Here is a 57,206-nt window from a genome sequence, read left to right as displayed (position 1 = left end):
CCGGACTTTCACGCGTCATATCCGCAGATCAACTTGTCACTGACCACCGGAAACGTGACCTCGGACTTTTCCAACCGGTTTACCGACCTTCAGATCGTTTTTGGAAACCCGTCCCTGTTTGGAACCGAGGGCGATGAATTGCTTCGCGAACACCTTTACCCGGTTGCGCCACCGGACGTGGCAACCCAGATAAGTCAGCCACAAGACCTGTTCAAGTTTACTCTGATCGAAGTGTCTACGCACCGCGCAAGCTGGCCACACCTTTTCGAAGCCCTTCGATTGCCCGCAGGACAAGCCCAGTACTTCTTCGCTGATAATTCAATCATGGCCGCAGAACTGTCCGCCAGCGGAGGCGGCATCGCGCTGGCCCGCGCCCCGGCGTCAGGTCGGATCATGTCGTTGTCTGGTCTGGTGCCATGTCTGGACGGGGTCACAGTCCCAGGCCAAGAGGCGTATCACCTGATATACCAGTCACGCGCAGCCTTGCGGCCTTCGGCTCGCGCCTTTCGCGAGTGGATCATGGACTACAGCGCCGCAGTCCAGACCCTATAACGTCCCTGCCCCGTCACTTCGCGAATCAAACCCCGATCCGTAAAGCGATCTATGTTGCGCTGAACCGCCGCACGAGAAGCTCGTGTCAGCTCTTGTGCCAATGGCGCTGAAACCATGGGCCATGACCTGAGAACATCAATCAACAAGGGCGGCGTGCGCCCGCTCAGGTCGTGTATGGCGTCACGGGCACGGTCCTCCCACGCGTTCACGCGATCAAGGTGCAATAGACCCGCCAGAACCGCCTGCCCCGCCCCGTTGATCCACGCCGAGAGCTTTTCATCCGTCGCCCCCACCCCACGCAAGGCTCCGGGCCCAGACAGCGCCAGTGGCATGAACATCGCTCCGCCCCGGCCCATAGTCGCGCCATGCCGGGCGGCGATGATTGCGGCTTCGGTGTCCTGCCCAACCCTTTGAGACAGCACTCGCCAAGCATGAAACCCGATTGCAGCCTGCGTGACCGGATGCAGGCCCTCGGCGTTCTCCATCACTTCGGCCAGATCGGCAACCGCTTCGGGAACCTCTTCGATCCCCTGAGCCAGTCGATCCAGAAACGCAGTCAGACCCGAGGCCCATCCCCCTTCCGACGGACCCGCCCCCGAGGTTAGTCGTCGGACAGCCCAGCCTGCGCGAAACAGCGCCTGCACATCGTCTCCGGTCGCCCCAATGCGCAAACCCGTCCATAAAGCCAGCCGATCGACACTGATGCGATCACCGGTCCACCACCCCAGATCCGACACATCCATAAGAGCCAACCGATGTGTCCAACCTGTTGGGCCGGCCCTCAGACGCTCGTCCAACGCGCCAAACGTGGCGGCCAGGTCTGCCAGCTCGAAAGAAAGTTCGGCCTGCGCCGCACGCCAATCGCGTGGATCAAACAGCAGGCGACGATCGGCCTTAGGTCCCGGTAGCAGGAAGTCTTCTTCTACCTCTCCATCACCATCGTCGGGCAGAAACCAAAGATCATCCTCTTCCGACGGGTCGGCATCATAGATGCTTGGAGGCCCGAGCGTAGTGTCGTCCTCATCCTGGTCCGGCCTGACAGGGTCTGATGTCATGGCCGCTATATTTCTGTTAATTGCGATCCTTCACAAGGCGTTTTCGAACACCGAAAGAAATCAGCTTCTGAAAGTCCGGGTGTAAAGTTCCAGCAGACATTACAGATCGGCCTGTTCGTCAGTGATGATAGGCATAAACCCACGCCGTTTCCGCGATCCGGTGGCGTTGGTCATCTGTAATGTTTTCGCAAAACTGCAATCAAAAACGCAGGGGTGGTCGCTAAATCCGGTTCCCTTTGACCGACTTGCCGCGCTATCTCTTTCGCATCGCAAGTCGAGGAGATGCAGCGCATGAGCGAGACGGTCAAACTAAATCTGGAAGACATCCAAACCCTGTGTCAGACCGTTTTGGCCAAGTCAGGTTTCGGGCCTGATCATGCACAGGCCATCACCGAGACATTGGCCACTTGCCAGTTTGACGATTGCCAGTCTCATGGGCTTTTCCGGCTTTTCATGTGCGCCGAAACGATGAAGGCCGGAAAGATCGACGGGCACGCCGCGCCTGTTGTGACCCCCTCCGACAACGCAATTGTCCGCGTAGATGCCCAAGGCGGAATATCCCTGCTGGCATTCCAGAGCGCCCTGCCGGTTCTGATCGAAAAAACCCATACCCACGGAATCGCAGCAATGGTCATAAACCGATGCTATCATTTCTCTGCATTGTGGCCAGAAGTCGAGCGCTTATCCTCGGCTGGTCTTGCGGCTATGGCCATGGTGCCCAGCCATTCATGGGTGGCCCCGGCAGGCGGCACCCGGGGCAGCTTGGGGACAAACCCGCTGGCATTCAGTTGGCCTCGTTCGGGCAAAGATCCCTTTACCTTCGATTTCGCCACAAGCGCCTTTGCGCGTGGAGAGATTGAGTTGTACCGCCGGGCCGGAAAACCATTGCCGGAAGGCGTGGCCATAGACAAGGACGGAAACCCGACAACAGACCCGCAGGCTGCAATGGAAGGGGCGATGTTGACGTTCGGCAGCTACAAGGGATCAGCCCTTTCGATCATGATCGAGTTGCTGGCCGGGCCTTTGATCGACGATCTTACCAGTCTTGAAAGTATGGAATTCGCCGAAGGTGAAGGCGGGGCCCCCTATCACGGCGAGATCATCTTGGCCTTTGACCCTGCCCAGTTCAGCGGCGGTCGCGTGTCGGAAAATGACGCGCGGGCCGAGCGGCTGTTTTCGGACATTTCCGATCAGGGGGCACGCCTGCCATCCCAGCGCCGCTATGCTGCCCGCAGTCGGAATATGGCCCGAGGCTTTGTAGAGGTTTCGAAATCGCTTTACGACGATCTACAAGTCCTTGCCCAACAAGTCTGACGCCACTTCCCCTTGGCGAAGTGGCTGGCTAAGAAGGTTCTCCAATCAATTTCAGGAGACCCAATTGGACCGCATCGCTCGCACCATAGCCACCGAAATCAGCGCACGGCCCGAACAAGTCGAAGCAGCCGTCAAATTATTGGACGAAGGCGCCACTGTCCCGTTTGTAGCGCGCTATCGCAAAGAGGCGACAGGCGGGCTGGACGACACGCAATTGCGCGCGCTTTCCGACCGCCTGACATATTTGCGAGAACTGCAGGCGCGTCGCGATACGATCCTGAATACGATCAAGGATCAGGGCAAACTGACTGACGATCTTGCCAAGTCGATTATACAGGCCGAAACCAAGGCACAGTTGGAAGACATCTACCTGCCCTATAAGCCCAAACGCCGCACTAAGGCGATGATTGCCCGAGAAAACGGGCTTGAGCCGCTTGCAGACGCCATTCTTGCAGACAGGACCGCAGACCCGGACGTGTTGGCATTGGGATACCTGACTGAAACGATTGTAACGACAAAGGACGCATTGAACGGTGCTCGTGACATCATCACCGAGCGGTTGACCGAAAATGCCGTATTGCTGGGTGAGCTTCGAGCATTCATGCACCAAGAGGCATTACTGTCAGCCAAGGTGATCGAAGGCAAACAGCAAGAAGGCGCAAAGTTCAGAGATTATTTTGATCATTCCGAACTATGGGCGAACACCCCCTCGCACAGGGCACTAGCCATGTTGCGCGCGTCCAAGGAAGAAATTGTGACACTGGATATCGCGCCGAACTCCGAAGATGGGGCTGCACGGGCGGAAGCCATCGTAGCTGCGCATCTCCATACGCGTACTGATGCGCCTGGCGACGTCTGGCTGCGCAAGGTCGCTGGCTGGACCTGGCGCGTCAAACTATCCTTGTCGATGATGGTAGAGATGATGGCGGAGCTGCGCAGCCGCGCGCAAGATGAGGCAATTCTTGTTTTTTCATTCAATCTCAAAGACTTACTGTTTTCCGCACCTGCCGGAACCAAGGCGACGTTGGGTTTGGACCCCGGAATTCGCACCGGAGTAAAGGCGGCAGTCGTCGATGCAACTGGAAAAGTGCTTGAGACAGAAACACTTTACCCGTTTCAGCCCAAGAATGACCTTGACGGCGCGAAACACACGATCCTGAGTCTTGTGCGCGCGCACAATATCGAGCTGATCGCCATTGGTAACGGAACCGCAAGCCGGGAAACCGAAAGGCTTGTTTCTGATGCATTAAAGCATATTCCAAAGACTGAAAATACGCCGACAAAGGTTGTCGTGTCCGAAGCTGGTGCTTCTGTCTATTCGGCCTCTGAACTTGCCGCGCGTGAGTTCCCGGATCTGGACGTGTCATTGCGAGGCGCTGTTTCGATAGCACGCAGGTTGCAGGATCCCCTGGCTGAACTGGTGAAGATCGAACCAAAGTCGATTGGGGTCGGACAATATCAGCACGACGTCGATCAGCATCGGTTGTCACAGTCTCTGGACACGGTCATCGAAGACGTCGTGAACGCAGTCGGCGTTGATCTGAATACGGCCTCAGCTCCCCTGCTCTCACGTGTCTCTGGTTTGGGACCTGTTTTGGCGGACTCAATCGTTGCCCATCGTGATGTGCATGGCGCATTTAAATCTAGAAACGACTTGTTGAACGTCGCGCGCCTAGGCCCCCGAGCCTTTGAACAATGCGCTGGCTTCCTTCGCATTCTAAATGGGTCCGAGCCGCTGGATGCGTCTTCGGTACATCCAGAAGCCTATAAGGTTGCCCGACGGGTCGTCTCTGCCTGTGGACGGGATATTCGTCAGATCATGGGGCAAGAAGGTGCCTTGAAAAACCTGCAAGCCGAGCGCTTTACCGATGACAAGTTCGGCCTTCCCACTGTTCAGGACATTTTCACGGAACTTGAAAAGCCTGGGCGCGACCCTCGACCAAGCTTTGTCACGGCTTCGTTCAAGGACGGGGTCGAGGATATTTCAGACCTTAGACCCGGAATGAAGTTGGAGGGGACGGTTACAAATGTCGCGGCCTTTGGGGCGTTCGTTGACATCGGCGTTCATCAGGATGGATTGGTTCATGTGAGCCAACTGGCGGATCGGTTCGTCAAAGACCCTCACGAAATAGTTCAGACGGGCCAAGTCGTGAAAGTCACCGTCGTCGACATTGATGTCAATCGAAAGCGAATTGGCCTGAGCATGCGCAAAACCAGAACGGCGTCGGACAATCAAAAACACGACGGCAAGAGTACATCGAGACAAACCCGTAAATCTGAGCGAAACGAAAAGCAACGCGCAAAAAATGACAATAATGCGCATCACGGCGCACTTGGCGATGCGCTTCGATCAGCGATGAAGAAGCAGTGAGGTCTGTGGCCTCCAATAATTCGCCTCTTCTATTCGAAAGCCTCTGGCTCCAGCTCCTCCCAAAAAGAAATAATCCTAGTGGCGTTCAGGCCTGAGCGCCACCCATGCGAACGGAAATGTTCGCGATCTAGATCATTGTCCAAGCCTGCCATAAACAGTCTCTTGTCAGCGTCGCGTTGCGTTGGGTTTCGCCGCGAAACCAGCTCTTCTACCACGGAGAGTTTTCTGGACCTTTCGGTGCGTTCCGCAGCACGGGCGGCATAGGCCTTTTCTTCCTGAACTTTTTCTTCCTGCCTCAGTCGCGCGGATTCAATCGCTTCGGGACTTGGGGCAACCTGCGCTTCTTCGATTGGCGGCTTGTAGTCATCACGCAAGGCAGCGGACAGGTACCCGAGAGTAGACTTCACACCCCCCTGCCCTGTTACATAATCCAACTTTTGCTGAACATATTTTTCACCATGTTCAGCGATCCACTGCCGCGCCAGCCGGTCTGAGACCCCTTGCTTACGAAGTGTCTTGTAAACCGCCAGATTTCGCACACCATCGCTATCGTCGATTTCGAACATAGCTTTCTGCGGGTTCCCTTTAATCCGGAACCTTATGTCCGTAACAGAACGCCCCTTTTTTAGAAATTCTGGCTCAATAAGTATATCCGAGCTTTTATTTACTTCATTGACGGCTGGCTTGATTATCTTTGCGTTTAAATGTTTGAAGCTGCTGTAGTAGTCGCTGCCATCAACGCCCATGAGTTTTCTGAACACATCCAAGGACCACCATCCTGTGGATCCGGTCCTTACAAAACGATAACAGTTTTCATAAAGCGCCAACCCATGACCGGAACTGAAATTGCGTTGGATTTGCACATTGATCAAAGCATAGATCTTTGGGTCGTAGAGTTTCTGCGCCAGCGCGGGCGAGTAGGCATATTCACAAACACCATTTTTTAGCTTTGCAAAGCTAAGCAGCGAAGAAACGCCCCACTCTTGCCGGCCTTGCTCATCCAACATGTCCCATTCTGCGACGGTTTCCGCCAAAGCACGCAAACTTGCGCGCAATGTATCAAAATCATTGGAGTTATAACCAACCATCATGGCAAGTGTGCGTGCATCTATCGTGTGCGTAGATGCAGAAGTCAGCGCATCGTATGCATTGAGTAGCAGCACGTTAGAAAGCTTGCGTTGTAGCAGCGTGAGTTTACCGCTGATATGTATCGCGGCCACATTCTTTTTTACCGTCTCCCGACGCAAAGCGCCTGAAAGGTGGTCCATGTCCAATTGTGTTTCCGGCATGATTCTGCCTGACTGCTCGTTTCAGTATTTGTGGCACGAAGGGTACCCAAAGATCAATCACCTTTAGGTACCCAAATACAGTATGAGGCAGTTCCTGCAAACGGGTACCTTATTGTCGCGCGCAGAAAGTTATCCCCAGAAAAAGACCTCAGGCGACTCTCAACGCAATCGTACACTCTAACCAGCGGTAAGAAATGCGCATGAATAGGGTCTGAAACTCAAGAAAATCAGCCAACCCGAGAATCGGTGCATGTCGTACCGAGTCCTGCCACCCTTGGTCCCGTAACTTGGTACCTTTTAGCCTGAGTATTGGTGCCCATTAACCTGTAAACAGGTACCAAGTAGCGATTAAGTCTCTGGTTTTATTTGTTTTCTTTTTCGCAAAGTAATTGAACTATCTAAAAAATAGAAACTATTTGTTGTGCTCATTTTCAATATTCCGAAAGTTTCGCGGCGAAACTCGATCAATTCTTGATTTTCTGTGGACAACTTCAGGGCCAAGGATAGCTTTTGTGGAAAATGTGCGCTACCTTGCGCTATATACGCCGCTAAGGCGAACATTTCCTGAGGCCCAGACAGTGAACAAATCCAACCCTCCTCAACTACCACCCTATTTGAATCTCGATCCGAAAGAAGCAGCAAGCAAGTTACCGGACCCTATAGGGACTTCTCGATTCGCAAAAGCCGCAGCATTCTGCACGAAGGGCAGAGAGGATTTAGCGCGTAGAGGTTACGCACCTGACGGCGAAAAACGGCTCCGCCGCTTTTCAATCTGGGAGATAACAAAATATCTCATTCCAGTCGCACCAGCGCACCTAAGGCGAGTACTCAAGGCGAACCCAGACCTTCCACAGGGTGAAGGCGAAACGGGGTCCAAGTGGTTTTCCTTGGAAGAGGTTCTGACGTTGCGAAAGCACTTTGCGGCGGGAGGTGTCAGCACCAAGGAATATTTGCCATATCGACCTGAGGGGTTGCCAGCAAAGGTTGTTGCAGTCGCAAATTTCAAGGGGGGTGTCGGGAAAACATCCACTGCAGCTCATCTTGCCATGTCCGCCGCCTTGGATGGATACCGTGTTCTGGTGATTGACCTCGACAGCCAAGGGTCGATGACGTCCATCTTGGGGGGTAACGTCGCAGACGAGTGGCAGACTGTGTTTCCACTGATTGCAAAAGATTACGCACAGGCCGTCCAGCAGGAAAACCGAGTTCGGAATGCGGCTGGACAATCAGAAATTCCGCTGGATGAGACCTTGAATGAAGCTCTTAAGACTGGTCCGAGCGACGTAATACAAAAAACCCATTGGCCCAACATCGATCTTATTGGCGCTCAGCTTAACTTGTATTGGGCAGAATTTCAGATACCGGTCTGGCGAATGGGTTTGCGGAGTTGGCCGTTGTGGGATGGCTTGACCAATTTCCTGCATCAGGACGGAGTTTTGGACGACTATGACATAGTGTTCTTGGATACCCCTCCTGCACTTGGGTACCTTACGATCAACGCTCTGGCTGCGGCGGATATTTTGTTGGTGCCCCTTGGGGCTTCATTCTTGGAGTTCGATTCGACCGGTCGATTTTTCGACATGCTGTACACGACCTTCGCGAGTATAGAGGATGGAGAGAACGCCGCTCAGCGAGCAGCGGGGCTTCCAGAACTTAAGTTCGAATGGGACGTTGTCAGAGCAATCATTACTCGATTTGATGCCAGTCAACAGACCGATATGGCAAATGTGATCCAGGCCTATTTCGGGGATTTCATGAACGCCTATAGACAGGACTACACCGCTTTGGTCGGGCAAGCCGGTGAGCAGGTCAATGGCATTTACGAAGCGGACTACCGGGACTTCAATCGCGATACTTATGTGAGGGGTCGCGAAACCTTCGACAGAACTTATGCGGAATTCAAAGAGGTTCTGATCGGGTGTTGGTGGCGGGATACCCATATGGGAGACAAGGCAGATGGCTAAACGCAGAAGATTGTCCGCTCCGGACACAACAGAGTTGGAGCAGATGGAGGCAGGTTTCGCGGCGAAACCCTCACTGAATCCATTTGAGGCAAAAGGGGCTACGCCTCCAATTGCCAAGGTTGCTGCCGAAGCCGCCACATTAAACAGCATGGCTTCCGTCACGGATAGGGTGGCACTGGCTCAGGACCAAGGAGATGCAGCGCGTTGGCGTGATGCCCAGGAAACCGGGCTCGTTGCGGAAATGATTCCGCTAGATCAGATAGATGCTGACTTTATCCGCAGGGACCGTATGGTCGAAGACGATGAGGCCATGAATGAATTGTTGGATTCACTGCGTTCGCATGGCCTGAGAACGCCGGTCGAGGTAACAAAGAACGAAGACGGTTTTGGGCTCATCTCAGGATACCGAAGGCTCAAAGCGTTCCGACTGCTTGCCGATACGGACAGTTCTTTTTCGTCGATCCCGGCCTTTGTGCGAGAGGCGGGTTCGGGGCAGGGCGCCTATATTTCAATGGTGGAAGAGAATGAGATTCGGTCAAATCTGACCCCATATGAACGTGGGCGAGTAGCTGTTCTGGCAGCAGGGCAGGGGGTCTTCGACTCCACCGAGGCCGCGGTTGATGCACTATTTGCAGCTGCTTCTAAGGCAAAGCGATCCAAAGTAAGAAGTTTTGCGATCGTTCATGAGGCGCTGGGTGATCTCCTGCAGCATCCAGTTAGTCTTACGGAAAAAGCCGGTTTGAAATTGGCCGCTGCGCTTCGATCCGGCGCGCAGCCAAAGTTGCGCCAAGTGCTGGCGGACGCCGGCACGCTTGAAATGCGCGAAGAGTGGGCGCTGCTGGAAGAAGCCTTGAAATCAGAGCCGAAGCCGACAAAGGAGAAAGCGCGTGGTGGACGTCCGCGACAAGTCTTGCATCTGAAACCTGTGCAGCTTCCTGGAGGCGGAAAAGTCTCAGCAGAGCTTTCCTCGACGGAAGTGCGGATCAAAATCAGTTTGCAGGATGTCTCAGTTGACGAGGCCGAAGAACTAGTGAAGCAAATAGCGGAACACCTTAGTTAGTTTGGTGGGGAGCCTCATCTACAGTAACCACCCGTTCTGCAATTTCACTCAGGAGCGTCGATTTGGGTCATTGCCAGGTGGTGCGCAAAAGTGGATAATAAAGATTATTATGTATTGAGCGGGTAATGTGGCTTAAGATTGAAAAACGGATATGTCCTAGACGACAGCTTGTTGATGCTGCTTCCACATACCGGTGAATTACATCCGGAATTTATTAACCACAAATATGTTCATGATTTCGTTCAAAGACGCCCAATATCCTGAAGATGTAATGCCTTAGGCTGTGTTCTTTTGCGCCAGAAACAACGTGCCCTAACCGTGATCAGCAAGAGGTTACGGCAGAACACCGCTCCATTTTCCAGCGGCTTATTTTGTGGACATCATGCAAACCAGTGAATTCGGCGTGAGAAGTCGACAATGTGGGATTCGGGCCAAACCCAGAACGAATACCAGACTACCCGGGGTGCAAGGACTGGAGGCGCGTGTCGATACATAATGATCGGGCGTGCTCGCGCATTGACTTTTTCACCAAGTGTATGAATGCTTTCGCTCCAAGTTCTGTCTTCGCCAAAAGGTACGGTCTTAAATCCGGTAACTGCTCCACGCCGTGAGCGGCTTCGGTACTATGCGTCCTAGGTAATCGTGTCGGGAGGAAAATATGTTTAGAAACAAGGCCTTTTCGTGCAAGCATTGTAATCAAATGATCGCTTGAAATCAGGCTAGGGATAAAATGAACGGCGCTCAATCACTCGTAAAAACCCTATTAAACAATGGTTTAAATACGGTCTTCGCAAATCCCGGCACCTCGGAAATGCACTTTGTCGCTGCCTTGGACGAACACCCGGAGATGAATTGCATTCTTTGCCTGTTTGAAGGCGGTACGACGGGAGCTGCAGACGGGTATTTTCGCATGAAGCGAGACGTCGCCGGCACGCTCCTGCATCTTGCACCCGGCTTTGGCAACGCCTTTGCCAATCTGCACAATGCCCGAAAAGCGGGGTCCGGAATCGTGAATGTAGTGGGCGATCACGCTACGCATCACCTCCGTTATGAAAGTCCTTTGAAGGGAGACATCCTCGGTACCAGCCAAGCGGTCAGTCATTGGACGCGTGTGTCGTCCAATGCCACCGACGTAGCCATGGACGGAGCGGCGGCGGTTCAAGCGGCCCGCGCGCGCAACGGTCAGATCGCAACGCTGGTCCTGCCTGCCGACACAGCTTGGAACAAAGCGAACGCAGCGACAAACCGGTTAGACAACCGAGAAAGCCTCCATCGACCGTCAGTAGGCGACATAGAGGCCGCTGCAGCCCGTCTTGTGACGCCGAAAGCCGCGCTGATGATTGGCGGATTAGCTCTGTTTGGACCGCAGCGTACACTGGCTGGAAAAATTGCCGCCGCTACGGGGTGCCGGTTGTTGGCCGATACTATGATACCTCGTATTTCCAAGGGCGCAGGAACAGCAAAGTTAGAGCAACTGGTCTATCCGATATCGCCCAAGACCGTTCAGCTGGAAGCAACGTCTTCGATCACTCTGCTTGGCGCAGATAGGCCAGTCGCCTTTTTTGCTTATCCTGGGAAACCTAGCGTGCCTGAACCACCGCATTGCCCCATTACGGACTTATGCACACCCACAGATGATATCGAGTGGACGCTGCAAGCGCTCGCCGAAGCGGTCGGGGTCACTGGTAAAACGGCGGCAGCAACCTTTCCGCTCGAACTACCAGACATTCCCACCGGTCAGCTAACACTCGAAAAAGTTGGTTTGGCTTTGGCTGCGCTGGTGCCTGAAAACGCCATCATCTGCAATGAATCCGTTACGTCAGGGTTTCATGTCATACCGCCGACGGCCACCGCTCACCCACATGATCTGCTCGCCGGCACCGGTGGCGCGATTGGGCTGTGTTTGCCTTGCGCAACAGGCGCGGCCACCGCCTGCCCGAACCGACAAGTCATTGCTCTGACCGGGGACGGGTCGGCCATGTACACACTACAATCACTGTGGACAATGGCGCGGAAAAATCTCGACGTGACGGTGATCGTATTTGCAAACCGCGGCTATCAAATTCTGCGCGATGAACTCACAAATGTCGGCGTGGCGAGCTATGGTCAGAATGCTCAGGCTATGTTTGACGTGGTGAACCCGACGTTGGACTGGGTTTCGCTGGCGAAAGGCCATGGTGTTCCGGGAACACGCGCAGATGACATGGACAACTTTGCAAAGGCGCTCTCCGCCGGTCTCTCCAGCGAAGGGCCATCGCTGATCGAAGTTGTGTGTCCACCACCCGCATGAGTATTCTGACACGGAACCTAAAGAGCAGACGAGACTAGGAGGGCAAACTGCGGATTGTTATATTTTGAAGCTGAAAAAAGACTTGACGATGGTTCAGACGGTGGCGAAATTGCAGCTTTGTCTGCAGAGTGGGCGCTCATGCCGAGTATGGCGAACGACAGTATAGAGCCCAAAGCGGTCAAACAAACAGCGAAGCTGGAAGAATTCGCCTTCGCACAACGATAAATTCAGCCTTTAGACGTTCTCTAGCTTGTTCAAGCAGTAGTTGCCGCCTGGACGTCTGTAGCAAGTTTTCCGGCAAGCGCCTTCATTCTCTCGACACGGTTCTCTTTGTCTGGCACGATTATGCCACGCAGTTTTTTCTTAACCATGCCAGACATTAGTTTGCCCATAATTTTGGACGAACTTGGCGTTGCAAACCTGATCTTGACCAGTGTCCCTTCCCCGACTTGGACCAGTTCGTTGGTCTCTAACATCGAAAGCCCCATAGGAAGGTTGTATTTGCCGGTCGCGTAGTCACCATGATGCCAGTCGACAATCTGAAATGGGAAAATGTCTTCGCCGTGATAGCAGTGATAGAGCGTTCCAGGTTCAATCTTGTTTTTGTTGGTATGGAACAGTTCGACCTTGTTGGCACCGAGCCATTCGGCACGCAACTCCGGCCGGGTGCAAATGGTAAAGGCTACGTCAGGCGAAACCGGCAGCGGAATGATCCATTCGTCAATGAGAAGGTTATCGGCTGCTTCCACAAACGTTCGCTCCGACAAGCGACGACGGTCCCAAGCAGCACGCATGTCTCGCACGACATACTCAATCTCGCCGATGTGTTCGATGTCCTCGGTGTGGAATTCGGAGCTTTCGAAATAGTCCACGAGATCCATTGCGCGAAGCGCTGCGCAAGAAATCAATGTGTACGCGGTCAAACCAGTACGTTCTTTGACGCCATTTTTGAGAAGTCGAAATGCCGTGATCACATCCTGACCGGCTAATTCTTCACGATCTCCAGTCTTTTGAACGATACATTCACCGTGGTGTACAACGATTTTGAGTTCGAGACTGTCAACGGTTGAACAGGCATCGCATGAGCATGATGTATTGATGAGCATCTTTTCTTTGGCATGTGCAAAGACGCAGTAGAGTTGCTCTGCAAAATCGAGGATGAACTGTTGCGAAACCACCTCGCTTTCCAATGCGTAAGCAAAGATGGCGTCACCTTGTAATCCTGAAACTGCCAATGGAGACCGGATCGAAGGGATCATGCTACCGAACAGTGCCTCCAGAATCCCTTTAGCATGTTCGATGGCTGTTTCGGACATAAATTTCGTGTAACCGGATATATCCGCAATTACGAAATATGCAGTTTTCACACTGTCGACTGTTTTATGCATAGCGTCTTTCCTGTCCTCAATGATCTTCGTGCCGCCCGGCGCTGCTTTTCTTGCTCTAACTCTGCTGATGTTTTATTGCTTGGTGCAAGGGAATTCATTTGAATATGATTTCGGAACCAAGGAACAGATTGATGCTATAGGTTTCAGGTCTTTGCTTTACTGACTTGTATTTTGCTGTCATCCACTGTGTCTTCCATTTGGTCGGCCAAAACTCGATGGTGGCTTTTTGTCTGGCTATACCGGCGAATGTATGTGTCGACTCCGCGTATAATGTTACAAGCACAGTGCGAAATTTTAGTATTAGGAGAAACCCGAGTTACTTACCGCTTGGGAAAACGAAGTTCAGCGCATTTGATTTAATTGAAACCTCAAAGCGTTGATCAATCATCGGCTCGCCGTCCAAATTCATATGAAACGGCCGGGAGGTTTCCAAAACCATAGATCTCAGACGAGAGCGCTGTACTACACCATCCTTGGGATCCGAAATATCCGGCAATCTGCCAAAAGGCAGGTTTTCTGGCATTAATCGATCTGTGGAGAGCACGCTTAAATCGAGTAAGCCGTCGGACACCTCCGCATCAGGCGCCACGTCAAAACCGCCACCCGCATAGCGACTGTTCGCAATCGCGATTGCGGAAATGGAAACGTCATACGGGTCTTCATCATCAATTGAGATTTTTGCGGGAACAGATTTTGCATCAGATAAACGAGCAAGCCCAAACAGCGTATACGCAAGCCCACCAAGTCTTTTCTTCATTTCCTTGGGGGTTGTTGCGGTGATCATCGCTCCAAAACCGCCGCTGGCAACATTCACAAACGGTCTGCCGTTTATGTATCCGACATCGATAGGCCGCGCGTCTTCCGATGCTGCAACTCGAACAGATGTTGCCAAGTCCAACCCCTTATCACCATACGACCGGGCGAAATCGTTAGCCGTCCCCAAGGGAACAAGACCTATCGAGACAGGCGACTTCAACTTCAAAACAGCACTCGCGACCGAGTTCAAAGTGCCGTCACCACCGCCAGCAATTATCCGCGTTGCCCCATCGCCCACGGCTTCTCGAAGTGTCTTCTTCAAGTCTTTTCCTGACCAAGGAATACACACCCTGATACCAAGCTCTTTTTCTAGTGGCCGGACAGCAGAACGCAGATCGGGTCTTGCTGCTGACTTTCTGTTGAGAACTAGCAGGGTACGTTTAGCCATGGTTCTAGCATAAAGCTCTCGAACGTTGGGGCAACCGCTTAGAAAGTTCTAAAAGCAGAGGCGCTCAGGAAACTGAGTTTCTTGGTGCCAGCCAATAGTCTGCTTTGTCCCGCAGAGCAGTCGTTGATGCAATACGCAGCGAACGTCTGCTCTGAGCCCAGAGCTGCCGTCCGTTGCGGGCGCGCCAGTGTTGGCTATCGCGTTTTGCGAGCCCTGCGAGCACCGGCTATTGCGCTCCCGGGGCAATCTTATTCCGCTGTGCGGTTTGACCACGTCTGATAGGCCGCCTGATCGTCGGAGCACGCCTGCAACTTTATCGCAATGATCCGATTATGATCGCTGCGACCCATGCGCGTCTCACCCGTCAGGATCAAGCACATTTCGGGACTCGACGACGGTGCGATGGTGCCTGCACCATTAAAGACCCAGTTTTGAGCGGCAGAACCATCAAAAGTGGCCAATTCTGCTGAAGCACCTGCCTCGGTTGAAAGAGTCTGTATGCAGACATCAACCTCAGGCAAATAAAGCGCCGTCCGCGAATTGATCGGGGTAGAACGCCTGCCCAATAGCACTTTGCCGGAGGGGCTGTAGCAGGTCCTCGGTTGAAGCCCATCTTCAGGATTAGCGGCCACGCCAAGCCCTCCAGCGATGTCGATACAACAACCGTTCTGAATGTTGTCGAGTATAAGCGGACATTGGATTTTAGTATGCGAGGTGTTGCCCGGTGAAACTAAGCAAGAATATCATTCGCTAAAAAAGAAGCCGGCAAGTACGGTTTCTTCGCCGGTCCAGGTCGTGAAAGAAAAATACGATACGCGGGTTTCCGAACTTATTCAAAATACTCCGGATGGCGTTCGTGAATAAACGCAATCGTGTCATCAAGGCGGGACAAGTGTTTTCTAACTGCGGTCTGCGCTCTTGACAGATCCCGCAAAGCGAGCCCGCCTGCGATTTCATAATGGTCTTCTAAAATGGAATTTGCTTCGCGGTCTTTCCCAAGGCCAAGCATGCAGAGACGATCCACTTTTTGCTTGCATTCCAGCATTACTTCGAATGCTAGTGGATTGCCGCCCAGAACATAGATCAGTTTGTGAAAATCATAATCAAGCGCATGGAAGGCGGGTAAATCCCCTTTGGCCAAGGCGTTCTCCTGAAGGGCGAGGTTTTCACCAAGCTTCGCATCCTTCTCTGCGTCCCAAGTTTCGATCGCTTCATGAATAACTTCAAGTTCAACGGCCCTGCGTACCAAACGAGCAAGCTCTAGGCGGTCCATTGAAAAGCCGCGCACCTCTGTCGCTTTTTGCGGTCGGATAAGTAGCAAATCCTCATTTCCAAGCCTGGTGAAGGCGTTGCGAACAGGTTGGCGAGAGACGCCAAATCGGCGTGCGACTTCCGTCTCGGATAATTTTGTACCGGGAAGAATTGCGAGCGAAACGATCTGATCGTGCAGTGTTTCGTAGACGGCATCAGTGGTTGTTCGGGTTCTAATTCCGTCCACGATTTTTTCTTCCATCCTCTGATTCATAATGCTGTCGCCACGATCTGGGGAGTGGTTAAGGCATTGTTATATAATACTAAAATCCGTATCTCCTACGTATTTCAGTAAGGCTTTTTCAGCTAATATCAAAGAGCCTGTAATCATTGAAGTCAAGGCCGTCACATGTTTCAAACGAGTTGTTGACTTAACTTGGATACTAGTGTCCTTATAGGTTCAGCAGTGATTCCGGCTCTGGGAGGAAGCAGGAAGTTTTGCGACTTTCATCCTCCAGACGACACTTTTTGGCCTGTTGCTGCCCAAAAAAACGGGAGGAGACCCATGACTTCTACGAAATCGCTTTTTGCAGCAGTAACCGTTGCACTGATCGCCTCATCAGCATCGGCCGAAAGCTGGCGCGCTTGGAACATTCACAATGACGGCCACCCCAATACGGCGGCGATGGACAAGTTTGCTGAGCTTGTAGACACAGCCACAGATGGTGAAGTCACGGTAGATGTGTTCCATGGCGGCGTTCTTGGCTCGCAGCCCGATGCGCTGGAGCAAGTGCGTATTGGAGCCATCGAGGTTGGCAACTTCAACCTTGGCCCGATTGGTCCGATGGTCAAAGAGGCAAACCTTGTATCGCTTCCGTTCATCTTCAAAAGTGTGCCGCACATGTTCCGAGTAATGGAAGGTGAAGCTGGCGCGGTCGTTGCCGAAGCGATGGGTGAGGCAGGGGTCCTTCCACTTGCATATTTTGATGCTGGAGCCCGGTCATTCTACAGCCAGAAGCCGATCAACTCTCCAGCCGATGTGGAAGGCCTGAAGATCCGAGTTATGAACAACGATCTCTACACTTCGATGATTTCGGCGATGGGTGGAAATCCGTCTCCCATGGCGTTTTCGGAAGTACAACAGGCACTGAAAACAGGCGTTGTCGATGGTGCAGAGAACAACTTCCCGTCGTTCAAAAACGTTGGCCATTATGAAGTCACATCGCACTATTCCCTATCTGAGCATCTGATCATCCCCGAGTGCATCTGTGTGAATACGGCTAAGTTCAACGCGCTTAGCCCCGAACTACAAGAAGCTGTGCGCAGTGCGGCACAAGAAGCGGCTCTGTTTCAGCGCGAACTGTGGGCTGTTGGATCTGAGCAAGCGCGCTCTGACGTTGAAGCGGCTGGCATCACAGTCAACGAAATAGCAGACAAGGGCCCCTTCCAGTCCGCGATGGACGTAGTCTATGCCGACTACCTTGCTGCCAACCCAGATATGACAGCGTTGGTCGAGATGGCCCAGGCCACTGAGTGATTTTCCAAGGCGAACACAAAAAAGGCGCGTCCGGTTTCCTTAAAAGAAGCCGGGCTCGTAAAACAAAAAAAGGGGGCGGCATGCGAGTTTCAGGCAAGACATCAGAGTTTATAAGGAGGATGGATATCTTCCTCGACCTGCTCGCCCGCCTTTGTACCTTGTTGGCCGGCGTCGCCATCGTGACTATGACCGCTATCTTCGCGTGGCTGGTCTTTGGCCGGTACGTCCTCAATGACACGCCCACCTGGGTTGAACAGGTATCGCTTTTACTTGTCATGGTCATTGCCTTCCTCGGCGCAGCAGCCGGGGTGCACAACCACACCCACCTCTCTGTTGTTCTTTTCCGGGGCATGGTGCCGCCGAATGTACGAACAGTTTTTGTCTGCATCACAGATTTGCTGCTCGCCGGGTTTGGCGCGATGATGTTCTGGTATGGGCTTGAATTGACTGAATTCAAATGGGGCACGTTGATCCCGCTTATTCAATGGCCCGAGGGCCTGAGATCCCTGCCTATGACCATAAGCGGAGCATTGGTCCTTCTGTTTTCCATCGGCCATCTGATCCGCCTGTTTCTAGGCGAGGATGCGCGCCAAGACAGTATAGATCAGGGTTAATCATGGGACTTGCAGTTCTTCTCGGGGTCTTTGCCGTTTCCGTCATCATCGGCACTCCGGTCGCTTACGCACTCGGGATTTCTGCCTTGGCAGCGTTTTGGTACGAAGGTTTGCCGTTGTTCGTCGGCTTTCAACGAATAGTCGCAGGAATCAACGTTTTTTCGCTTATGGCGATCCCGTTTTTCATTTTCGCTGGTGAGCTGATGTTCCACGGCGGGATAGCCGTTAGATTGGTTAGGTTCGCGCAAGCTGCTGTCGGTGCCGTGCGCGGCGGGCTTGGCATTGTAAACGTGTTTTCCTCCATGCTTTTTGGCGGGATATCAGGTTCGGCGATCGCGGACATCTCCGCGCTGGGCTCAATTCTCATCCCCGTTATGAAAGACAAGGGATACGATGCTGACTATGCGGTGAATGTCACTGTGACATCTTCCATCGCCGGAATCATCATTCCACCCAGTCACAATATGATCATCTTTGCTCTTGCTACGGGCGGTGCGGTATCAATTTCCAAGCTGTTCTTGGCGGGTGTGATCCCCGGCATCCTGATGTGCTGTTGCTTGGCAATTGCTGCGTATGTGGTCGCAGTAAAGCGCGGCTATCAGGCTGAACGGTTTCCAGGATGGACGGCGCTGGCATACGCGTTTATCGGCTCCATCCCCGGCCTGCTGACTGCCGTCATTATCGTCGGAGGTGTCCTATCAGGCATCTTTACTGTGACAGAGTCCGGTGCGTTCGGGGCTATGTATGCCTTTGTCGTCACGCTGATCGTCTACCGAAGCCTGTCATGGGATGCTTTCAAGACCGCTGTAATTTCGTCTGTGCGCACAACGTCGATGGTCATGATCCTGATCGCCTGCGCCGGTGCCTTCGCCTACATGCTGACCTACAACCGCGTACCAACCAAAACGGTCGAGTTCCTTTTGGGGATAACCGAGAACCCAATCCTGATTTTGCTGATGATCAATGCCGTTCTTTTGCTGCTTGGCATGATTATGGATATGGCAGCCTTAATCCTCATCTGCACGCCGATCTTCTTACCGGTGATGAATATGCTGGGGATCGATCCGCTGCAATTCGGCATGATCCTTCTGGTGAACCTTGGACTGGGGCTTTGCACGCCTCCGGTCGGGACCTGTCTGTTTGTAGGCTGTGCGGTTGGCCAGTTGCCTATGGAAAAAGCCATTAGAACGATCTGGCCTTTCTACCTTGCGATCTTCGCAGCGCTGATGCTGATCACCTTCGTTCCTGCCATCTCGCTCACACTTCCCACTCTCCTAATCGGCCCATAAAGCCCAAAGGACGCCGCTATGCTGAATATCAAACGATTGGACATTGAAGAAGCGCGACGGCTGATCGCGGTTGCTAGGCTCAAAGCCGAAGATATCGGGGTGCCAATGTGCATCGCTGTTACCGACGAGAGCGGTATCCTCATCGCGTTTGAGCGAATGGATGGCGCCAAGATTACCAGCGTCAATCTGGCGATCGACAAAGCTTATACCGCATGCGGCATCAAAAAGAGCACGCAAGCCTTGGGTGAAGTCAGTCAACCGGGAATGCCAGCGCATGGCATCGCCTCGGCCTTAGGCGGACGTATGGTGACCGTTGCTGGCGGTCTTCCTGTGCTTGCTGGTTCTGATGTCGTCGGCGGCATTGGTGTTAGCTCAGGCTCGCCTGCGCAAGATCATGACGTCGCCCAAGCTGGGGCCGATGTCTTTTCCAAAATGAAAAACCCAAACGCTTAGGAGGCGCATATGACGAATCCAAAAATCGGTTTCATTGGTCTAGGCCAAATGGGCAGCAAGATGGTTGAATGCCTCCAAAACAATGGTTTTGATCTTGTGGTCATGGGCCGCAACAAAGCGGCGGTTGCCCAAACCGTTGCGCGCGGCGCGGTCGAGGTCAGCACCCCTAAGGAACTCGCCGAGGCCAGTGATATCGTCATGCTCTGCGTGACAACATCTGACGTGGTCGAAAGCCTGATTTACGGCAAGAATGGTATTCTCGCCGGGATCAAAGAAGGCGCGGTGGTCATAGATTTCGGCACGTCCATTCCAGCGTCAACAAAGAAAATTGGCGCGGACCTTGCGACAAAAGGGGCCGGGATGCTCGACGCACCGTTGGGGCGTTCACCTACGCACGCCAAGGACGGTTTGCTGAACATCATGGCAGCGGGCGATATCGAAACGTTTGAAAAGGTCAAACCTGTGCTCGACGTGCAGGGCGAGAACGTGTTCCATCTTGGCACACTCGGCGCGGGCCATACGACTAAGCTGATCAACAACTTCATGGGTATGACAACAGCGTGTACCATGAGTCAGGCATTTGCAGTTGCAAAACAAGCGGGCATCGATGGCCAGCAGCTTTTTGAGATCATGTCTGCGGGCCCGTCCAATTCTCCATTCATGCAATTTTGCAAGAATTACGCCGTCGATGGTGTAAGTGATCTTGGGTTTTCGATCAGCAATGCCAACAAGGACATCGCCTACTTCGTTCAGATGATCACTGACATTGGAACACGCTCCGAAATCGCTGAAGGCACTTCCGCAAATCTTCAAACGGCGCTTGATGCAGGGATGGGCGAAGGCAATGTCCCCGAAATCTACGACATGTTCGTCAAACGCGGTGCAGCCTGAGCAAGCGCCCGCTGGAGCACGACAATTTTCAAATCAGAGCAATGATGAGGGATGGCTATGAAGCTCGCTGGAAAATCGGCAATTGTAACTGGAGCCGGCCGAGATATCGGTGCAGCTGCTGCAATCAAACTTGCCTCCGAGGGCGCACAAGTTGCAATAAACTATTTTGCCAGCAGCGCAGGCGCTGAGGACGTTGTGGCCAGGATCAAAGCAAATGGCGGAACCGCATTCGCGCTTCAAGGAGACTTAACGCAGAAAAGCGACGTTGACGCATTGGTGGCGCGATCTCTCACGGAGTTCGGCAGTATTGACGTTTTGGTCAATAATGCGGGCGGTTTGGTTGCCCGCAAAACAGTTGCAGAGTCCTCACTTGAGCATTGGCGGTATGTGATGGACTTGAATCTGACCAGCAACTTCATGATGACGAACGCCTGTTTGCCTCATATGAAAAGCGGTACAATCGTCAACTTGGCAAGCCAAGCCGCTCGCGATGGCGGTGGCCCCGGCTCAGTTCCCTATGCGACCTCAAAGGGCGCGATCATGACGCTGACGCGGGGTTTGGCCAAAGAGCTAGGCCCGGATATCAGAGTCAATGGGCTTTGCCCTGGGATGATTGATACTGATTTTCATAACATTCACACACCGGATGCAGGACGTCGCGGCTTTGAAGCCGCTGCGCCAATGAAACGTCAGGGCACCATTGAGGATGTCGCAAACCTTGTCCTATTCCTAGCCTGCGACGACAGTGCTTTCATTACAGGAGCTAATGTCGATCTGAATGGTGGAATGCTTTTCTCATAATGTAGCGGAGGTACACCTTGCCTGAATTTCCAGTTGTCTCGACAGGAGAGAATGTCACACGGCAAGTTCTCTCTGATCATCCTAATCTCATGGTTGTTGCCTTTCGGTTCAGCAAAGCAGGTGCGATAGGCGCGTTGCACAGCCATCCGCATGTCCAGTCAACATATGTCGAAAGCGGCCGGTTCCGGTTCACTTTGGGCGAAGGTGACCAAGAGTTCGGGCCAGGAGACAGTTTTGTCATTCCTTCAGATCAAACCCACGGATGTGTTTGCCTGGAACCAGGAAAGCTCGTGGATAGCTTCACTCCGCGGCGTGACGATTTTTTGTAGAACCCATGCGTATCTTAGCAATCGGCGAGTGCATGGCGGAACTTGCTCCCCTAGGCGGTCCAGGGGAGTTCAAGATCGGGTACGCTGGTGATACGTTCAACACAGCTTGGTATTTAGCGAAAATATCACCGAATACAGAGGTCGCTTATTTTACGACAGTTGGTGACGACAAACTGTCCCGCGAAATGCGAGCCTTTATTGACAGAACAGGCATCGATACCTCTCACATTTGTGAAATCTCGGATGGAACTGTGGGTCTCTATATGATCCACCTTTCCAACGGCGAGCGTAGTTTTTCCTACTGGCGCAACAGCTCTGCCGCCAGACGGCTTGCTGACGACCCAGACGCGCTTGACCGTGCTATCGAAAAAGCGGATTTGATCTATTACTCAGGAATTACGCTGGGAATTCTTGGTCCTCAATCGCGTGAAAACCTACTTGGTGCTCTCCAAAAGGGGCGCGATGTAGGGAAAACCGTGGCTTTCGATACGAACATCAGACCCAAACTTTGGTCGAGTACCGAAGAAATGAAGCGTTCAATTATGCGCGCTGCTGAACTCTCGGATATCGTGTTGCCGTCTTTTGACGATGAAAGCGCGTGGTTTAATGACGACTGTCCGACCGCGACTCTTGAACGATATGCAAGACATGGTGTGGAGCGGATCGTCGTAAAGAACGGCGAGCATTCTGTGGTTTATCAAGATGGGAATATTAGAGGGGAGGTGCCCGCTAAGCCGGAAACTTCCGCTATTGATACAACAGCCGCTGGTGACAGCTTCAACGCTGGCGTTTTGCTCAGCGTTTTGGAGAAAAGCGATTTCCGCGCAGGAATATCATTAGGCTGCCAATTGGCCAGCTACGTAATCCAAGCCAAGGGAGCGCTGGTTCCTGTCGATGCACTGCGTGTTACAGCCTGAGGCGATCAATCCCGACTTTTGTTTAACGTGGAATATGCGCACCGCACGGCCATTATCTCAAGAAAGGCAACTTTAACACTGAAACAATAAAGGTATTAGAAAAGGTCATTCGCTTAAGTCCAATTAAACGACCGCAATACGCAGTGTGCTATTGGTCGTCTAAGTAAAAAGCAGATGTGAGTGTGCCCTAGTTTCAGCGATAATCTCAATGGCAATTGACGCGGGCGTCGGCCAGTTGGGGTGCATGATTGCTTCAACAATATCCGCGTCAGCTACAAACTGCGCACTATGTTTCGCCGCAAGATAGCGCAAGTGGCGGTTTTCCTTCAGGCACATCATTTGGATAGTCCGGACGCCTCTGTTCTGCGCCATCGCGTACATCAGTTGAAACAAAGCGTCGCCAATCCCAATGCCTTGCCACTCGGCTTCGACAGAGAGTGCAGCCTCTGGCTTTGATGGCCATGAATGAAAGAGGCCGCGCAGTTCGACAAGGCCTCTCAATTGGCCCCAGACAAACGCTCCACAAGCGATACTGTCGTACCGAAGGATATTCTGTGCGTAACTCAAGACACCATTGTCGTCGACGGCTCCACAAAACCGTGCCCGCCGCGTTCGGACATCTAACCGCAGAAAATGATCACAGATGTTATCTTGATCGCCGAAACCGAGACGACGGACGACCAGATCTTGTGAAGTTCTCCTATCGCTCATTTTTCGGGGCTCCTGCTTGGCAGGTTGGTTTGGGCCAGCACTTTCGGGAGGAGTTGAAAATGCTGGCCCGTGCGTTGGCGCTCCCTGTTGGCTTTTTCGCCGCCGCTCATGCTGGCTTACTCTGGGAGGAGCGAGAACCAGCATTTTTCGTGTAAGCTTTTGGACCTGAGGGCTCGCTTACCTATTCGTCAGCCATCAATTTTCCGGCATATTCCGGTATCTCAAATCGCGAAATTCCGATCTGAGAGAGTTGGTAATCGCTCATATTTGAAAGCGCAGAGAGCATCCGGGCCAATTTCAGTGCTTTCAAGGCAGCTTTTGCCGTGGATCTGATCCACGCCAAGAAGCTGATTGATAGGGCAATGGCGTGACCACGATCTGTACCAGCCGTTTGGGTGTTAGCAGCCATATGCAGCCTCCATAGCAAGTCTTTTGATGCTACTGCGCGGAATGCCCAAATCTATTAAGTCACGGTCAGACAGCACCGAGAGTTCATAATAAGTTTCGCGATAAACCCTGCGTTTGGCCTGTGCCTTGCGTATCGTGTCCAGCTTTTGATGAAAGAACGTGCGGCCAGCTTCGAAAACGACATCCAGCGCGCTGTTTGATCGAGTAATTGCCATGATATTGCCTCGTCCATTGCTGCAATGCAGTATTTATGCTGCAATGCAGAGATAAAGGCATTTGGTAGCGCTCACAACTCGCCATTTTGGCAAAGGCCCCATGCCATATTGGAACAGCAAAGGTTATGACATGGACATTTCTGCGCAAATGCTAATCTATGCGACGGTTGTCGAGCAGGGCAGTATTTCTGCGGCTGCAAGATCAATGGGGCAGACCCCATCAGCAGTAAGTAAGCAGATCGGGTTACTTGAAGATCAGGTGCACTACCGCCTTCTGAATCGTACCAGAACGGGTGTCTCTCCAACGCGGGAAGGCCAAGATTTCTATGAAAAATGCAAAGAGATGGCTGACAAATTCAATGAAGCTAAAGCGATGATCCACAGCTTTGACGGTGTCCCACGCGGAGAACTCAGGATCGCATCCACTGTTGCATTCGGTAAGTCCCAACTGATTCCTGCCCTCCCAGAGTTCATGAAAGAGAACCCAGAGGTAGAAATGTCTTTAAATCTGACCGACCGAGAAATTGATCTTCGGAGCGAAGGGTTCGACGCGGCGATCTGCTTTGCGGAACAACGGAAGAATCCAGATATGGTCATTAGGCGCGTTATGCAGAGTCGAAGGGTGCTATGTGCCTCACCTGAATACCTTGAGCGTTGTGGAACGCCGTCGAATTTTGCCGAACTGGCTGAGCATAATTGCTTGAGAGTTGCTGGGAGAAGCCAACGGAACGCTTGGAACAGCATCGAACCGAACGCAGGCGAAAAGTTTGAAGCAACGGGCAGCTTTGAGGGGAACAGCACCGATGTCGTCTTTAGAGCCGCTCTGGCTGGTATCGGCATCGCACGGCTGCCCTGCTATATGGCAAACAGGAAATTTCTCTCTGGCGAACTTGTCCATGTCATGCCGGAGTATGCACCTCCCAGCACGGATATTGTCGTAATGTTTGCCGAACGGAGGAATCTGGCACCAAAAACGCGCGCGTTTGTGGATTATCTCGCGCGGCGGTTTCGGGATGCCGAAGAGAACCAAAGGAACGGCTAACTACGCATAGAAACGGTCGTAGTTGTCCAAAATATTCCGGTCCCGTCCGCTGTGAGTGGTTAAAATTCCGGCCGACATTGGAAGAGAACGGAAGGGGTACCTCCATCGAAAACCTGGCATTGATCAAAAAACACTACATAGGTCATTTCGGTCACCTAGCTGCTTTCTCCGAACGCGTTATCAATGGCTGATATCAGCGGCATAAAAGTGATAGTGCGTTTAACCCGCAGATGAGCTGAACACTTATCGATGAATCGCTTCATCTAAAACCGCTTCGACAATATCCGTCCATGGTTTCGAAACCATAAAAACATCCAATAGTAGGGATTGCGGGCCAAGACCTTGTCGCAGAATCTCTAACTGCGAAGTTCAAGTTACTGTAGCTTCTAAGGTCTTGGCCAAGATGGGCCGAGGATTTCAACGAAAAGATATCAACGCATGACTGGCTTGGTAGCTTGTACCAATTACTTCAGATAGGTGTTGAACCAATCAATTGTGCGGTCCCAGGCTAGGTTTGCCATTTCCTCATCATAGCGTGGCGTACTGTCGTTATGAAAACCGTGGTTGGCGTTTTTGTATATATATGCCTCGTATACTTTGTCGTTGGCCTGCAGAGCAGCCTCAAAATCCGGCCAACCTGCGTTGATGCGCTCATCAAGCTCTCCCATCTGAATTAGTAACGGCGCTTGAATTTTGGCTACATCCTCAGCTGCTGGCTGGCGACCATAGAACGGCACGCCTGCGGCCAGTTCCGGGTAGGCCACGGCAATTGCACTGACTACACCGCCGCCATAGCAGAAACCCACTGCGCCGACCTTTCCGGTGCTGTCATCTCGGTTCAACAGGTATTCAAACCCATTGAAGAAATCGTTCATCAACTCGACACGGTCCACTGTCTTTTGCAACTCGCGCCCATCGGCGTCGTTGCCCGGGTAGCCGCCAACCGATGTCAGGCCGTCGGGGGCCAGCGCCATAAATCCGGCTTTTGCCAACCTGCGCGCCACATCCTCGATGTAAGGATTCAAACCGCGGTTTTCGTGGATCACCAGCACCCCAGGTAGGGGCTCTTCAACGCCAGCGGGCCGGACAAGATACCCTCGGACATCACCGGTTCCATTGGGTGACGGATAGGTAATGTAGTCTGCGTGGATATCGGGATCGTTGAATGACACTTGCTGAGCCATCGCATAATTCGGGCTGAGCATGTTCAGCAACGCAACCGCTGTCACGCCGCCGACCGCGAACTTTCCGGCGCGATCCAGGAATTGGCGCTTGGTGATCTTGCCGTGCGCGTAAAAGTCGTACAGGTCCAGAAGTTCCTGGTCGAAGTCTTTTGCCGTCATGCGGGTCATTATGGATCTCCTAATGAGTTTGGCAGTCTGAAGGGGAGGGTAGTATCCGATCTGAAAGTCTTTATTTGATTGAGCGTCTGGATGGGCTTACTAAGATTCTGCCGGCGACAGTTCCATGTCCGCGTACCGTTCGCGCAGCACGTTCTTTTGAACTTTTCCCATAGTGTTTCGCGGCAATTCCGAGACGAATTCGTAGCGGCGCGGATGTTTGAAGCGCGACAGCTTGTCCCTGATGGTCTCAGCAATCTGATCCGCTTCAAGTTTTACGTTTGGCTCAATAACCAGAGCGGCGATGATTGCTTCGCCAAAATCGTTGTCGGGGACGCCGAAAACCGCCGATTCCAGAACACCGTCGATGTCGTTCAGTATCTCTTCAATTTCTTTGGGATACACGTTGTAACCCCCGGTAATGATCAAGTCTTTCGACCGCCCCACAATCGATAGATAGCTGTCCTCGCTGAATTGGCCCAAGTCCCCGGTGATGAAGAACCCGTTCTCTCGTAACTCTTCGGCGGTTTTCTCGGGCATCTGCCAATAGCCTTTGAACACGTTGGGGCCGCGGACTTCGATCATTCCAACTTCGCCCGGGGGAAGTGGTTCTCCGGTTTTCGTATGTGTCACGATCACCTCGATGCCGGGCAGTGCCATGCCAACGGTTCCCGCGCGACGATCGCCACTATAGGGGTTAGAGGTGTTCATGTTTGTCTCGGTCATGCCATAGCGCTCAAGTATTCGGTGGCCGGTGCGCGTTTCGAATGCCTGATGGGTTTCGGCAAGCAGGGGGGCAGAGCCCGAGACGAACAGGCGCATGTTCCCTGTGATCTCTTTTGTGAACCGGTCGTCTGCCAACAGTCTGGTATAGAAAGTGGGAACCCCCATCAAAAGGGTTGACTTGGGCAATTCATCCAGGATGGCGCCGAGGTCGAACTTTTGCATAAGGCGAACTCTGGCACCGGCGAGTAGTGACGTATTCATCGCCACGAAAAGCCCGTGCGTGTGAAAGATGGGCAACGCGTGAATCAAGCGATCAGCGTCGGTGATACCCCACAAATCCACAAGGGCTTGGGCATTGGACAGCAGGTTTCGGTGGCTGAGCATCGCGCCCTTGGACCGGCCCGTGGTACCTGATGTGTAAAGAAGCGCCGCGAGGTCGTCCGGCGCGCGATCCACAGTTTCGAATACACAAGGCTGTGCGTCCGCTTCGCGGCTCAAGCTTGGATTTTCGCCGCCCAAGGTCAGCAGCTTCGCCCCAGACCGAGCCGCCAATTTTCCGACTTCAATTTCGTCTCTGCTATCGCAAACGATCATCGAAGGTTGGGCATCAGAGATGAAATAGTCCAACTCTGCCAATGTGTAGGCAGTGTTGAGCGGCAGATAGACTGCACCTGCCTGTACCGAAGCGGCGTAGAGTGCAATCGTATCGGCCAACTTGGGCGCTTGCACAACGATGCGATCGCCTGGTGAAACGCCGTTGTTTTGCAAAACATGCGCGACCTGCGCGGTGCGCTTCAAAAACGCGTCATAGGACACAACCTGATCATCGTCGAGTTGCAGGAACGGAGCCTCGTTGCCCTCATGCCGGGCAAACAGGCTGTCGTATAGAGTGTTGGTCACGCGGTATTTTCCCTTGGCTTGGTCGCAAGCGCAGCGGTTGAGGCCGCGCGAACAGAACGCGAGGCTTCGATCGTCGAATGTGTCGCGAACTCTTCGTGATGACGTTCTGTTTTGTTTAAATCGTACAGGTAGTTCACCATCGCACCGCCGGATTGTGATCGTCCTTTCGGTGACAAATCGGCTTCGGCGTGCAACTCGTGCAACTCGGCACCGTTTCCGAGGTGAAAGCGGGCCACGGGATCCAACGGCATCCCATCCTCGCGCTTGGCGAACAACAGGTACCGGGCGGCCATTGCGCGCAAATCTTGCGGCGAGGTTGTTGCCGCAAGTACGGCCTCGGCGACGTGGCCGTGCTCAGGATTGTCTGTTTCGCCTTCTAGCCAACGGTTCAATCCCGGTATCGGCGACAAGGTCACAAATGTATCAAGCCCCTCAAGTTCTCGCGACAGCTCAGTTACAACCTGTTTGATCAACAGATTGCCAAAGCTGATACCGGTTAAACCTTTCTGGCAATTCGAGATAGAGTAGAACGCCGCGACTTTCGCTTGTTCGGGTTCGATCGGTTCCCGATCTTCGGACAAAAGCGCATCGATTGCGTCTGGAACTTCAGCCGTCAGAGCAACTTCGACAAAAATCAGCGGCTCATCTGGCATCGAAGGATGGAAGAATGAAAAGCAACGACGATCCGGCGGGTAGAGCCTGCGTCGCAGATCATCCAGATCGTTGATTTGATGGACCGCTTCGTAGGCAACGATCTTGTCCAAAACGCGGGCAGGGGTATCCCAACTGATTTGTTTGAGGACAAGAAAGCCCCGATTGAACCAACTTCTCAGCAAATGAACGAAATCAATATCTGTTCGTTTGAGCTCGGGGTTGGATTTAAGAAAGCGCAATAGGTCAACGCGCATTGCTACGAGTTCTTGTGTCGCGCCGGATGGTTGGTTCAATCGGCGCAACAACTCTTGCCGTTTGGGTTCCGCGAATTCGCTAAGCTTCTGATATAAATTGACACTTCTGTCGTTGGCATAGAGGCTAGCCACTTCGGCAAGCTGATCCGCGTCCAGCTCAAGCTGGTCATTCAAATAGGCAAAAAACTCCAATTTCTCGGGGTCTTCTAAGGTCTGGTACCGATCAAGAATTGTGGAGGCGAGGGTGAAGCCCGATACTTCGCCTTCGGCGGACAACAAGGCCTCACAAAGCTCTGCAATGGATCGATAGTCATCGTTGCCGCGCTTTTTGCCGGGACGATCGAACAGCTGATTCAGCAGATCGCCCAGAAACCAGTTCCGCTGCATTTCAGGACTCCATCTGACTGCTCAGGTACTCACCCGTTCGGCGGTAGTGGTTGAGCAAGTGCCGGGTCGCGCTGTCTGCATCGTGGTCGAGTGCGGCATCCAGGATTTGCTGGTGTTCGGCAGCGATATCGCGCTTTTTGTAACTGGGCCCTCCCGCCGCCAGATAACGATAGCGAATGTTGAGGTCATAAAGCTGCGAGCAATACCGTAGCAGCAACGGCAGTTTTGCATTTTCCAACAAGGCCATATGAAACACTTTGTGGGCGTCTTCGAAGTCTGGTGCACTTTTTTGACTGGCCTTTTTCATATGGTGATGCCGCAAAACAAGCCTGTCCTCCCAAGCTCCATCTGCATTAGCGATGGAAGCGCGCAGCGCTGTTTCCTCGAGGTTGCATCGGAGCAACAGTATTTCCTCGAAGTTGGATTTGCTGACTGGCGCCGCCCTGAAGCCACGCTGGTCAATTCGTTCCACCAGCATATCCGAGGTCAAAAGGCTTAGGGCTTCGCGAACTGGGCTTGCGCCAGTGTCCAGTAGCCCGCGGAGCTGCTCGATCTTGAGCTTTTGACCGGGTGGCAGCTCGCCAGTCAGAATCATTTCGCGCAGCCTTCGATACGCACCATGAGTGGCGGAAGTCTCTTTGCCCTCGGTATCAAGCATGGCGTCCATATCTGGCTTTCCCTTCTTCGTGGCGCAATCTTCTGGGGCTCTTAGCTGAGAGCGCTCATTCCAGTCGATAGTCCGATCGAGATGTTCAATGAGCCTTCGTTTATCATCCATCGCCGAAGTACAAAGCTGCGCGCCCCGCTTTTGTGCATCGGGTCATCCTCTGCCAGCTTTCGGGCGGCTTCGAGACTGTCGGCGCGGTAGATGATCAGGCCCATTTCCTGCATATGCTCACCGGTTTCATCCGACATTGGTCCGGCAAAAGCCAGCTGACCCGAACGTTCAAGCTGCGCCTGATATGCCAGGTGATCAGGAAGTGATGCCTTCACGTCTTCGGGCGCTTTGGCAGGCGTGCTGTGTGCAACGTAAAGCTCCAAAGCAAGTGCGCCGCGGCTCTGTGCTTCTGATTTGTAGTCTGCCCAGGCAACCATCTGCGCCCTCCAATAAAATCGATATTATTTGACATATGACAAAATAGTCGGCAAAAATCAAGCGAACTGACATGGATGGTGAAAATGAAATACCTGGTGGGAGAGACTTCGGAAGGCACAGCGGTTTTTGCTGTAGACGGCGAAAACGCAGTGAATCTAACGGCTTTGGACCCTGCTGTCGGTTCGGATTTGATGGGTTTGATAGCCAAGCCTGAACTGGCCGACTCACTTGCCAGCAAAATTGACGCGGCAGACAGTGTGCCCGTGTCTTCCATCACTCCGGCATTGCCCGTTACCGCCCCCGGCACCATTGTTTGCATGGGATTGAACTATACCGACCATATCAAAGAAGGTGGATACGACGTTCCCGAGTACCCCACGCTGTTCATGCGCGGAAAGAACTCAATCATGGCGGCAGGCAAACCCATGGTGCGACCGGCGGCTTCCGAGCATTTCGATTATGAAGCGGAATTGATGCTGATCGTTGGGAAACGCGGTCGCCATATCTCGGAAGAAAAGGCGCTGGATCATGTGTTTGGTTATACCGTTTTCAACGATGGTTCGCTGCGGGACTATCAGCGTAAAACCGTGCAGTGGACACCGGGCAAGAACTTCGACGACACCGGTGCGATTGGTCCTTTCACCGTGACTCAGGATGAGTTGCCCGAAGGCGCTTCGGGCCTCAAGATCGAAAGCCGCGTGGGGGACGAAATCCTGCAAAGTTCGAACACCGCCAACATGATCTGGGGTGTCCGCCAGGTGATCGCGACAATTTCGGAATTCATGACCCTGGAACCGGGAGATCTGGTTGCATTGGGAACACCGCCGGGCGTGGGCCACGCCAAAAAACCCGACCCTCGCTGGTTGAAGCCGGGAGAAACCGTTGAGGTCGAGATCGAAGGTATCGGCGTCTGTTCCAGCCCGATCGTGGACGAAAAAGACAATAGGTCAAAGGTGGCAGCAGAATGAGCGCACCGACCGGGGCAGAGCTGGAGGCACTTCGCGCCAAGGCGCAGCAAAATCATCGCGAACTGCGCGCGCGCATTCCTCGTCTGTCGGATGACGCAATCGCCTTGATTCTGCGCGAGTCCCGGTCGCACTATGCGTGGACAAACAAGCCGGTTTCCGACGCGTTGCTTGAAGAGATTTACGACATCACGATCAACGGCGCGACCAGCATGAATACGTTGCCCGCGCGCTTCGTTTTCGTGAAAAGTCCCGAAGGAAAAGAGCGGCTTGCAAAGTCTTTAAAGCCGAAGAATGTGCCAAAGATGATGGATGCTCCGGTCACGGCGATCATTGCCTATGACATGGACTTCTGGAAGGAACTGCCCTTTCTTTTCCCGCACGAAGACCGTCGGCCATTGTTCGAAAACAAGCCCGACTACGTGGCAGACACGGCCTTTCGAAATGGCACGCTTCAGGGCGCTTACTTCATGATTGCGGCCCGGGCGGTCGGGTTGGACGTCGGCGCCATGTCAGGTTTTTCGAACAAGATCGTCGATGAGGAGTTCTTCGCGGGCACGACGCTCAAGTCCAATTTTCTTTGCAATCTGGGCTACGCGGACGAGACCGGATTGTTCCAGAAGCTTCCACGTTTTCCATTCGAAAAAGTTTGCTCGTATGCATGAGGAGGTGACGCTGTGGCTATGAAAGTGAAACCGGTCGTGACTTACCGCACGACAGCTCAGTGTCCGACTCATGCGCGGACAGAAATACCAATTCGCGATCTTGATGTTGTTGTCGATGAACCCGTCGAACGCGGCGGGACAAATCTTGGTCCGTCTCCGACCGAGACCGCAATGGCAGCCCTGATCGCCTGTACGAATGTCATCGGGCACAAGAACGCACATCGGTTGGGAGTTGACCTCGGCACTGTGACAATCGACGCGAAATGCAGGTTGGACCGGCGTGGGGTGCTGATGGAGGAGGAGATCGATGTTCCGTTTCCGGAAATTGAACTCACCGTGAATTGTGAGACGCCCGCCAGTCAGGAGGAACTGACGCGCGTGGGCGAGGAGACAGCCAAGTATTGCGCCATCGCAAAACTGTTTGAAGCGGCAGGCACGGACCTGACCGTCAACTGGGTCAAAACAAACAAATAAAGAAATGACCTGTCTTTCTGGGAGGAGAGAAATGAAAAACTGGACCAAACGCAGCCTATTGGGCGCTGCTCTGGCAAGCGTCATGGCGATGCCCCTCGCGGCAGAAGAGACCATTTCAGCTGTTGTAATTGATGGGTACCCAGATCGGGCCTTATGGGTGAAGGAATTCACCAACTTCTTTATTCCAGAAGTGGACAAGCGGCTGGCCGAGTCCGGTAATTACAAGATGAACTGGCAGGAGAACTATGGCGGTTCTATTGTAAAACCCAAAGGTGTTCTGGAAGGCGTACAGTTGGGTTTGGGCGACATTGGTATCGTCACAACCATCTTCCATTCGTCCAAGCTGCCCAGCCAGGGGATCTCGGGCTCGACACCATTCGTCGCGTCGGATGCTCGCGCAGTGGCCAAGGCGGTCGACGAGATCGCGCGAGAATATCCGGCGATGCAGAATGAGTTCGCTGCGCAAAATCAAGTCTATCTGGCGACAGGCGTTGTGCTCGACACCTATCAGATGTTTTGCTCAGAGCCGGTCGAGAAAGTTGCAGACCTTGAAGGACGCAAGATCGCGGGTGCTGGTCTGAACCTGCGCTATCTCGAGGGTATCAAGGACGCGGCGGGCGTACGCGGAGGCCTCACTGATTTCTACAACATGGTTCAAACCGGCCTTGTCGATTGCGTAATGATTTGGCCGGAAGCTTCCAAGACGTTCAAAATCGTCGAAGTGGCCCCTTACATGTTGAAGGCAGACCTTGGTGCGGTGAATACAAAAACAGTCACCGTCAATGCCGACTACTGGGCGAGTCTGCCCGATGAGGTCAAAGAAGTACTACAGGCCGTGGCTATCGACTACCGTGACCACGTGGCAGGTATTGCAATGGATCGAGCCGCTGCGTCGCGAGATGCATTTGTAGAAGCTGGCGGATCGATCATTGAAATCTCGGACGAAGACCGCGCTGCGTGGGCAAATGCGATGCCCAATGTTGCGCAGGAATGGGCTGCAACGCTGAATGAGAACGGCGAGCAGGGCACAGATATGCTGGCCGCTTATCTAGGCAAACTTCAGGATGCTGGTTTCACTGGTGTGCGGGACTGGACGGCCGAATAATCGTTCGGCGACCCGAGAAAGGGGCCAGACATGCTGAAGACCGCAGTTGCCGTCCTGTCGCGGGTCGCCAATTCGCTTGCTATCGCCGCCAACGCATTGGGTACGCTTGTCGTCCTAGCGTTGGTGGTCATTCTGAATGTTGACGTCATTGCGCGGGGCCTGTTTTCGGCCCCACTGCGCGGAACCTACGAGATGGTGCAATTCTCGGTCGTGATGATCGTTTTCCTGCAGTTGGCCGACGTGGTCAGGGTGGACCGGCTGACACGGTCAGATGGGTTCCTGAACCTGATGCACCATCGTCGCCCCGGCCTGACGGCCAACCTCAGGCGGATCATCAATGCGATCTCGGCGATCTTCATGGGATTGATTGCCTATGTGACCTTCCCGGAATTTCTTCATATGTGGGAGACGCAGGACTATTTCGGAGTGCCCGGTCTTTTCACATTACCCTGGTGGCCGGTCAAATTGGGCATCGCGTGCGGTACTGCGCTTGCCTGCGTGATCTTCCTGCTCAAGGTCGTCACGGCGCAGGACCGCCCGCAACTTATTCGCACCCCAGAGCATGACGAGGCCGCAGAATGACGCCGATTGAGATTGGCCTGATCTCGGTCGTTGCCATAGTCTTTCTGATTTACGCGGGCGTTTACATTCCGATTGCGCTTGGCGTCGTCTCGTTCGTGTCGATCTGGTTGATGCGGGACAATTTCACGCTGGCGCTCAACCTGCTGAAAGTGGCGGTTGGCGACAGTGCGATGGAGTACAGCTTCGCGACCATTCCGCTGTTCACCTTTATGGGTCTCATTGTCTCGAAGGCCGGGTTGGGCAAGGACATCTACGAAGTCATGACCATGCGGTTTCGCAAGGTCAAAGGCGGCATCGGCATGGCAACCGTCGGAGCCAACGCCGTCTTTGCAGCCGTAACCGGGTCTTCAATAGCCTCCGCTTCCGTGTTCACCAAAGTCTCGGTTCCTCAGATGATGGCGCAGGCTTACAACCCGCGCTTTGCTGTTGGGGTGGTCGCCGGGTCTTCGGTCTTGGGTATGATCATCCCGCCTTCGGCCATGCTGATCATCTATTCCTTTGTCGCCGAACAATCCGTGGGCGATATGTTCCTGGCAGGCGTTATTCCGGGGATCATGCTGGCCATTGCCTACGTCGCCGCGATCTGGGTTATGGGCCGTTTTACGCCAGCTTTTGTCGGCGGTCGGGTCGTGGAAGACACCGAATGGATGTCCGGCCGTGAGGTCGCGTCGAAAACCCTGCCGACACTGTTCATTATCACAGTCGTGCTCGGCGGGATTTACACAGGGTGGCTAACCGCGGTCGAGGCCGGTGCAGCCGGAGCGCTGGTTGCGCTTATCATCGCTGTGGCGCGCAAATCCATGACACCCAGAGCCTTCTGGGACGCCCTGCTGGAAACCGGCCACATTACCGCGGCGATCCTGTTCCTGATCACTGCGGCTTCGATCTATAGCCGGATGCTGGGGCTGGCCGGGTTGCCCAATCAATTACAGGACTTGCTTGCGGGGAATTCGGCGTCCTTCTGGACGATCATGCTGCTCTACGTCCTGCTGATGTTGTTTCTGGGAACATTGCTGGACACGGCATCAATCATTCTGATTGTCGTCCCGCTGTTCTTACCCATGGCCGAAGCCCTTGATATGTCCCTGATCTGGTTTGGCATCATCACCGTTGTCGGCGCTGAGATCGGGCTTTTGACGCCACCTCTGGGTATTTCCTGCTTTGTTATCAAATCCACGATTAACGATGACCGGATATCACTCAAGGACGTGTTCATGGGCGCGCTGCCCTTTGCGTTTGTTATGCTGATCGTCCTGTTCATTCTGATCGAATTCCCGATCCTCAGCCTTGCCCTGATTTAAGGAGACCCAGATGCGCTCTGTCACCAAAGACAATATCACCGACGTGTTCATGGGATACTTGTCCAAGGACACCGATCCGAGGATGCGAGAAATCATGGGGTCTCTGGTCAAGCACCTGCATGACTTTGCCCGAGAAACCAACCTGACGCATGAAGAATGGCGAGCTGGGATTGCGTTTCTCGAGGGCTGTGCCGCTGTGGAAACCGAGGACCGGCACGAGTTTGTGCTTGCCTCGGACGTCCTGGGCCTGTCTTCTTTGGTGGATATGCTGCATTCCAGCCCGGATGCGACCAGCTCTTCCGTTTTGGGCCCGTTTCACGTCTCTGGCGCGCCTGCTTTGCCTATCGGTGGCGACATGAAACGCGACTACGGCGGGCCGGTGCTGCTTGCAGAGGGCGTCATACGCGATGCCGAAGGCAATCCGATTGCCGGGGCCGAGCTTGATATCTGGCAAACGGCCCCGAATGGCCTTTATGCCAGTCAGGATGAAGAACAGGATACGTATTCTTTCCATGGTCTGATGACCACTGGTGACGACGGTAAGTATGCATTCACGACCGTCAAGCCAGTTGAATACACGGTACCGTCAGATGGGCCTGTCGGGGATATCCTGCGCGCCTGCGGCCGCCATCCCTGGCGACCTTCGCACCTGCACTATATCGTCAAAGCTCCTGGCTACCGTTCTTTGGTCACTGAGATTTTCCCCGACGACGATCCTTATTTGGATCAGGATACAGTGTTTGGCGTTCGGGACGACCTGGTGATGACCTATGTGGAACGACCAGCTTCGGAATTTCCCGAAGGAATGGAGCTTTCTGGAAAGATTACCGAACCCTTCTTACACGTGACTTTCGACGTGAGGCTTGCAAAATCCTGATAGTTGTTGAGGATGTTTGAGGTGCTGAGACATACCTTCATCATAGGTGCCGCGCTGTTCTGCGGCGCGGCGATCGCTGACGAGCGACCAATCTTCGATGCGCATATTCATTACAGCCATGATGCCGTAAAGCTGGTTCCACCAGAGCAAGTGGCCAAAATCCTTCAAGACGCAGGCGTGAGGAAAGCACTGGTTTCCAGCTCGGACGACAATGGAACTCAACTGTTATTGGCGGCAGCCCCGGACATCGTTGTTCCGGCACTTCGCCCTTATCGTCGCCGAGGTGAAATCAACACCTGGATGCACGATGAAACTGTCATCGATTATCTGGAAGCAAATCTGGCCAAGAACGAATACGAAGCCATCGGAGAGTTTCACGCATATGGCGACGATATAAAAACGCCAGTTATCCAACATATGATCGCGCTGGCGAAAGAAAGGAACCTGATTCTGCACCACCACGGTGATCGCGACGCGGTTGACCTGATCTTCGAAACCTGGCCGGAGGCTCGGGTATTGTGGGCACATTCTGGCTTTGACGATCCGGGAAAGGTTGTCGACGCTTTAAATGCGTATCCCCGGCTTTGGGCCGATCTGGCGTTCCGTTCCGACATGGTCTCGCGGGGCCGTGTCGATCCGGATTGGCAAGCTGCGTTCGAAGCGCATCCTGATCGGTTTATGGTCGGTACCGATACATTTGCGCCGGAGCGCTGGTATTACGTCGGCCCGCATGCAGATTTTTCGCGCGAATGGCTGGATCTGCTGCCGGATCGGATTGCAGACAACATCGCGTATGCCAACGCAGAACGTTTGCTGGCATCAGAATGATCCGCTGGGTTGTCTGGCTTATTGCTTCCCCTGGCGCAGAAATTGCTTGTGACGCTGTGGGGCAACGCATGGGTTCGCAAGCCCCAAATGCACCTGAAGTTTATGTGGATGTCGGTGAAATTCCGTTGGCCCAACCGTTTTCAATTCAGATTTCAGTCTGCTCTGAAGCCACGGTTCAAGAGGTGCGTGTTGATGCATTCATGCCCGCGCACCAGCACGGATTGAACTACGCTCCCGAAGTTTCGGCACTGGGTGACGGACTGTTCCGGGTCGATGGTTTGCTGTTTCACATGCCGGGTCTGTGGGAGTTGCAGACCGACGTTGAGTTCCGTGGGCGATCGGTGTCCTACACGTCAGAGATTTCGCTAAAATGAAGCTCTGGGCCGCAGCCGTGCTAGTGTCGCTTCCGGTCGCGGTGCACTCAGACGTTCTGTTGTCCGAAGATGAAATACAGCAAACGCTTTCCTTCGGGCCGTGGCCACCAACATACCAGCCAGACCCCAGCAATCGAGTTTCAGGTGACTCCAGAGCGATTGCGCTCGGCGCGGCCTTGTTCAACGATCCCGTGCTGTCGATTGATGGTGCATTTGCCTGTGCAAGTTGTCACGACCCCGAGCAGGCACTCACCAACTCCGAGGCACGAACATTCGGTCGCGTGATTTTGGATCGGAATACGCCATCACTGCGAAATCTGGCAGGTCTGCGATGGTACGGGTGGGGCGGAAAGAGCGATAATCTGTGGGCTGCCAGCTTGCATCCGATCATTGAAGAACAAGAGATGGCGCACAGCAAAGAAAGCCTAATGAGAGCCATTTCCGAGAATACGTACATTGAAGATTTTGAGGTCATTTTTGGCGATGTTCAAAGCCAAGACACAGAGCAGGTCTTGGTAAACATTGCCAAAGCCCTATCAGCTTATCTGGAAACGCTGGTAACCGAGCGGACACAATTTGACGATTTTCGCGACGCGTTGGAGCGCAGCGATCTGGCAGAGGCTGCGAACTACCCCGAAGCTGCCCAGCGAGGGCTTCAGCTCTTCTTGGGGCGCGGGAATTGCGCGTTCTGCCATAATGGCCCGAGATTTTCCAACAACGAATTCCACGACGCGGGCGTGCCATATTTTCTGAGTGAAACCGAAGTCGACGATGGCCGGTTCGGAGGGCTGAACTTCTTGCTCTCCAGCCCTTACACATTGGACGGAGACTGGACTGACGATCCGGAAAAGAAAGGCGCGTGGGCGGTCCGAAATGTACGAAGGAGCCATTCCGATTTTGGAACCTTTCGTACGCCCAGCCTTCGAGGTGTGGCCGAAACCGCCCCCTACATGCATGACGGCAGCCTGGATGATCTGGACGCCGTGGTCCGACACTATAACGAAATTGATATAGAAAGGCTTCACGCCGATGGCGAAGCCATACTCTCTGAACTGAATTTATCCGAGCAGGAGATTGCAGACCTGGTTGAGTTTTTGGAGACTCTGTCCGGCGTTACGCGGCCTTGAGATACTCCAATGCAGCCTGAGTACCGCCTGTAGTGTGCGGCACGCCACTTTTGGCGAGTCCCATTTCTACGCCTGAGAGTGTGCCCATCAACATCAGGTCGTTGAAATCGCCCAAGTGACCTATTCGGAATACCTTGTCGGCTACTTTGGATAGACCATTTCCGAGTGAGATATCATAGTGCTCCAGCGCAGTTGCACGAAAGGCATCAGCAGAATGTCCCTCAGGCACTTTGACAGCGGTCAGTACGCCTGACTCCTGACCTTGGCGGGCACACAATACCTCAAGCCCCCATGCTTGCACGGCAGCTCGAGTCGCGGCTCCGTGGCGGGCATGACGAGCGAATACGTTCTCCAGCCCCTCCTCGTGCAACATATCGATGGCCTCATTCAATCCATAGATAAGATTGGTGCCAGGGGTATAAGGGAAGAACCCTTTCTGGTTCGGCTCGACCATATCCTGCCAATTCCAATAGCTGCGTGGCATGGTCACGGATTTTGAATGTTCCAGAGCACGATCGCTCACAGCGTTGAAGCTGAGACCCGGCGGTAGCATCATCCCTTTTTGCGAACCGGAGACACAGACATCTACGCCCCATTCGTCGAACCTAAGATCGATCGATGCAAGGCCAGAGATTGAATCAACTAAAAGAAGGGCAGGGTGTTTCGCCGTGTCTATTGCCCTGCGCACTTCCTCAATAGGCGAGACTGACCCGGTAGAAGTTTCATTGTGGACGACGCATACCGCCTTGATCTCGTGCTGACTGTCCGCGCGCAAGCGGTCTTCTATCTGATTGGGGTCCGCACCGCCACGCCAATCCCCTTCAATCAACTCTGGCTGTAACCCTATTTTTTCAGCCAAGTTGCACCACATGAATGCGAAATGTCCTGTTTCGTACATGAGAACATTTCCGCCCGGCGACACTGTGTTCACAAGCGCAGCTTCCCACGCGCCTGTACCGGATGAAGGGTAGATAAAGACGTTTTGTTCTGTCTTAAAAATTGTTTTCATCCCAGCGAGGGCTTTGTGGCCTACTTCTGCAAAATCTGGCCCCCGGTGATCGATGGTCTGCATGCTTATGGCCTTCAGGATGCGTTCCGGCACGGCACTTGGCCCTGGGATTTGCAAAAAATGTCTGCCCGCCTGGCGCATCTGAATTGATCCTTCCGCTGGCGCCGAAACAGTGGCGCAATTACCTATTGGCAAAAGTTAATTATGAATTCATTATTCAGTCAACGGTGAAGTGAAGCTTCTAATTGGCTAGTTGGGAAGGGAAGGCGAACCCGATGCTTGAGAATGGATCGTTGCATCGCCGACTGATGTCTGACGTCCAAGGCGAGGTGATGGCTGACCCGGCATCACGCGCACGATACTCGACTGACGCTTCGATCTATCAGATGATGCCGGACGCCGTGGTCATTCCCCGAAACAAAGAGGACGTGCAGGCCGTGATGTCTGTAGCGCGCGACGAAGGATGCTCCGTTCTTCCGCGCGGCGGCGGCACATCGCAATGTGGGCAAACGGTCAATCAAAGCGTTGTCTTAGACAACACCAAGCACTTGAATCGTGTTCTTGACGTGGACGTTGAGAACCGTGTCGCGCGTGTTCAGCCCGGCGTTGTTCTGGATCAGTTGAACCAGTCACTAAAGCAATATGGCTTATGGTTTCCCGTAGACCCCTCAACCGCGTCGCGTTGCACGCTTGGAGGAATGGCCGCCAACAACTCTTCTGGTGGAAAATCCCTGCGCTACGGGATCATGCGCGATAACGTCCGTGCAATAAGTGCAGTCCTCAGCGATGGTATGGAAGCACGGTTCAGCGCCGATACGACGGCATCTGGCGATTATGCCGATCTTGTTGGGGACATGCGTGCTCTGGGGCGTCGCGAGGCTGCGGAAATTGACGCCCGGTTTCCCAATCTCCAGCGTCGTGTGGGCGGGTATAACATCGATGCGCTTGTCGGCAACGACGTCAACATGTCTCATTTGCTGGTGGGGTCAGAAGGCACTCTGGCCTATTTCGCTGAATTGGAACTGAACCTTGCTCACTTGCCGGGCGAGAAAGTTGTCGGCGTGTGTCATTTCCCGACGTTCCGTGCTGCGATGGAGGCAACACAGCACCTCGTGACGCTCAAGCCGCAGGCGGTAGAATTGATCGACGACACCATGATTGCGTTGGGGAGAGATATCCCATTGTTCCGCAGTACGATTGAGGCGTTTGTAGAAGGCAGCCCTGAAGCGTTGTTGTTAGTGGAATTTGCTGAGGGTAGCGCTGACGCCAATGCTGCAAAGCTGGTCGAGCTATCGCAACTGATGGGAGATCTTGGGTTTGATTTCAGTGGGACTGAAAACCGCTGGGGCGGGGTTGTATCAGTTACTGATACCAAACTGCAAAACTCGATCGCCGAATACCGAAAATCCGGGTTGAACGTTATGATGTCGATGAAGGAGGCCGGCAAGCCGATCTCTTTTGTGGAAGATTGCGCCGTCCCGTTGCCTGATCTCGCCGATTATACCGCTGGCCTGACCGAAATTTTTACCCGGCACGGCACAAAAGGGACATGGTACGCGCATGCCTCAGTCGGGTGTCTCCATGTTCGTCCTGTCCTGAACATGCGGCAGGACAAAGACGTCCGGACAATGAGGGCGATTGCCGAAGAGACCTTTGATCTAGTCAAGAGATACAAAGGGTCTCATTCAGGCGAACACGGTGATGGGATCGTGCGATCAGAGTTTCATGAAAAGATGTTCGGCCCTCGTATCGTTTCCGCGTTTGAACAGGTTAAGGCCCGGTTTGACCCTGCCGGGCTAATGAACCCCGGCAAAATCGTGCACGCGCCTGCCATGGATGATCGCCGCCTATTCCGCTACAGCCCGGACTACTCAGTTCCTGAATTCGAAACGGCGTTGGACTGGTCCGCTTGGCCGGGTGCCGGAGGAGGATTTCAGGGTGCCGTCGAGATGTGCAACAACAACGGTGCGTGTCGCAAGCTCAAGGGCGGAGTAATGTGTCCTTCCTTCCGTGCGACGAGAAACGAGCGTGATGCCACACGTGGGCGGGCAAACACGTTGCGTTTTGCCATCAGCGGGCAGTTGCCTGGTGGTTTAACTTCAGACGCAATGCAGGACACGATGGAATACTGCGTGTCTTGCAAGGCTTGTGCGCGTGAATGCCCGACTGGCGTCGATATGGCCCGCATGAAGATCGAAGTACTTTCAGCAAAGCGCAAAAAAGACGGGCTGACATTGGCTGATAAATTAATAGCTTATCTGCCGAGATATGCGCCAAAAGCTGCAAAAGTCGCGTGGTTATTGAATGCTCGAAACAAAATTGGGCCCTTGCGTACGCTGTTGGAGAAACCAACTGGAATTTCGGCGCGACGTGACCTGCCAGTGTGGTCCTCCGACCCATTCCGGGATGTCGAGGCCCAAGACACAGATCCGCAGGTGCTTCTGTTTGCCGATGTGTTCAACCGATATTTCGAGCCAGACAATCTGCGCGCCGCTGTCCGGGTTCTGCGTGCGCTAGGGCTTCGGGTTGCCATAGCAAGAGATGACCAAACAGGAAGGCCGCTGGATTGCGGGCGCACTCTTTTGGCTGAGGGTTGCGTGGAAGAGGCGCGTCACGAGGCACAGCGTGTGATTGACGCGACGCGAGAAGCAGCTGCACAGGGCATACCGGTAGTCGGTCTCGAACCTTCTTCTATCCTCACATTCCGGGACGAGTATTTGGCTCTTTGTCCGGGGCGGGATGCGGAGTTGCTATCCAAAGCCTCTCATACCTTTGAGGAGTTTCTGGCCAAACAGCCGGATCTGCCTCTCAAATCGGTAGATCGCCCCATTTATGTGCATGGTCATTGCCACCAGAAAGCACACGATGCCGTTACACCGATGCTCAACTTACTTAAGCGTATTCCCGCATCACAGGTTCACATGATCGAAAGCAGTTGTTGTGGTATGGCCGGGGCGTTTGGATACGCGCCCGGCACTATTGATGTCTCGATCAAGATGGCGGAACTCGACCTGTTTCCAGCTTTGGAGGCGGCGCCTGCGGATGCAATTGTTGTGGCGGATGGAACATCATGCCGCCACCAAATCGCCGAAGGTACGCAGCGCCAAGCGATGCACGTCGCGCGCCTGCTGGATATGGTCCTTGAATATTAGGATGTGGATATGAACCTGACGGATAGCATTAATCGCCCGACCCTACATGAAGAGTTGGTCGAACGCTTGCGCAATCTTGTCGTCGAAGACGTTTTGAAGCCGGGTGAGAAAGTGCCCGAGAAACAGCTTTGCGACTCATTGGGTGTTTCCCGGACACCATTGCGAGAGGCCCTAAAGGTTCTTGCATCCGAAGGCTTTGTGGTGCTTCAAGCCAACCGGGGTGCCCGTGTCGCGAGTGTTACGAGGGAAGAATTGGAAAACACGTTTCCAGTGCTCGCAGCGCTTGAGCAACTGGCGGGGGAACTAGCGTGTCAGCAAATGGACGTTGCGGAAATTCAACGGATTGAAAGTAGCCACAAGGATATGCTGAGCGCGTACGAAGCGCGTGATCGACAGGCGTACTTTAAAGCCAATCAAGACATCCATCAGGCACTTATAAATGGCGCGCGAAACGACATACTGGAAAACCACCATAAGCTTTTGGCCGCGCGGGTCCGCCGTGCACGTTTTTTGGCCAACTTGTCGGACGAGCGTTGGGCACAGGCAATTGACGAACATGAAACCATGATGGAGTTGCTCAAGGCCCGAGATGCAGATGGGCTTGGTAAGGCAATGAAACTTCACATGATGAACAAACTTTCGGCGCTTGTAAAAGCGCTGAAGCCAGAAGTGACGCCTCGCTAAACTCTGGTCAAAAGTGCAGTCCGGCTTCCCTCAGATATGCCGCTAGTCAGTGCTAACATCAGGAAACGGGGGAGTCAGTCCACAGTCCAGGGCGAGATTGTTGAGGTCTCGGCAAAGAGCGGGGTTGAGGCTTACACCGTCTTTGCGACGGGCCTCAGCTGCAGCCGTTTTTCCGTCTCCGGGCAGGCGTACCGGGTCATGACCGGGCAGGGGGGCGGATGCGCGCATTTCAGAGAAGACGCGGGCTGCATTCGAAGCAAAGTCTTTTTCCATTCCAAAGGCCGCCGGATCAAGCGCCATTACGAATTGCCCTGTGTTCGTGGGTGAGGTTGTGTCTGATGTGAAGTTGACTACGTCAGAGCCGAAGGCAGCGCCGTTCAAGACTCCGGCCATCAACCCTATGGCCACGGAAAGGCCGAAACCCTTCGGACCTCCGATCGGCAAAAGAAACCCTTCTGATTTGCGGGCAGGGTCCGTTAACGGATTGCCATCACGCCCAACCATCCAACCTTCGGGCATAGGTTCGCCTTGCTGCAACAGGGTCTTGATCTTACCCATCGCGGCAACTGTCGTCGCCATATCAAACACAAACGGGTCGGGGCCATCGGCAGGTGCAGAGAAAGCGATAGGATTGGTGCCAAGAAGCAAGTCGCTTCCGCCATAGGGCGGAACGTGGTTAGCACTGCCCACCGCTGCGGCCATGCCAAGCATTCCAGCTTCGGCTTGTGGGCGCACATAAAGTGCCAAAGGTCCAGCATGATTGCCGCGCCGAACACCGACCCATCCGATACCTGCCTCTTTCGCCTTTTCTATCGCAAGATCTCGCGCCGCCGACATAGCCAAATGCCCAAGTCCGTCATCGCCGTCAATCAACGCGGTCGCGACAGACTGATGTATGACGGTAACGTTTGGTTTGGCGTTGCACCCGCCTCCGGCCAATCGGGCAAGATACTGGCGCAAGCGAAAGACTCCATGGGTGCCATATCCGAATATGTCGGCCTCAACCATCGTCGAGGCCACCTGATCTGCATCCGCTTTTGGAACACCTCGAGTTTCGAGCGCGCTCGCCACAAATTCACGCAAGGTCTGGCAGTTTATTTTCACTGGCTCAGAAGTCATCTCTGCCAACCTGCTCTTTGTGCCAGAACACCAGTTTTCGCTGTGTCCAAACCACCGTCGCAAATACAGCGAGACCAACGAGACTTAGGTACAGGATCAAGGAGAACACGCGCGGAGTATTGAGCTGCGATGCCGCAACACGGATCAACTCACCAAATCCCTTACCGCCCCCCAGGAACTCTCCTGTGATCGCGCCTGCCATAACACCAACTGCTCCGATTTTGAGGCCGGTGAATATCTGCGGCAGACCGGTTGGCAGTTTCATCTTGATCAATGTCTGCATCCGGCTGGCGCCCATCGTCTTGAACAACATGCGCGCGTTTTCGTCGGCGGCGTGAAGTCCGGCCGCAGTCCCAACCACGATTGGAAACGTCGCGATAAAGGCCGCAAGTGCCACCTTGGATTCAATGCCGAAACCCAACCAAGCCACAAAAAGAGGAGCGAACGCGACTTTCGGCATCGTATCGATAGAAACCAAATAGGGCATTACTGCCTTCTCGCCAAAGGCTGTTTCGCCAACCAAAACACCCAGCGAAAATCCGATCGCGATTGCCAGCGCAAAACCATAGATGACCTCTTTGATGGTAATCCACAGTGCCCCAAGCATGTAGCCGCCGGTCAAAAGGTTTTGCCCCACGAAGATCATATCTTTGAGGGTCTCCATCGGCGTCGGTAGAATGATCGGAGAGACCAGCCTAAGGCTGGTCACAATTTGCCAAGTTCCGACAAAAACCACGAAGACAAAGGTCATCGCCAGCCAGCGAGGAACCGAGTCGATAAAGTGAACCTTCTGCTCCCATACAGTGTCTTCTGAGGGGGCAGCGTCTTTTACGGAAGGTGAGTAATTCTGAACTTCGCTCACATTTCTTCTCCCTTATCAAGGAGGCTGCGAATGTAGTCTACGATAGCGCCGAATTTGGGTGTCGTCATCATGTCGAGTGTTCGTGGGCGTGGCAGGTCGACCTCAACGATTTCAGCAATCCTGCCTGGGCGCGGTTTCAAGACGACAATTTCGTCAGACAAAATAACAGCTTCCTGAATTGAGTGCGTCACAAGAAAAGCAGTCGCATCCTGTTCCCTGCAAATCCGCTGCAATTCCATGTTCATCATGTCGCGTGACAACTCGTCGAGCGCGCTGAACGGTTCGTCCATCAATAGCACGGCTGGTTCCGTGATCAGCATTCGGCAGATCGAAGCGCGTTGTGCCATACCGCCTGACAATTCGTTCGGATATACGTTTTCGAACCCTTGCAAACCTACGATGTCCAAAAGTTCATGCGCCTTGGCCATAGCTTGCTTGGCCGCCGCTTTTCCATCGCGGATCTCAATTGGCAAGACGATGTTTTCCACCGCTGTTTTCCAGGGGAAAAGCGTCGCTTGCTGAAACATCATACCGATGTCCCGGCGGGTCCCAGTGACTGGTTGCCCCTGAAGGATTACACGCCCTTTGGTGGGCGGGATCAGACCCGCCATGATCTTTAGTAGAGTTGACTTGCCGCACCCGCTGGACCCGATGACAGATGTGAAGCTTCCTTTCCGAAGCGTCAGATTGATGTCCTCGAGAGCGACAACAAGATTGCGTGCATAGGTCTTGCTTACATGGGTCAACTCATAGACCGGCGTGCCCAAAGGCGCGCCGGAAAACTCATGTGTGACTACAGCGTTCATTTGCTGACAGCCGCGTTGCCGATGGCAGCAAACTCGTTGGTCCAAGCAGCGCTCAGGTCATCCAGCGGCCCTGGGATTTCGCCCCCTGCAACAAGTGCGTCTTGCCATTCCTGCCAAACTTCGGCGGGGTACCATCCCAGGCCATTGCTCGGATCCGCCGCGATAGTTTTCGAGCGTACGGCATCGAACAGTGCTGACTGGAACTCCTTGTCCTCGCCTTCCTGCGGGTTGCCATCCGCCAAATGCTTCAAAACAGCTTCACGGTTGGCATCATCCAGTGCAAATGCATGACCACGTGCGAACGCGCGGCTCCAAGCTTCGACCAATTCACGGTCGTTGGCGATTGTGTCAGCCATTGTGGCGATGCCGTTACCGAAGAAACGCCCGAACTCCGCAGGCGTGATGTCACGCACCGCCATTCCGCGCTGGTTCAGAATTGCCGTGTCAGCCGTCGAAGCAGAGTAAGCGTCGATTTCGCCGTTTAGGAAAGCCGCGGTCGCCGGGCCACCGTCGCCGACGGTAAGGAAGGTAAAGTCTTCACCCTCTTTCATGCCTGCTCCGGTCATCACGTTACGTGCAAAGCCGACTTCTGCGCCATCGGCCGTACCTGTTCCGATAACTTTACCTCGAAGCTCTTCAACACTTTGGATGTCAGAGTCTTCTGGCACGGCTATGCCAAAGTTGCTGCGTGCCGCAACGTTGTAGATGTGTACGGCATCTACATCCCGCGACCGTGCGGCAATTAAGGGGCCAGGACCGGGGCGACCGAAGTGAGCCTGTCCGGCGGACAATGCTTGAAGCACGGCTCCTGAGCCGTTGATCGCCTCGACGGTCACATCCAACCCTTCATCAGCGAAATAACCTTCGCCGATGGCGACAAAAACCGGAAATGAATTGATTGCCGAAGGGCTTGGCTGCACGAAGGTAATTTTACGCAAGTCCTGCGCAAAGCCCTGTGTTCCTAGTGCTCCTGCTACCGGAACCGCCGAAAGCAAGGACGCTGTGAAAGTCCTTCTGTTCATCATTTTAGTCTTCCTCCCTTGCATGGTTGGCAACCTGCAGATTCAGCTATGCAGGAGCCACTTAAACGACGCGCACGGTATTCCTGAGCATGCCGATTTCTGAAATTTCACAAACCACAGTGTCCCCGTCTTTCAGGAACTGTGGTGGGTCCATGGCGTATCCGACACCAGACGGTGTTCCGGTCGCGATTACGTCGCCAGGTTCCAGGGTCATACCTTCTGAAAGGGATGCGATCAGCGTTGGAATGTCGAAAATCATGTCCGACGTCGATCCGTTTTGGCGCTGTTCGCCGTTGACTGTTAATCCGATTGATAGAGCGTGCGGATCGCTGATTGTATCAGCGGTCACTATGAAGGGGCCCAATGGGCAAGACCCATCTAAACCTTTGCCTTTGAAATACTGCCCACCATGTCGGCGTTGAATGTCGCGTGCGGTGATGTCATTGAGGATCGTATAGCCGTATACATGGTCGTATGCGTCAGCCTTGGCTATGTTTCGCCCCGGTTTTCCAATCACAACTGCCAGTTCAACTTCATAGTCAATGGCTTGTGAGACCGAGGGGAATATCAGAATGTCTGCCTCTGGCGCCACAATCGATGTCGGCGGTTTTGTGAAGAAGACCGGATGCTCTGTTACTCCAATTTTTTGGTTTTGGGCACGTTCGCCCTCGGCGATGTGTTCAGCATAATTGCGCCCGACACAGAAAACGTTCTTACGCGGGGAAGGAATTGGTGCCAGAAACGGCACGTCATCCGGGACCAGTGCGTCGTTTAGATTACCCGTTTCGGCCGATGAAACGAGGGTTTTCAAAACGCCAAGCGTTTCTTTTCCGCCTGCGATCAGATGCTGCATTGAACCTGCGTCCAGCGCTTCGCCAAGCACTTGCGCTGCGCGCAAAACGTCCAACTTGCCGCCATCGTTTAGTATTGCCACGCAAACGGCGTGGCCCTCTACGGAAACAGTTGCTAACCGCACTCGGCACTCCTCCCTCGTGCTTGTGTCAAGACGTGGTCACGGATCCTGTCCGGCGACTCGTTTCTTGCGTTCTTCTCGCCCTTGAGTTTTTTCCGACTTGGCGTTTCAATCAATCAACCAATCGCTAAATTGGGTGACGATATGAGTGCACCAACCGAACTCGCGCACCGCGTACGCGACCTGATTAACAATGCCGGATACAGGCATAACGACAGGCTCCCACCTGAACGTGAGCTGTGTTCAAAACTTGGGACCACTCGCAATCAGTTGCGAAGAGCGTTGGCAGAGCTTGAGGCCCAGGGGCTGATCTGGCGTCATGTGGGGCGGGGAACATTTGTTGGATCCAGGCCGGTTCTCAACCTCACCGATGTAACTTATTTGGGCAACCAAATTAAACCTGAGCAGGTTGTATCCGTTAGATTTACGATCGAGCCGCAGCTTAGCCGCCTCGCAGCGCTCCATTCCACACGTTCCGATCGTGAGCAAATGAGGCTATGCGCGGACAAATGTCGTACCGCAGAGGATTGGCGCACGTACGAAGCTTGGGACAATAATTTGCATTACGCTATAGCCCGCTCCACTCGTAACCAGCTCTTTTTATACTTCTTTGAGACTTTGAATTCGGTTCGAAGATCGATTGTTTGGGGGCAGCCACGCGAAAATTTAAAGCCCGCAGAAGACTATTCCAGCTTTAGCGAACATGATGTGATCGTGTCTGCCATAGCAAAGGGCGACTGTGAGCTTGCGGCCAGTGCCATGGTGGATCACCTGAAATCGGTTTATTCGCGGGTGCTGCCTACGAGCATCCAGTCCGACAGCTGAAGTAGCGCTGGCGCCCAACCAATTCGGGAAATGGTCGGGGCAGATTGTAGCCGTTGGTCTTGCAAAACAGCCTGAATTTTGGCGATGACTTGGTAAGCCGCCGCGTCCGTTTGAATGTGGCGTGGCATCGATCGGAAGGTGTCTGTCTGTTTGAAAATCCGATCTTTGGCAGTCAAGCGTTCAGGAGGAAAGCGATGTCCGATCATGTAATTCCCGCGCCGCAGGTGCATGTCATACCCGTATCGGGGGGCGGCACGTTCCCGGTCCGGCGTGTCTACTGCATTGGACGAAACTACGCGGCGCATGCAATTGAAATGGGCCATGACCCGAACCGGGAACCTCCATTTTTCTTTCAAAAGAACCCAAACAATTTGGACCCTTCGGGGGAATTCCCGTACCCTCCGCACAGTTCCGACGTGCACCACGAAGCAGAAATGCTTGTTGCGCTCAAGTCCGGCGGCACGAATATCTCGGTGGACGATGCATTGGATCATGTCTTTGGGTACGGCCTTTCGCTTGATATGACCCGTCGCGACCTGCAAGGGCAGATGAAAAAGATGGGCCGCCCGTGGGAAATTGGGAAAGCGTTTGAGCGCTCGGCGCCATGCGGACCAATTCACAAGGCATCAGAGGTCGGGCATCTCGACAGAGGTCCGATTACTCTGACGGTGAATGGTGAAGTTCGGCAAGAAGGCGACTTGAACCAGATGATTTGGAAAGTCCCCGAGATGATCTCGTATCTGAGCGACTACTTCGAGCTTGCGGCCGGGGACGTTATCCTTTCAGGGACACCTTCTGGTGTTGGTCCCGTCAACCGAGGGGATGTTATGGTCTTGGCCGTCGACAAGCTGGGCAGCCTGAACGTACGCGTGACTTAGAACCTGCTGCGACGACCTAACATTGCGAAAGAAACCGATGCTTGTGTAAACGGATATCAGATGCCCCATTTAGTCGCTGAATTGATTGCACACCATGCAGACACGGCAAATGCCATTGGCGCTCCTGGCCAGCCTTGGTTGAGCTACCTTGGTTTGCGCGAGCATTGCGCGAAGGTCAAAGAGGATCTGCATCAGATCGGAATAGGGCGCGGCGACAGGGTGGCAATTGTGTTGCCTAACGGACCAGAGATGGCGACGGCATTCATATCCGTCGCCCAAGTGGCGACGACGGCGCCTTTAAACCCTTCTTATACTATCGAAGAATATGTATTTTACCTCAAAGACCTGAAAGCCAAGGCTCTACTTGCAAGCGAAAACGAAAATGGTCCTGCCGTAAAGGCGGCGAGGGACCTTGGCATCGCTATCCTGAGGGCGTCTTGCGACAGTTCACATCCAGCGGGGCAGTTTTCCATTTTACCCTGTGACCCGATTGGCAAGGCTGACACATCCGCACCGGGCGAAGATGACGTTGCCCTGATCCTCCACACGTCAGGAACAACGTCGCGTCCCAAGATCGTTCCCCTGACGCAGGCTAATATCTACGCGTCCGCAAGAAATGTGGCTTCGTCTTTGAAACTTACAATCGATGATCGTTGTCTAAGCATCATGCCGCTGTTCCATATCCATGGGCTGATTGCAGCAGTCGCGGCTTCTTTAGGCGCCGGATCGCAAATTAGCTGCGCCCCTGGGTTCAACGCTCTTAGCTTTTTTTCACAGGTCGCTGAGGTTGATCCGACATGGTACACGGCGGTTCCGACAATGCACCAAGCTATTCTCGCCCGAGCCGCCCGAAACCAATCAGTCATTGAGCAATCGCGCTTGCGTTTCTTGCGGTCGTCTTCCGCGTCGTTGCCCGCGCCGGTCATGGAAGAGTTGGTGGCGACATTCAATGCGCCTGTCATCGAGGCCTACGGTATGACTGAGGCCACGCATCAAATGTGTTGCAATCCGCTTCCTCCACAAAAGCAAAAGCCCGGATACGTCGGAGTAGCAGCGGGCCCTGAAGTCAGAATTGCAGACGAAACGGAAAATGTATTGATCGCTTCGCGGGATGTCGGAGAAATCGTTATCAGCGGTCCGAACGTGACCCCTGGGTATGAGAGCAACCCGCAGGCAAATGCAGACAATTTCTTTGAAGCGGATGGAAAACTCTGGTTTCGCACCGGTGATCAAGGGTCGTTCGACGAAGAGGATTATCTGCGACTGACTGGACGCCTTAAGGAGCTTATCAACCGCGGTGGAGAAAAAATCAGTCCACTTGAAGTTGACGCCGTGCTTCTAAGCCATCCGGACGTTGCTCAGGCAGTTTGTTTTGCCGTTCCCCACGAGAAACTGGGCGAAGATATAGCGGCGGCGGTGGTGCTCTCAGAAGGAGCGACGATTGCAGGTCAGGACGTCCGGGATTTTGTTGGCGCACGGCTCGCAAAATTCAAGGTGCCGACTTCAGTGGTTATTCTCGAAGAGATACCAAAAGGTGCGACTGGTAAGATACAAAGGATTGGGCTGGCCGCTAAATTGGGACTGGCAAAGGCTTAGACACATGAAAGTTTGCATCTTTGGTGCCGGAGCTATCGGAGGTTACGTTGCCGCGAAGCTCGCGCAGACTGACGTCGACGTCAGTGTCGTTGCACGTGGCCCACATCTGGCTGCAATGCAAGAAAAAGGGCTGACTCTCCAAGAGGATGGGCAGGACCCAATCAATGTGCCAATACGCGCCTCGGACAATGCCGCCGATCTCGGCCCCCAAGACTATGTCTTTATCACACTGAAAGCGCATTCCGTTCCAGCAGTTGTGGACTCGATCCAGCCACTGATTGGGGATGAAACTACAATAGTGAGCGGAGTGAACGGGGTACCCTGGTGGTATTTCCACAAGCTGGGCGGTCCCTTCGAGGGGACGAGATTGTCATCTGTAGACCCGGGAGACGCGCAATGGAACGGTTTCGGACCGGATCGTGTGCTTGGGTGTGTTGTTTACCCGGCCGCGGAAGTCATTGCTCCGGGATCGATCAAGCATGTCGAAGGCAATCGTTTTTCTTTGGGTGAGCCCGATGGCACTAAATCAGACCGTGCCTCCAACCTTTCGGCTGCATTGTCCACCGCCGGGTTGCGCGCGCCCGTAAGACCAAGAATACGGGACGAAATTTGGCTGAAGCTATGGGGCAACTTGTCGTTCAACCCGATTTCCGCACTTACCCACTCAACACTTGATGTCTTGTGTACTGATGAAGGTTCACGCTCCGTGGCACGTGGAATGATGCTAGAGGCTCAGGAAATCGGTGAAAAACTGGGGGTTAGGTTCCCGATTGATGTCGAAAAGCGCATTGACGGAGGAGCGGCTGTCGGAGCACACAAGACCTCGATGTGGCAGGATTTGGAGCTGAATCGACCTATGGAAATTGATGCCTTGGTCACTTCAGTACAGGAATTGGGGCAACTGACCGGGATCGCAACACCCACAATCGACACTGTTGCATCACTTATAAAACTGAGGGCAAAGGTCGCGGGTCTTTACTAAGATTCTGCTGGCGATCATCTGAAGAGATCAGTTCTGGGCGGGCGGGGAGCTGAATAGCGATCCGGCGCTACAAAACGCGGATCTTTCAAGCGTCTTGTCAGAAGAACTTTGCTTGGGCGGGGCAGGAGTTTTGCTTGCTTTTGCCTATGCCTAGACCTGCCTCTTTCAAATTCTTAAAACCAATCTCGAGATCATCCACCTTTCGGTGATGCTGTACATCCGCTTTGTCCGCAAAGTAGACGTCTAAGCAAGTTGCAGCGAATGACCGGTTAGAGCCCAAACCAACCGATGTTGCTGAAAGCACCAATGTCAGCGATGCGCAGAAAGCTGACTTTGCAAAGTCACAGTCTCCACTTCAAGCAGCACTTCAATGCTTGGTGGGCGCCAGATTGATAATCGTATTAAGCAATTTCATTTAAGTATTACTGCATGACATTCTGTTTTATCCACAGTCTGGGCACGTAACACACTGGCTTTCATATGCTTAAGACAGGCGGTTTTTAATTCGAATTTGCTTCACGCGCAGCTTTGGCTCGAAAACTTGCCAATTTTGACGCGTCAAATTTTGCAGCCCCGGAACCTAATTTTCCAATGGCGCTTGGATCGTTGACCTCATCCGCGTCAGTGAACTTCCAACCATAAGCTGGGAGATCATCGCCAGCCTCTACATACTGAGCTTCAAATGAATACGTTGCTCTCATTGGAACGAACCCATCCACGAAATTCATCGTCCTCTCTGACGGCGAAATAGAAACTATCCCTGTAAGGCGAACTGGCTCGTGAAAGCGTTCTGGATACCAACCTTCCGGCAATCGAACACGAATAAGCTGGTTTGGGTTCGGTGGAGGCGTATGGCTGCACATACCTCTCTCCGGAACCAAGTAAGCGACGTTTGTACCATCAGGATCCGGTGGTGCGGGTATCGCATAGCCCGCCAGCTTTACGACTTTTCCGTCAATTTCTGGATTACCAGCCGTGGCGGCTTTCTTTCGTCGCTCTGCAACGACCCATCGTTGTTCAATCAACCAATCAACGTCGATCCCAGCCTTTTGCAGCGGCGTCTCATTTTCCAGAATTTTCGCTTCAAGACTTTTGCGGACATCTTCGGAATGGGCTCCACTATCCAGTCTGAGCTTTAGTCGGACGACTTCAACAAGACCACTAAGCTGGTCAGGTGTCAGTTCTTTGAAAGGATCTACGTATTCCTGAGATTCTTCATCAATCAATTGGTTCCAGTCTAACTCAGCGATTTCTGCGGACAACGACGTTGAAATCAAAGAGGCAACACAGACTATTCTCCAAATCTTCATGACTTATCCTTTTCAACCGTATGGCCACTTGGATGTTGGTCAATGCGTCATCACCTGCCAGCTTAAGACATTTATGGACACTTGGGCTCTAAGCGAAACACAGTTCAAAGCTCGTTTTTATAGATGACTCCGTCCTTCATAATCAGGTCGAAGTTTTCTTGTGGGTCCCCTACAAGCTCCAAGTTTTCAAGCGGGTTGCCGTCCACGAGGATCAGATCAGCGTATGCGCCATCTCTGATAACTCCGAGTGGACCGTCTTGGTAGGGATGACGAGGGCCACTCATTTCCATTAGGCGGGCATTTTCAGAGGTCGCTATCTTGAGCGCTTGATAAGGCGTCATCCAAGTTCCCAACCTCACAAGATATTCGCTCTGTTGATACGCCTTTGATGGATCCATGAGTTGATCGGTGCCAAAGGCGAGATTCACGCCAATTTCGACGGCCATTGGGTACAGCGCGTCTACAGCATCAGTCACCTGTTTCCACTTTTTGGCACTAACTGGGCTATCCCAAACCATATCGGCCTCAAACATCGCCTGAGGACTGAGCCAAGCGCCTTTTTCCTTCATCAATTCCAGTGTTTCTCTTGATGCGAAGAAGCCGTGCTCAATGCTCATCACGCCGTTTTCTATTGAGGTACGGATACCTCTGTCTGTCATCACATGCGCCAAAACATAGGTGTTAAAGTTCGTTGCCTCTTCGACTACCGCACGAATTTCGTCGACCGAATACTCGCTCACATCCAGCGGATCGTATTGGGAAGAGACACCACCACCAGTCGTGATTTTGACCTGAGTAGCACCAAACTTGAGGATTTCTCTGGTTCTCTTTCTGACTTCCGGTACGCCATCAGAAATCATCGCCATCATATTTTTTTCCCAATAACTCAGTTCAGAGTTGGAGTTTCTTGGGTTTTCAAGCAGCGTGTGAAAGTCGGCATGGCCTGACGTTTGGCTCATGAATGGTCCGGAGGGCAAAATGCGGTGACCGGGGTATTCACCAGCGTCAATCAGTTTCTTGATCGTAAACGGATTTCCGCCAGGGTCTCTAACGGTGGTAAATCCACGCATTAAAGTCTCTTCAGCCCCCTTCATACTGCGAATGGCCACTTCCGACATGTCGCCTTGATTCAACATTAGAACGGATGCAGGGGTGTAGGCATACGTCGTGTGCCAATGGACATCGATCAATCCTGGGATCATCGTGCGACCGCCACCGTCAATCACCACCGCGTTCTCGGCTTCGATTGGGTCGGAAGAAACAGCGGTTATGAGATTATCTTCGATCAAAACGTTAGCATTCTCGATGCGTGCTTCGTTTACCCCGTCAAAAACATGAACATTCGTTATGAGAGTTCTTGTAGAATCCTCTTGAGCGCTCGCCAGCGTTGCCAGCATGCTTGAGATTACCAAGCAGAGCGTTGACAATTGATTTTTGCGCATATCTTTCACCCTAGGAATATCAAAGCATTCGATTGTTTAATTTTAACGAAGGTAGCCAACTCTCCGAGGAAAATCGATATGAACTTTTTTAAGGAACTTGGCGAAGGCAAACCGGAGCTTTTTGCGGCAACCGTACGTGAAGCAATGACAGGAGAGGTTTTCGATGGCGATGTGATACAGTTGGGAAAGGGGGCTGACGAAGGCGCAATTTTCACAGCTCGTTTAGGGCTTTCCCGTTTGTCTAGTATCCGCTTCAAGCCCAATGCATTGGTGAGAACCGCACAAAGTGAAAGCTTCGCTAATTTCACTGTACCAATCTGCGCTTCAGAGTTATGGACGGTAAGTGGCGTTCCTTTGAAAGAAAACTCCGTTTTCTTCAATTTCACTGCATCGGAAACCGAGGTAGTCGCGCGCAATCGAACTTCGTTATGTGGTCGTGTGCCCTTGCAACGATTTCTCAAAGAGGTTCAACTTTTTTCCGGCAGAAATACATCGGATTTTCGCGGACCAACGGTTATCGTGAAACTGTCTTCTGATTTTCACGCAGCTTTGGTGCGAACACTTAGCTGCATAATGAACCAAGCCGATGGTCAATATACCCAGAGTGATTTGGAGGCGCGTCTTGCAAGGACGCTTGCGATCTTCTTTGCCTTATCTCTGAATAGTGGGAATGCACGCAAAGCGACTTGGTCTCAAAAAGTGGGTTTGGTCTCAAAAGCACGAGAGTACTATTCTTCCGCCTTGTCAAAAAGGCCATCAGTGGCAGATCTGTGTCGAGTAACCGCGGTAAGCGCGCCAACATTGATCTCAGCATTTCGCGACGTAACGGGTGAAACACCAGCACGATTTTTTGCTCTTCAAAGACTGGCCAATGTCCATGATGAACTTGTTCAGGCGTCTCAGCAAAAACCCATGGTGAAGCAAGTGGCGCTCGCTCACGGATTCACCGATTTGGGACGATTTGGGAGCCTGTACAAAAGCATATATGGAATTTTACCATCAGAGCAAATTGAGCGTGCTGTACCCATTTGACCGGTTGTCTTTTTAGTTCTGCCGAAAACCGATTAATACGAATCTCGGCTCCGATGTAGCAGAGTTCCCTTGACGGATTGCAATGGCACCTCAACGATTTGCCAAACAGAACTATGGATTGGACGGCGGAATGTTTTCATTTTTTTTGAATTTCTACAGGCTCTTAAAAGCGATTGTCCGCTCGTGGAGTAGCCCTAGATTCCGCGGAGCGCTTACCCTTGCAATACTCTTGTTGCTTTCCGGAACTTTGTTTTATGTCAGCGTCGAGGGGTGGTCTTGGGTGGACGCGCTGTACTTCAGTGCAACTACTATTTCTACGGTTGGCCTCAGTGACCTAACGCCCGTAACCGACACAGGAAAACTCTTTACCGTGTTGTATATTTTCGTAGGCGTCGGGGTCTTCATCACGCTGTTTGTACAATTCACACATGCCCTTCTTAGGGACTACGATGAGAAAAAGTCGTCAGATAATTGAAGACTGAAGCAACGGTCTTTCGGTCGTTGCACCCTAGCGCTTCGCTCTGCCGTATGCGGTTAAGGTCGTTGAGAAACTGCTTGGATTAAGGCAAACAAAGCAAAGACAAGGTTCTTTATCATCTTGTCTAAGCAGCTAGTTTGAGAACATGGCCTCCGTAGCACAACTAACCGACTGGATGATTACCGAAGGACGCCGCTCAGGCGACCCTGTTAAAGTAGTTTCGCATTTCTGCTCGTCCTTAATTGAGGAAGGTGTACCGCTCTGGCGGGTCAATATCGGTCAGCGCTTCGCCAATCCGCTACTCATTGCATGGGGGGTCGTTTGGACACCTGATGGGACCGACAGCTACGACGTAACTCATGAAACGATGTTGACGGAAGGGTATGTTGGTAGCTCGTTTGAGTACATTCTGGAGCACAGAAAGCCGCTTCACAAA

Annotated in this window: 56 protein-coding genes (2 of these 56 running past the window's edge); 34 read left to right on the top strand and 22 right to left on the bottom strand. The window is 53.2% G+C overall.

Annotated elements, in window-relative coordinates:
• On the top strand, positions 1 to 552 hold the 3' portion of the coding sequence (locus GOX75_RS16555) for a LysR family transcriptional regulator (RefSeq protein WP_171123495.1). The gene continues 339 nt to the left of window position 1, outside the view; the window shows 552 of its 891 coding nt (coding positions 340-891); its start codon lies beyond the left edge, outside the window; it ends in the stop codon at positions 550 to 552.
• Here GOX75_RS16555 and GOX75_RS16550 read toward each other — a convergent pair.
• A complete protein-coding gene (locus tag GOX75_RS16550) occupies positions 525 to 1,607 on the bottom strand; it encodes a helix-turn-helix domain-containing protein (protein WP_171124908.1) in 1,083 nt (360 codons plus the stop codon). The genes GOX75_RS16555 and GOX75_RS16550 overlap by 28 nt on opposite strands.
• 291 nt (positions 1,608 to 1,898) lie before the next feature.
• On the opposite strand from GOX75_RS16550, the gene GOX75_RS16545 reads away from it, so the two are divergent.
• Both GOX75_RS16545 and GOX75_RS16540 read left to right on the top strand, forming a co-directional pair.
• A complete protein-coding gene (locus GOX75_RS16545) occupies positions 1,899 to 2,921 on the top strand; it encodes an Ldh family oxidoreductase (RefSeq protein WP_171123499.1) in 1,023 nt (340 codons plus the stop codon).
• Between the two features lie 64 nt (positions 2,922 to 2,985).
• The gene (locus GOX75_RS16540; RefSeq protein WP_171123501.1) at positions 2,986 to 5,292 is read left to right on the top strand and encodes a Tex family protein; all 2,307 of its coding nucleotides are present in this window, start codon (positions 2,986 to 2,988) and stop codon (positions 5,290 to 5,292) included.
• A 29-nt stretch (positions 5,293 to 5,321) separates the two neighbouring features.
• Here GOX75_RS16540 and GOX75_RS16535 read toward each other — a convergent pair whose 3' ends face one another.
• Positions 5,322 to 6,581 (bottom strand): replication initiation protein, encoded by a 1,260-nt coding sequence (locus GOX75_RS16535; protein WP_171124906.1) that lies wholly within the window; start codon positions 6,579 to 6,581, stop codon positions 5,322 to 5,324.
• A gap of 578 nt (positions 6,582 to 7,159) precedes the next feature.
• Between GOX75_RS16535 and GOX75_RS16530 the strand changes: the two genes are divergently transcribed.
• The 3 genes from GOX75_RS16530 (at position 7,160) to GOX75_RS16520 (ending at position 11,895) form a co-directional block, all read left to right on the top strand.
• The gene (locus GOX75_RS16530; protein ID WP_171124973.1) at positions 7,160 to 8,545 is read left to right on the top strand and encodes an AAA family ATPase; all 1,386 of its coding nucleotides are present in this window, start codon (positions 7,160 to 7,162) and stop codon (positions 8,543 to 8,545) included.
• A complete protein-coding gene (locus tag GOX75_RS16525) occupies positions 8,538 to 9,605 on the top strand; it encodes a ParB N-terminal domain-containing protein (RefSeq protein ID WP_171124904.1) in 1,068 nt (355 codons plus the stop codon). The genes GOX75_RS16530 and GOX75_RS16525 overlap by 8 nt, the downstream gene beginning before the upstream one ends.
• 730 nt (positions 9,606 to 10,335) lie before the next feature.
• Positions 10,336 to 11,895 (top strand): acetolactate synthase large subunit, encoded by a 1,560-nt coding sequence (locus GOX75_RS16520; protein ID WP_171124901.1) that lies wholly within the window; start codon positions 10,336 to 10,338, stop codon positions 11,893 to 11,895.
• A gap of 254 nt (positions 11,896 to 12,149) precedes the next feature.
• Here GOX75_RS16520 and GOX75_RS16510 read toward each other — a convergent pair whose 3' ends face one another.
• From GOX75_RS16510 to GOX75_RS16495, 4 genes are all read right to left on the bottom strand, one after another.
• On the bottom strand, positions 12,150 to 13,283 hold the full coding sequence (locus GOX75_RS16510) for a DUF2652 domain-containing protein (RefSeq protein ID WP_171124897.1): 1,134 nt from the start codon (positions 13,281 to 13,283) through the stop codon (positions 12,150 to 12,152).
• A 316-nt stretch (positions 13,284 to 13,599) separates the two neighbouring features.
• Positions 13,600 to 14,487, bottom strand: coding sequence for a YegS/Rv2252/BmrU family lipid kinase (locus GOX75_RS16505; RefSeq protein WP_171124895.1), 888 nt, complete (start codon positions 14,485 to 14,487; stop codon positions 13,600 to 13,602).
• A gap of 248 nt (positions 14,488 to 14,735) precedes the next feature.
• Positions 14,736 to 15,119, bottom strand: coding sequence for a ricin-type beta-trefoil lectin domain protein (locus tag GOX75_RS20390; RefSeq protein WP_170712009.1), 384 nt, complete (start codon positions 15,117 to 15,119; stop codon positions 14,736 to 14,738).
• Positions 15,120 to 15,316: 197 nt separating this feature from the next.
• The gene (locus tag GOX75_RS16495) at positions 15,317 to 16,000 is read right to left on the bottom strand and encodes a GntR family transcriptional regulator (RefSeq protein ID WP_170620205.1); all 684 of its coding nucleotides are present in this window, start codon (positions 15,998 to 16,000) and stop codon (positions 15,317 to 15,319) included.
• Between the two features lie 303 nt (positions 16,001 to 16,303).
• On the opposite strand from GOX75_RS16495, the gene GOX75_RS16490 reads away from it, so the two are divergent.
• From GOX75_RS16490 to GOX75_RS16455, 8 genes are read left to right on the top strand one after another with little or no spacing between them, the layout of a single operon-like run.
• On the top strand, positions 16,304 to 17,275 hold the full coding sequence (locus GOX75_RS16490; RefSeq protein ID WP_170712007.1) for a TRAP transporter substrate-binding protein: 972 nt from the start codon (positions 16,304 to 16,306) through the stop codon (positions 17,273 to 17,275).
• The gene (locus GOX75_RS16485; RefSeq protein WP_331252089.1) at positions 17,272 to 17,889 is read left to right on the top strand and encodes a TRAP transporter small permease; all 618 of its coding nucleotides are present in this window, start codon (positions 17,272 to 17,274) and stop codon (positions 17,887 to 17,889) included. Before GOX75_RS16490 ends, GOX75_RS16485 begins: the two co-directional genes overlap by 4 nt.
• A 2-nt stretch (positions 17,890 to 17,891) precedes the next feature.
• The gene (locus tag GOX75_RS16480; protein ID WP_170620203.1) at positions 17,892 to 19,178 is read left to right on the top strand and encodes a TRAP transporter large permease; all 1,287 of its coding nucleotides are present in this window, start codon (positions 17,892 to 17,894) and stop codon (positions 19,176 to 19,178) included.
• Between the two features lie 18 nt (positions 19,179 to 19,196).
• Positions 19,197 to 19,631 (top strand): heme-binding protein, encoded by a 435-nt coding sequence (locus GOX75_RS16475; protein ID WP_170646569.1) that lies wholly within the window; start codon positions 19,197 to 19,199, stop codon positions 19,629 to 19,631.
• A gap of 9 nt (positions 19,632 to 19,640) precedes the next feature.
• Complete coding sequence (locus tag GOX75_RS16470) at positions 19,641 to 20,522, top strand: NAD(P)-dependent oxidoreductase (RefSeq protein ID WP_170620201.1); 882 nt, start codon at positions 19,641 to 19,643, stop codon at positions 20,520 to 20,522.
• A 57-nt stretch (positions 20,523 to 20,579) separates the two neighbouring features.
• On the top strand, positions 20,580 to 21,323 hold the full coding sequence (locus GOX75_RS16465; protein WP_170712006.1) for an SDR family NAD(P)-dependent oxidoreductase: 744 nt from the start codon (positions 20,580 to 20,582) through the stop codon (positions 21,321 to 21,323).
• Positions 21,324 to 21,340: 17 nt separating this feature from the next.
• Positions 21,341 to 21,652 (top strand): cupin domain-containing protein, encoded by a 312-nt coding sequence (locus tag GOX75_RS16460; protein ID WP_170620199.1) that lies wholly within the window; start codon positions 21,341 to 21,343, stop codon positions 21,650 to 21,652.
• Positions 21,653 to 21,657: 5 nt separating this feature from the next.
• On the top strand, positions 21,658 to 22,569 hold the full coding sequence (locus GOX75_RS16455; RefSeq protein ID WP_170620198.1) for a sugar kinase: 912 nt from the start codon (positions 21,658 to 21,660) through the stop codon (positions 22,567 to 22,569).
• A gap of 159 nt (positions 22,570 to 22,728) precedes the next feature.
• Here GOX75_RS16455 and GOX75_RS16450 read toward each other — a convergent pair whose 3' ends face one another.
• The 3 genes from GOX75_RS16450 to GOX75_RS16440 all read right to left on the bottom strand — a co-directional run bounded on the left by GOX75_RS16450 (position 22,729) and on the right by GOX75_RS16440 (position 23,903).
• Positions 22,729 to 23,280 carry a GNAT family N-acetyltransferase gene (locus GOX75_RS16450; RefSeq protein ID WP_170712001.1) on the bottom strand — a complete coding sequence of 184 codons (552 nt, stop codon included), beginning with the start codon at positions 23,278 to 23,280 and terminating at the stop codon, positions 22,729 to 22,731.
• A 181-nt stretch (positions 23,281 to 23,461) separates the two neighbouring features.
• Positions 23,462 to 23,689: a DUF1127 domain-containing protein gene (locus GOX75_RS16445; RefSeq protein WP_254428828.1), complete on the bottom strand. Its 228-nt coding sequence runs from the start codon at positions 23,687 to 23,689 to the stop codon at positions 23,462 to 23,464.
• Complete coding sequence (locus GOX75_RS16440; RefSeq protein WP_170620196.1) at positions 23,679 to 23,903, bottom strand: DUF1127 domain-containing protein; 225 nt, start codon at positions 23,901 to 23,903, stop codon at positions 23,679 to 23,681. The genes GOX75_RS16445 and GOX75_RS16440 overlap by 11 nt, the downstream gene beginning before the upstream one ends.
• A 100-nt stretch (positions 23,904 to 24,003) precedes the next feature.
• Here GOX75_RS16440 and GOX75_RS16435 point away from each other — a divergent pair, with 100 nt between their 5' ends.
• On the top strand, positions 24,004 to 24,945 hold the full coding sequence (locus GOX75_RS16435; RefSeq protein WP_237217282.1) for a LysR family transcriptional regulator: 942 nt from the start codon (positions 24,004 to 24,006) through the stop codon (positions 24,943 to 24,945).
• Positions 24,946 to 25,409: 464 nt separating this feature from the next.
• On the opposite strand, the gene yghX is transcribed toward GOX75_RS16435, so the two are convergent.
• From yghX to GOX75_RS16410, 5 genes are all read right to left on the bottom strand, one after another.
• Entirely contained in the window at positions 25,410 to 26,297 is an 888-nt protein-coding gene (yghX, locus tag GOX75_RS16430; RefSeq protein WP_170494854.1) for a YghX family hydrolase, read from the bottom strand.
• A 90-nt stretch (positions 26,298 to 26,387) separates the two neighbouring features.
• Positions 26,388 to 27,911 (bottom strand): malonyl-CoA synthase, encoded by a 1,524-nt coding sequence (locus GOX75_RS16425; RefSeq protein ID WP_171124893.1) that lies wholly within the window; start codon positions 27,909 to 27,911, stop codon positions 26,388 to 26,390.
• A complete protein-coding gene (locus tag GOX75_RS16420) occupies positions 27,908 to 29,206 on the bottom strand; it encodes a malonyl-CoA decarboxylase (protein WP_171124891.1) in 1,299 nt (432 codons plus the stop codon). The genes GOX75_RS16425 and GOX75_RS16420 overlap by 4 nt, the downstream gene beginning before the upstream one ends.
• Before the next feature lies 1 nt (position 29,207).
• The gene (locus GOX75_RS16415) at positions 29,208 to 29,873 is read right to left on the bottom strand and encodes a GntR family transcriptional regulator (protein ID WP_170494844.1); all 666 of its coding nucleotides are present in this window, start codon (positions 29,871 to 29,873) and stop codon (positions 29,208 to 29,210) included.
• A 41-nt stretch (positions 29,874 to 29,914) separates the two neighbouring features.
• Complete coding sequence (locus tag GOX75_RS16410) at positions 29,915 to 30,301, bottom strand: YciI family protein (RefSeq protein WP_171124889.1); 387 nt, start codon at positions 30,299 to 30,301, stop codon at positions 29,915 to 29,917.
• A gap of 84 nt (positions 30,302 to 30,385) precedes the next feature.
• Here GOX75_RS16410 and GOX75_RS16405 point away from each other — a divergent pair, with 84 nt between their 5' ends.
• From GOX75_RS16405 to GOX75_RS16360, 10 genes are all read left to right on the top strand, one after another.
• Positions 30,386 to 31,270, top strand: coding sequence for a fumarylacetoacetate hydrolase family protein (locus tag GOX75_RS16405; protein WP_170711993.1), 885 nt, complete (start codon positions 30,386 to 30,388; stop codon positions 31,268 to 31,270).
• The gene (locus GOX75_RS16400; protein ID WP_171124887.1) at positions 31,267 to 31,932 is read left to right on the top strand and encodes a malonic semialdehyde reductase; all 666 of its coding nucleotides are present in this window, start codon (positions 31,267 to 31,269) and stop codon (positions 31,930 to 31,932) included. Before GOX75_RS16405 ends, GOX75_RS16400 begins: the two co-directional genes overlap by 4 nt.
• A gap of 18 nt (positions 31,933 to 31,950) precedes the next feature.
• A complete protein-coding gene (locus GOX75_RS16395; RefSeq protein ID WP_170390696.1) occupies positions 31,951 to 32,406 on the top strand; it encodes an OsmC family protein in 456 nt (151 codons plus the stop codon).
• 31 nt (positions 32,407 to 32,437) lie between these two features.
• Positions 32,438 to 33,511: a C4-dicarboxylate TRAP transporter substrate-binding protein gene (locus GOX75_RS16390; RefSeq protein WP_170711989.1), complete on the top strand. Its 1,074-nt coding sequence runs from the start codon at positions 32,438 to 32,440 to the stop codon at positions 33,509 to 33,511.
• 30 nt (positions 33,512 to 33,541) lie between these two features.
• Positions 33,542 to 34,093 (top strand): TRAP transporter small permease subunit, encoded by a 552-nt coding sequence (locus GOX75_RS16385; protein WP_171124885.1) that lies wholly within the window; start codon positions 33,542 to 33,544, stop codon positions 34,091 to 34,093.
• Complete coding sequence (locus GOX75_RS16380; protein ID WP_170385124.1) at positions 34,090 to 35,394, top strand: TRAP transporter large permease; 1,305 nt, start codon at positions 34,090 to 34,092, stop codon at positions 35,392 to 35,394. The genes GOX75_RS16385 and GOX75_RS16380 overlap by 4 nt, the downstream gene beginning before the upstream one ends.
• Before the next feature lie 10 nt (positions 35,395 to 35,404).
• Positions 35,405 to 36,271 (top strand): dioxygenase, encoded by an 867-nt coding sequence (locus GOX75_RS16375; protein WP_171124884.1) that lies wholly within the window; start codon positions 35,405 to 35,407, stop codon positions 36,269 to 36,271.
• 21 nt (positions 36,272 to 36,292) lie between these two features.
• Positions 36,293 to 37,099: an amidohydrolase gene (locus tag GOX75_RS16370; protein ID WP_170711986.1), complete on the top strand. Its 807-nt coding sequence runs from the start codon at positions 36,293 to 36,295 to the stop codon at positions 37,097 to 37,099.
• 68 nt (positions 37,100 to 37,167) lie between these two features.
• The gene (locus GOX75_RS16365; RefSeq protein WP_170711984.1) at positions 37,168 to 37,473 is read left to right on the top strand and encodes a hypothetical protein; all 306 of its coding nucleotides are present in this window, start codon (positions 37,168 to 37,170) and stop codon (positions 37,471 to 37,473) included.
• The gene (locus GOX75_RS16360; RefSeq protein WP_170782365.1) at positions 37,470 to 38,600 is read left to right on the top strand and encodes a cytochrome-c peroxidase; all 1,131 of its coding nucleotides are present in this window, start codon (positions 37,470 to 37,472) and stop codon (positions 38,598 to 38,600) included. The genes GOX75_RS16365 and GOX75_RS16360 overlap by 4 nt, the downstream gene beginning before the upstream one ends.
• On the opposite strand, the gene GOX75_RS16355 is transcribed toward GOX75_RS16360, so the two are convergent.
• Positions 38,587 to 39,750: an alanine--glyoxylate aminotransferase family protein gene (locus GOX75_RS16355; RefSeq protein ID WP_170494810.1), complete on the bottom strand. Its 1,164-nt coding sequence runs from the start codon at positions 39,748 to 39,750 to the stop codon at positions 38,587 to 38,589. The two genes, GOX75_RS16360 and GOX75_RS16355, sit on opposite strands and share 14 nt — an antisense overlap.
• A gap of 134 nt (positions 39,751 to 39,884) precedes the next feature.
• Between GOX75_RS16355 and GOX75_RS16350 the strand changes: the two genes are divergently transcribed.
• Complete coding sequence (locus tag GOX75_RS16350; protein WP_171124882.1) at positions 39,885 to 42,761, top strand: FAD-binding and (Fe-S)-binding domain-containing protein; 2,877 nt, start codon at positions 39,885 to 39,887, stop codon at positions 42,759 to 42,761.
• Between the two features lie 9 nt (positions 42,762 to 42,770).
• Complete coding sequence (locus tag GOX75_RS16345) at positions 42,771 to 43,445, top strand: GntR family transcriptional regulator (protein WP_171124880.1); 675 nt, start codon at positions 42,771 to 42,773, stop codon at positions 43,443 to 43,445.
• A gap of 42 nt (positions 43,446 to 43,487) precedes the next feature.
• Here the strand turns inward: GOX75_RS16345 and GOX75_RS16340 are convergent, their stop codons facing one another.
• From GOX75_RS16340 to GOX75_RS16320, 5 genes are read right to left on the bottom strand one after another with little or no spacing between them, the layout of a single operon-like run.
• A complete protein-coding gene (locus GOX75_RS16340; protein WP_170494801.1) occupies positions 43,488 to 44,564 on the bottom strand; it encodes an Ldh family oxidoreductase in 1,077 nt (358 codons plus the stop codon).
• Positions 44,554 to 45,426 (bottom strand): ABC transporter permease, encoded by an 873-nt coding sequence (locus tag GOX75_RS16335; protein WP_170383463.1) that lies wholly within the window; start codon positions 45,424 to 45,426, stop codon positions 44,554 to 44,556. Before GOX75_RS16335 ends, GOX75_RS16340 begins: the two co-directional genes overlap by 11 nt.
• Positions 45,423 to 46,232 (bottom strand): ABC transporter ATP-binding protein, encoded by an 810-nt coding sequence (locus tag GOX75_RS16330; protein WP_170336353.1) that lies wholly within the window; start codon positions 46,230 to 46,232, stop codon positions 45,423 to 45,425. Before GOX75_RS16330 ends, GOX75_RS16335 begins: the two co-directional genes overlap by 4 nt.
• On the bottom strand, positions 46,229 to 47,257 hold the full coding sequence (locus GOX75_RS16325) for an ABC transporter substrate-binding protein (protein WP_170383461.1): 1,029 nt from the start codon (positions 47,255 to 47,257) through the stop codon (positions 46,229 to 46,231). The genes GOX75_RS16330 and GOX75_RS16325 overlap by 4 nt, the downstream gene beginning before the upstream one ends.
• A 58-nt stretch (positions 47,258 to 47,315) precedes the next feature.
• On the bottom strand, positions 47,316 to 48,230 hold the full coding sequence (locus GOX75_RS16320) for a fumarylacetoacetate hydrolase family protein (protein ID WP_371808187.1): 915 nt from the start codon (positions 48,228 to 48,230) through the stop codon (positions 47,316 to 47,318).
• Positions 48,231 to 48,371: 141 nt separating this feature from the next.
• Here GOX75_RS16320 and GOX75_RS16315 point away from each other — a divergent pair, with 141 nt between their 5' ends.
• The 4 genes from GOX75_RS16315 (at position 48,372) to GOX75_RS16300 (ending at position 52,508) form a co-directional block, all read left to right on the top strand.
• Entirely contained in the window at positions 48,372 to 49,052 is a 681-nt protein-coding gene (locus tag GOX75_RS16315; protein WP_170494798.1) for a FadR/GntR family transcriptional regulator, read from the top strand.
• A 194-nt stretch (positions 49,053 to 49,246) separates the two neighbouring features.
• Positions 49,247 to 49,930 (top strand): fumarylacetoacetate hydrolase family protein, encoded by a 684-nt coding sequence (locus tag GOX75_RS16310; RefSeq protein WP_170383457.1) that lies wholly within the window; start codon positions 49,247 to 49,249, stop codon positions 49,928 to 49,930.
• 60 nt (positions 49,931 to 49,990) lie between these two features.
• Positions 49,991 to 51,526, top strand: coding sequence for an acyl--CoA ligase (locus tag GOX75_RS16305; protein ID WP_171124878.1), 1,536 nt, complete (start codon positions 49,991 to 49,993; stop codon positions 51,524 to 51,526).
• A gap of 4 nt (positions 51,527 to 51,530) precedes the next feature.
• Positions 51,531 to 52,508, top strand: coding sequence for a 2-dehydropantoate 2-reductase (locus GOX75_RS16300; protein WP_170771548.1), 978 nt, complete (start codon positions 51,531 to 51,533; stop codon positions 52,506 to 52,508).
• A 500-nt stretch (positions 52,509 to 53,008) separates the two neighbouring features.
• Here the strand turns inward: GOX75_RS16300 and GOX75_RS16295 are convergent, their stop codons facing one another.
• Positions 53,009 to 53,818, bottom strand: a complete 810-nt coding sequence (locus GOX75_RS16295) for a DUF3299 domain-containing protein (protein WP_170380014.1) — start codon at positions 53,816 to 53,818, stop codon at positions 53,009 to 53,011.
• A gap of 104 nt (positions 53,819 to 53,922) precedes the next feature.
• Entirely contained in the window at positions 53,923 to 55,260 is a 1,338-nt protein-coding gene (locus tag GOX75_RS16290) for an amidohydrolase family protein (RefSeq protein ID WP_170380015.1), read from the bottom strand.
• Between the two features lie 78 nt (positions 55,261 to 55,338).
• Between GOX75_RS16290 and GOX75_RS16285 the strand changes: the two genes are divergently transcribed.
• The 3 genes from GOX75_RS16285 to GOX75_RS16275 all read left to right on the top strand — a co-directional run.
• Entirely contained in the window at positions 55,339 to 56,292 is a 954-nt protein-coding gene (locus GOX75_RS16285) for a helix-turn-helix domain-containing protein (RefSeq protein ID WP_171124876.1), read from the top strand.
• An 82-nt stretch (positions 56,293 to 56,374) separates the two neighbouring features.
• Entirely contained in the window at positions 56,375 to 56,767 is a 393-nt protein-coding gene (locus GOX75_RS16280) for a potassium channel family protein (protein ID WP_367397140.1), read from the top strand.
• Between the two features lie 148 nt (positions 56,768 to 56,915).
• Positions 56,916 to 57,206, top strand: the start of a protein-coding gene (locus tag GOX75_RS16275; RefSeq protein ID WP_170332093.1) for an adenylate/guanylate cyclase domain-containing protein. The gene runs 882 nt beyond the window's last position; only the first 291 of its 1,173 coding nucleotides appear in the window; the start codon lies at positions 56,916 to 56,918; the stop codon falls past the right edge of the window.

Origin of the sequence: Ruegeria sp. HKCCD7251, assembly GCF_013031165.1 — a bacterium.
In the GTDB taxonomy this organism is placed as follows: domain Bacteria; phylum Pseudomonadota; class Alphaproteobacteria; order Rhodobacterales; family Rhodobacteraceae; genus Ruegeria.
The sequence above is the reverse complement of the archived record's forward strand: the minus strand, read 5'-3'. Positions and strand labels throughout refer to the sequence as shown.

Bases quoted from the DNA above. Each gene is read 5' to 3' on its own strand.
- GOX75_RS16550 (WP_171124908.1), bottom strand. From the start codon at position 1,607: ATGACATCAGACCCTGTCAGGCCGGACCAGGATGAGGACGACACTACG.
- GOX75_RS16545 (WP_171123499.1), top strand. From the start codon at position 1,899: ATGAGCGAGACGGTCAAACTAAATCTGGAAGACATCCAAACCCTGTGT.
- GOX75_RS16535 (WP_171124906.1), bottom strand. From the start codon at position 6,581: ATGCCGGAAACACAATTGGACATGGACCACCTTTCAGGCGCTTTGCGT.
- GOX75_RS16525 (WP_171124904.1), top strand. From the start codon at position 8,538: ATGGCTAAACGCAGAAGATTGTCCGCTCCGGACACAACAGAGTTGGAG.
- GOX75_RS16520 (WP_171124901.1), top strand. From the start codon at position 10,336: ATGAACGGCGCTCAATCACTCGTAAAAACCCTATTAAACAATGGTTTA.
- GOX75_RS16510 (WP_171124897.1), bottom strand. From the start codon at position 13,283: ATGCATAAAACAGTCGACAGTGTGAAAACTGCATATTTCGTAATTGCG.
- GOX75_RS16505 (WP_171124895.1), bottom strand. From the start codon at position 14,487: ATGGCTAAACGTACCCTGCTAGTTCTCAACAGAAAGTCAGCAGCAAGA.
- GOX75_RS16495 (WP_170620205.1), bottom strand. From the start codon at position 16,000: ATGGAAGAAAAAATCGTGGACGGAATTAGAACCCGAACAACCACTGAT.
- GOX75_RS16490 (WP_170712007.1), top strand. From the start codon at position 16,304: ATGACTTCTACGAAATCGCTTTTTGCAGCAGTAACCGTTGCACTGATC.
- GOX75_RS16480 (WP_170620203.1), top strand. From the start codon at position 17,892: ATGGGACTTGCAGTTCTTCTCGGGGTCTTTGCCGTTTCCGTCATCATC.
- GOX75_RS16475 (WP_170646569.1), top strand. From the start codon at position 19,197: ATGCTGAATATCAAACGATTGGACATTGAAGAAGCGCGACGGCTGATC.
- GOX75_RS16470 (WP_170620201.1), top strand. From the start codon at position 19,641: ATGACGAATCCAAAAATCGGTTTCATTGGTCTAGGCCAAATGGGCAGC.
- GOX75_RS16465 (WP_170712006.1), top strand. From the start codon at position 20,580: ATGAAGCTCGCTGGAAAATCGGCAATTGTAACTGGAGCCGGCCGAGAT.
- GOX75_RS16455 (WP_170620198.1), top strand. From the start codon at position 21,658: ATGCGTATCTTAGCAATCGGCGAGTGCATGGCGGAACTTGCTCCCCTA.
- GOX75_RS16450 (WP_170712001.1), bottom strand. From the start codon at position 23,280: ATGAGCGATAGGAGAACTTCACAAGATCTGGTCGTCCGTCGTCTCGGT.
- GOX75_RS16445 (WP_254428828.1), bottom strand. From the start codon at position 23,689: ATGGCTGCTAACACCCAAACGGCTGGTACAGATCGTGGTCACGCCATT.
- GOX75_RS16440 (WP_170620196.1), bottom strand. From the start codon at position 23,903: ATGGCAATTACTCGATCAAACAGCGCGCTGGATGTCGTTTTCGAAGCT.
- GOX75_RS16435 (WP_237217282.1), top strand. From the start codon at position 24,004: ATGCCATATTGGAACAGCAAAGGTTATGACATGGACATTTCTGCGCAA.
- yghX (WP_170494854.1), bottom strand. From the start codon at position 26,297: ATGACCCGCATGACGGCAAAAGACTTCGACCAGGAACTTCTGGACCTG.
- GOX75_RS16420 (WP_171124891.1), bottom strand. From the start codon at position 29,206: ATGCAGCGGAACTGGTTTCTGGGCGATCTGCTGAATCAGCTGTTCGAT.
- GOX75_RS16415 (WP_170494844.1), bottom strand. From the start codon at position 29,873: ATGGACGCCATGCTTGATACCGAGGGCAAAGAGACTTCCGCCACTCAT.
- GOX75_RS16410 (WP_171124889.1), bottom strand. From the start codon at position 30,301: ATGGTTGCCTGGGCAGACTACAAATCAGAAGCACAGAGCCGCGGCGCA.
- GOX75_RS16405 (WP_170711993.1), top strand. From the start codon at position 30,386: ATGAAATACCTGGTGGGAGAGACTTCGGAAGGCACAGCGGTTTTTGCT.
- GOX75_RS16400 (WP_171124887.1), top strand. From the start codon at position 31,267: ATGAGCGCACCGACCGGGGCAGAGCTGGAGGCACTTCGCGCCAAGGCG.
- GOX75_RS16395 (WP_170390696.1), top strand. From the start codon at position 31,951: ATGAAAGTGAAACCGGTCGTGACTTACCGCACGACAGCTCAGTGTCCG.
- GOX75_RS16390 (WP_170711989.1), top strand. From the start codon at position 32,438: ATGAAAAACTGGACCAAACGCAGCCTATTGGGCGCTGCTCTGGCAAGC.
- GOX75_RS16385 (WP_171124885.1), top strand. From the start codon at position 33,542: ATGCTGAAGACCGCAGTTGCCGTCCTGTCGCGGGTCGCCAATTCGCTT.
- GOX75_RS16380 (WP_170385124.1), top strand. From the start codon at position 34,090: ATGACGCCGATTGAGATTGGCCTGATCTCGGTCGTTGCCATAGTCTTT.
- GOX75_RS16375 (WP_171124884.1), top strand. From the start codon at position 35,405: ATGCGCTCTGTCACCAAAGACAATATCACCGACGTGTTCATGGGATAC.
- GOX75_RS16365 (WP_170711984.1), top strand. From the start codon at position 37,168: ATGGGTTCGCAAGCCCCAAATGCACCTGAAGTTTATGTGGATGTCGGT.
- GOX75_RS16360 (WP_170782365.1), top strand. From the start codon at position 37,470: ATGAAGCTCTGGGCCGCAGCCGTGCTAGTGTCGCTTCCGGTCGCGGTG.
- GOX75_RS16355 (WP_170494810.1), bottom strand. From the start codon at position 39,750: ATGCGCCAGGCGGGCAGACATTTTTTGCAAATCCCAGGGCCAAGTGCC.
- GOX75_RS16350 (WP_171124882.1), top strand. From the start codon at position 39,885: ATGCTTGAGAATGGATCGTTGCATCGCCGACTGATGTCTGACGTCCAA.
- GOX75_RS16345 (WP_171124880.1), top strand. From the start codon at position 42,771: ATGAACCTGACGGATAGCATTAATCGCCCGACCCTACATGAAGAGTTG.
- GOX75_RS16340 (WP_170494801.1), bottom strand. From the start codon at position 44,564: ATGACTTCTGAGCCAGTGAAAATAAACTGCCAGACCTTGCGTGAATTT.
- GOX75_RS16330 (WP_170336353.1), bottom strand. From the start codon at position 46,232: ATGAACGCTGTAGTCACACATGAGTTTTCCGGCGCGCCTTTGGGCACG.
- GOX75_RS16325 (WP_170383461.1), bottom strand. From the start codon at position 47,257: ATGATGAACAGAAGGACTTTCACAGCGTCCTTGCTTTCGGCGGTTCCG.
- GOX75_RS16315 (WP_170494798.1), top strand. From the start codon at position 48,372: ATGAGTGCACCAACCGAACTCGCGCACCGCGTACGCGACCTGATTAAC.
- GOX75_RS16310 (WP_170383457.1), top strand. From the start codon at position 49,247: ATGTCCGATCATGTAATTCCCGCGCCGCAGGTGCATGTCATACCCGTA.
- GOX75_RS16305 (WP_171124878.1), top strand. From the start codon at position 49,991: ATGCCCCATTTAGTCGCTGAATTGATTGCACACCATGCAGACACGGCA.
- GOX75_RS16300 (WP_170771548.1), top strand. From the start codon at position 51,531: ATGAAAGTTTGCATCTTTGGTGCCGGAGCTATCGGAGGTTACGTTGCC.
- GOX75_RS16295 (WP_170380014.1), bottom strand. From the start codon at position 53,818: ATGAAGATTTGGAGAATAGTCTGTGTTGCCTCTTTGATTTCAACGTCG.
- GOX75_RS16290 (WP_170380015.1), bottom strand. From the start codon at position 55,260: ATGCGCAAAAATCAATTGTCAACGCTCTGCTTGGTAATCTCAAGCATG.
- GOX75_RS16285 (WP_171124876.1), top strand. From the start codon at position 55,339: ATGAACTTTTTTAAGGAACTTGGCGAAGGCAAACCGGAGCTTTTTGCG.
- GOX75_RS16280 (WP_367397140.1), top strand. From the start codon at position 56,375: ATGGCACCTCAACGATTTGCCAAACAGAACTATGGATTGGACGGCGGA.